We start from the raw sequence: 56,612 nt of genomic DNA, 5'->3' as shown, positions 1-56,612 counted from the left end.
ACCCCGGAGACGACGCGGTAGCGGACGGCCGCCTTGCCGCTGGGGGAGAGCACCACCCTGTGGGTGCGCCACCGGGCGACGCGCCTGGAGGCGGTGTGGTCGCCGTGCTGCTCCAGGAGGGCACGCAGGCGTGCCGCGTCGTCCTCGCGCAGGCGCGCGGCCGGGCGCCCGGGGCGGCAGGCGAGGCAGACCGTGGTCAGGGCGGTGACCAGGCTCAGCGCGCGGAGCGAGAACGTGACGGTGCTCGCCGCCCGTCCCGTGTAGTCGAGCGGCCCGGCCCCGCCGAACAGGCCGTACAGGACGTGCTCCAGCCGCTCGGCGAGGCTCGGGTCGCCGACGAGCTGGTCCGGGTGGGCGCTGACCACGGCGAGGCCCAGCAGGATCGAACCGGCGCCCATCAGGACGAAGTTGGCCGGCGCGGGTCTGCGTCCGTGTGGGTCGGGCGGGGCGTCGAAAAGGCCGCGGTGCGCGGCGAGCGGCCACAGGAGCAGCAGTGGGACGGCGACGCCCACGACCGAGGGCCGGTACGCGAACTGTGCGCAGGCGCCGAGCGGCAGCAGCACCAGGGCCGCCCGGCGGGCCCGCCGCTCGCGGTGGACCAGGCCTCGCGTGAGCAGCAGCACCAGGACACCGCTGGCGAGGGTGAGCGCCGCCGCGTACGGCCCGAGTGCGCTGGGGAGCCGCTGGGCGAGGTGCGGCAGGCCGCCGTGCCGGGGCGGCGGCAGGACGCCGGCGGCGACGTCCAGCAGCCCGGCCAGGACACACGCTCCGGCGATCAGGTGCGGCACGGCCTCCGGGCGGGGGCCGCGCCATGCCCGCCGCGGGGCCCCGCACGGGCCCTGGCCCTCCGCATCCATCCTGACGAACATCGCATTCCCGTGGTTCCGCAAGAAACGTGAACGCGGGGGCCAAACGCGGCATCCGCGACGTGCGTCCTTTAGGACGGGTCGCGGCGGGCGGGGGTTCACTCCGGACCGCGGCCGGTTGCGCGGACGTCCGCGCAACCGGCGCGCGGAAGTCCGGGCGAGCGGCGCCGCGGATGTCCGGACGAGCGGTGCCGCCGGTTCCCGCCGCGGGGCCGCCTCCGGCCGAGGCCTGCTTACGTGTGCAGTGGTGCCACGGTCTCCAGTTCGACCTCCGCGCGCGCGATGTCGCGCGCGTCCGCGGCGGTGGAGCGGCGCAGCGCCTCATGCAGCCTGGCCGGCGTCAGCACCCCGAGGAAGCGGCCCTCGGAGCGCGCGTCGATGACCGCGATCCACCCCGCGTCGTGCTGGAGCATCGTCGCGAACGCCTGCTTGAGCGAGGCGCCGACCGGCAGCCAGGCCTCCATGCGGCGCGCGTGGTCGCGTACGGTCGCGCCGCCCGGGCCGCTCTCTTGCGCGGCCTCGCGCGCGTGCTCGGCGGAGATCCAGCCGTGCAGGTTGTTGTCGCTGTCCAGGACGACGGCCCAGCGGGCGTCGAGTTCCCGGGGCAGCGGGTCGTCGAGGTGGACCACGGGCGGCTGCTCCAGGTCGCCCTCCTCGATGGGCGTCACGGACAGGCGCTTCAGTCCCCGGTCGGCACCGACGAAGTCAGCCACGTACGGGGTGGCGGGGGCGCCCAGGACGGCCGAGGGGGTGTCGAACTGCTCGATGCCGCCTTGGCCGTACACGGCGATGCGGTCGCCGAGGCGCACCGCTTCCTCGATGTCGTGCGTGACGAACAGGACCGTCTTGCCGAGCGTCTGCTGGAGCCGCAGGAACTCGGTCTGCAGGTGGTCGCGGACCACGGGGTCGACCGCGCCGAACGGCTCGTCCATCAGCAGCACCGGCGGGTCTGCGGCCAGCGCCCGGGCCACGCCGACCCGCTGGCGCTGGCCGCCCGAGAGCTGGTCGGGGTAGCGGTCGCCGAACGTCTTCGGGTCCAGGCCGACCAGGTCGAGCAGTTCGGCCGCGCGGGCGCGGGCCTCGGCGCGCTTGACGCCGAGCAGGTGTGGCACCGTCGCGGTGTTGTCCAGCACCGTCTTGTGGGGGAAGAGGCCCACCTGCTGGATGACGTAGCCGATCCGGCGTCGCAGCTGCACCGGGTCGATGGCGGATATGTCGTCGCCGTCGAGGAATATCCGGCCCGCGGTGGGTTCGATGAGCCGGTTCACCATCTTCATCGTCGTGGTCTTGCCGCAGCCCGACGGGCCGACGAGCGTGACCAGTTCGCCCTCGTTCACCTCGAAGGACAGGTCGTCGACGGCAGTGGTGCCGTCCGCATACCGCTTGCTGACGTGCTCGAACCGGATCATGGGAGCCTATTCTGCCGCGCCGGGGCCGCGTTGGGCACGCCCCGGCACGTCAGTCATGTGAAGGGAATGTTGCGGGCGGGGGTCGGGTCTCGGCCATTGTCAGTGGCGGCCGCTAGGGTCGTCGGCAGTCGGGAACGTGCGTGCGCGAGTACGGGTACCTGACATACGTTCGGGGGATTCGGGGGAGGTGGGCGGGGTGAGCGAACAGAACTGCCTGGTGGCGAACGATTGGGTGTGCGGAGAGTATCTGCGCACGCGCAGCCAGGAATTGGTCGACGCGACCGTGCAGCACGTGGGAATCACCGTGGCCTCGGTGCTGATCGGCGTGCTCATCGCCTTCCCGCTGGCGCTGCTCGCCCGGCACAAGCGGGCTTTCGCCGGGCCGGTGCTCGGCCTGACGACCGTCTTCTACTCGATTCCGTCGCTGGCGATGTTCTCGCTGCTGCTGCCCCTGTTCGGGCTTTCGGCCTCGCTGGTGGTCACCGGGCTCGTGCTCTATTCGCTGACGATTCTCGTGCGCAACATATTGGCGGGGCTGCAGTCCGTGCCGGAAGAGGCCCGCGAGGCCGCGCGCGGGATGGGGTACGGACCGCTGCGGCTGCTGTGGGAGGTCGAGCTGCCGCTGGCGCTGCCGGCCCTGCTGGCCGGTGTCCGTATCGCCACGGTCTCCACCGTGGCGCTGACGACGGTCGGCGCGATCGTCGACTACGGCGGCCTCGGCACGCTGATCCTCGACGGCCTCGACAGTGACTTCAAGGCCCAGGTGCTGACCGCCTCTGTGCTCTGTGTGGTGCTCGCTGTCCTCGCCGACCTGCTGCTGCTCGGCGTGCAGCGGTGGCTCACGCCGTGGACGCGGGTGAGCGCCGGGCGCTCCGCGCGCGGACCGCGCATACGGAAGGCCGCGGTCGCCGCGGAGCCGGAGAAGGTGGCATGAACGCGATATCGGGTGCGTACGACTGGCTGAGCACGGGGGCCAACTGGCAGGGCGAGAAGGGGGTGTGGCACCGCCTCGCCGAGCACCTGTACTTCAGCGGGGTCGCGCTCGCCGTCGCCTGTCTGCTGGCGCTGCCGCTCGCCCTGTGGCTCGGGCACATCGGCAAGGGCGGCGCCCTCGCGATCAACGTGTCGAACGTGGGGCGTGCGGTGCCGACGCTCGCCGTCCTCGTCCTGCTGACCCTCACCCCGCTCGGCCGCCACGGCGACGTGCCGACGCTGATCGCGCTGGTGCTCTTCGCGGTGCCGCCGCTGCTGACCAACGCCTATGTGGGGATGCGCGAGGTCGACCGCTCGGTGGTGGAGGCCGCGCGCGGCATGGGCATGAGCGGCCGCCAGGTCTTCGCCCGGGTCGAGCTGCCGCTGGCGTACCCGCTGGTGATGACGGGGCTGCGGTCGGCGGCGGTGCAGGTCATCGCGACGGCGACGCTGGCCGCGATGGCGGGGGAGGGCGGGCTCGGGCGGATCATCACGGCCGGGTTCAACCTGCAGAACACCTCGCAAGTGGTGGCCGGTGCCGTGCTCGTGGCCGCGCTGGCGCTGCTCGTGGAGGCGGTCTTCGTGGCGGTGGGCCGGGTGCTCGACCCCATGCGGGGAAGGGCCTGACGGGGGCGGCGGTGCTTCCCGCCGACGGTGACCGACCGCGACCGACCGCGACCGCGCGCGACCGCGACGGCCGTGCGTTCGGGGGCGGGCGGGAATCTGCGCGCATGGGGTCCGTGGACGGGCAGGGAGTCCGGTGCGGGGAGCCCGTAAGTGCGGTGCTTTGTGAAAGTCCGGCAGTGCGACCGAGCAGTGCAACAAGGAGAGCGATGAACAGCAGAATGCGTCGAATGGCTGTGACGGCCGTGGCGGTCGGTGCGCTGAGCGCGGGACTTGCCGCGTGCGGTGGCGACAGCCTGGAGGGCAAGGACGACGCGGGCAGCAGCGGCGACTCCGGTGCCAAGAAGGGCAAGGTCGTCGTCGGCGCCGCCAGTTTCACCGAGGCCAAGGTGCTCGGTGAGCTGTACCGGCAGATATTGAGCGACGCCGGGTACGACGCGTCGGTCAAGACGGTCGAGAACCGCGAGATCTATGAGCCGCAGCTCGCCAAGGGCGCCATCGACGTCGTGCCCGAATACGCGGCGACGCTCGCCGAATTCCTCAACCTGAAGAAGAACGGCGCGGATGCCAAGCCGGTCGCCTCCAGCGATGTCGAGGCCACCGTCACCGCGCTGCGCGAGCTCGCGGAGCCGCAGGGCCTGAAGGTGCTGGACGCGGGCGGCGCGGTCGACCAGAACGCGTTCGCGGTGAGCGAGAGCTTCGCCGCCAAGCACAAGCTCAAGACGCTCTCGGACCTGGGCGCGTCGGGCCAGAAGGTCAAGATCGCGGCCGGTGACGAGTGCGAGGAGCGGCCGTTCTGCGCGCCGGGGCTGAAGAAGACGTACGGGATCGACGTCACGGGGATCGACCCCAAGGGCGTCGGCACCACGCAGTCCAAGCAGGCGGTGAAGAACGGCACGGACCAGCTGGTCCTGACGACCACGACCGACGCGACGCTGAAGAACTTCGGTCTCGTCCTGCTGGACGACGACAAGAAGCTGCAGAACGCGGACAACATCATTCCGGTGGTGAACGCGAAGGACGCCGGTGATCAGGGGATAACCGACGTTCTCGGGAAGCTGACCAAGACGCTCACCACGGAGGATCTCGTCGAGTTGAACCGCAAGGTCGACGCCGAGCGGCAGAAGGAGGCCGATGTCGCGAAGGACTATCTGGAGTCCAAGGGCCTCATCGGTAAATGATCTTGATGGGCCGGAGAGCGGGTTCGGGGGAGTGACGGAGGCGTAAGTGGGTGCCTTGTGGTGTGAGTTCGGAGGATTCTGTGCCGCCTGTGCCCGGATTTTGCCGGGCGGGGCTTCGCGATTCGCCTACGCGCGGTAAGTTTCTGGCCATGCCACGTGGACGCCACCGCCATTCCCCACCCCTGCACCGCATCCTGCCGCCTTCGGTGATCGCCGGTGTGCCGCTCGTCTGCGCGGGCGGCGTCTGGCTCTCCGGCGATCCGCTCGTCCTGCGCTGCGTCACCGCGGCCGCCGCCGCGGCGGCCGTGGTCGGCTCGGTCGTGATGCGCCGCTGGGACCGGCTCGCGGGCAAGCAGGTCGCCGACCTGACCCGGGGCGCCGCGAGCGAGCGCTGGCGGCACGAGGAGGCCGTGGCCGAGCTGGAGGGCGACCTCGAGGAGTCGCGGGAGCTGCGCGTCAAGCTGGAGGGCAAGCTGCGCGCGAAGCGGTCCGAGCTGGCCGCGCTGCGCAACGAGCACGCGGCGCTGCTGCGGCGGTACGCGAACGCCGAGACGGAGCGGGCCAGCGCCCTGGAGGGCCGGCGCCGGCTCGCCATCGAGGCCGCGGTCCCGACGCGGGCGCTGCCACCGGCTCAGGCGTCGGCCCCGGCCCAGGCTCCGTCCCCGGCCGAGCCGGGTTCGGGCGGGACGCCGTCCGGTCCACCGGCCGGGGCGGCCCTGTACCTGCGGGCGAACGCGGCCCTCGACCGGCTCGCGCGGCGGCCCGAGCCGCCCGCCGCCGCCGAGGAGAGCGATTCGCGGGGGAAGTCCCGCGCGGCGTCCGGTCACTACACCGTGCCGGTCGCCGCGGCGGTGGCGCCCGCGGCGCCGGTCCGCAAGGTCCCCCAGGGCGGCTTCGACTTCTTCGGGACGAGCGGCGACGACGCCCAGGCGCAGGCCGGGACCGAGGCGGCCGCCGAGGCCGAGACCGCCGCCGAGGCCGGGCCGGAGACGCGCGCGGCGGCGGAGCCGGACGAGGACCTGGCCGACGTCATCGGGGAAGAGGCGCTCGCCGAGCAGGAGGTCATCGACCTGACCGCCCATGACGAGACCGAGCAGATCGACGTGAACGACCTGCGGTCCGCACTGCGGGCCTGAGCCCCTTTGGGGGCCTGTCGCAGCCGCGTACATGAGCGGGGGCGGCGCATAAGCGGGGGCCGCACATAAGCGGCGGCGCCAGATGAGCGCCCGCGCCACATAGGCGCCAGTGCCACATGAGCGCCTGCCCCACATAAGCGGGCCGCGTCGCACAAGAAGGCGCCCTACTCCTGCAGGGCGCCTTTTCGTATGACCGGTAGGGCGCCTTTTCACATGACCGGCCGGACCGGGTCGCGGCGGAGGCCGGCGGCACTCCCTACGGCGTCGTGCTCATCCAGCGGTCCGGGCGGGCCGCCCTGCGCCCGGTGCGCGACCGGTCCGCCTGGGCCCGCAGCAGCTCCGCGGCCTCCTGCGCGTCCCGCAGCCGGGCCGTCACGGTGCTGTTGGCCCCGGTGTCCAGGTGGAGCCCCGCCACTCGCCAGCAGCGCTCCCAGGGCCCCTGGGTCAGCCGCACGCTCTGCACCTTGGCGTGCGGGACGAGGGCGACCCGGCGCCGCAGGAGCCCGTGGCGCGCGGCGAACGCCGTCTCCGTGACGGCGACCCCGTAGGCCCGCCACCAGACCGGCACGCACCAGCGGCCGCGCCGGGACGCGGGGACGAAGTCGGCGGGCTTGGGGACCGCGACGCCCGGCAGGATCCGTGCGATGACGTCCTCGGCGTGCTCGCGCGGGGCGACGGGGACGAGGACGGAGTTCGCGGACCCGGCGACGCGCAGTTCGACGCGGACCCAGCCGCGCCGCCGCCACAGCAGCGGCTCGACGACGCGGACGGTCTGCACCCGGCCCGGCGGCACCGTCTCGTGCACCCGGTCGAGCAGCCCGTGGTCGATGCGCAGGCCGTCCTGGGACTCGCCCACCGTCCAGTCGTACTCCTTGATGAAGCGGCCCGCGCTGTGCGTGAAGGCCGCTCCGGCCAGCGGCACCCCGGCGCCGATCACTGTCCACAGGTTGTGGGTGGCGAACCACAAGAAGGCGGGTACGGCGGCCGCCGCCAGCAGCATCCCCCACGGGGCGCCCGTCAGGAGCAGTGCCACCGCGAGCGTGCGCGGGGGCGTGTGCAGGATCTGGCGCGCCGGAGCCTCGCCCACCTCGTGCGCCGACTCGGGGGCGAATCCGGCGGCGCGGGCGAGGAGTTCGGCCCGCAGGTCGCGGGCCTGCTTCTCGCCCAGGTAGGAGAGCTCGTCCTTCTTCTCGGCGCCTACGACGTCGAGTTTCAGCTTGGCCACGCCTACGAGGCGGGCCACCAGCGGCTGGGTGATGTCGACGGCCTGGAGGCGGTCGAGCCGGATGTGGGCGGTGCGGCGGAAGAGCAGGCCCGTACGGATGCGCAGTTCGGTGTCGGTCACGGCGAAGTGCGTGAACCACCAGGTGAGGAAGCCGTACAGGGCGGCGGCCGGCACCAGCACGGCCAGGCCGATGAGCAGGGTGGCGCCGGTGAGGTGGGCCAGCTGGCGCTGGGCCTGGTCCATGTCGTGCACGGCCCAGCCGAGCAGGACGGCTATCGGCGCCCAGGCCCGCCGCAGCGGCGTGACGGGGTGCAGGCGCTGCTCCCGTACGGAGCCTGGGGTCTTCGTGGCCGGGGAGTCGTCGGGCTCGTGGGCGGAGCCGGGGGGCTTCGTGGCCGGGGAGTCGTCGGTTTCGTGGGCGGAGCCGGAGGGCGCCGTGGCAGGTGAGCCGTCGGCCTCCCGTACGGAGCCTGGGACCTTCGTGGCCGGGGAGTCGTCGGCCTCGTGGGCGGATGCGGGGGGCGCCGTGGCAGGTGACCCGTCGGCCTCCCGTACGGAGCCCGGGACCTTCGTGGCAGGTGACCCGTCGGCCTCGTGGGCGGAGCCCGGGACCTTCGTGGCCGGGGAGCCCTCGGCCTCGTCGGCGGAGCCAGGAGGCGCCGTGGCCGGGGCGCTCTCGGGCTCGTGGGAGGCCGTCACAGGCCCGCCGATCGGGCCTCGCCGAGCTCGGTGAGGCGGTCGCGCAGCCGTTCGGCCTCGGCCGGCACCAGGCCCGGGATCGTCGCGTCGGTGGCCGCGGCCGCGGTGTGCAGTTGCAGGCTGGACAGGCCGAACTTCCGCTCCAGCGGGCCCGAGGTCACCTCGACGAGCTGCATCCGGCCGTACGGCACGATCGTTTCCTCACGCCACAGGACGCCGCGGCTGATGAGCAGGTCGTCGGCCCGCTCCGCGTACCGCCACGAGCGCCAGTTGCGGCCCAGCATCGGCCAGCCCCACGCCAGGACGGCCAGCGGCAGCAGGGCGAAGAGCGCCCAGGCCGGACCCGCGAAGAGCCCGAGCAGCACCCCGGCGGCCACGGCGGGCGGCACGGTGCACAGCGCCAGCAGCAGCCGCCGCACCGCCAGCAGGCCGGGCCGCACGCCCGTCCAGAGCGGCTCGTCCGCCGACCGGTCCTCGACGCCGTCCGCGGGCTCTGTCGCCCCTGTAGTCCCCGTTTCCATACGACCACCCTACGTAGGAGAGACTGTCCGCATGACGCCCACGACTCAGGCCACGGTCGGCATCGGTGGTGCCGCGGAGAGCACGGACATGGTGCTCAACATCGGTCCGCAGCACCCCTCTACGCACGGGGTGCTGCGTCTGCGTCTCGTGCTCGACGGCGAGCGCATCCAGCAGGCGGAACCGGTCATCGGCTACATGCACCGAGGAGCGGAGAAGCTCTTCGAGGCGCGCGACTACCGGCAGATCGTGATGCTCGCCAACCGCCACGACTGGCTCTCCGCCTTCTCGAACGAGCTGGGCGTCGTGCTCGCCGTGGAGCGGATGCTGGGCATGGAGGTCCCCGAGCGCGCGGTCTGGCTGCGGACCCTGCTCGCCGAGCTGAACCGGGTGCTCAACCATCTGATGTTCCTGGGTTCGTACCCGCTCGAACTGGGCGGAATCACTCCGGTCTTCCACGCCTTCCGGGAGCGCGAGGAGCTCCAGAACGTCATGGAGGAGGTCTCCGGAGGCCGCATGCACTACATGTTCAACCGGGTCGGCGGCCTCAAGGAGGACCTGCCGCTCGGCTGGACGGGCCGCGCGCGGGCCGCCGTCGCGGACGTGCGCTCCCGCATGGACGTCTACGACCGGCTGGTCCTCGGCAACGAGATCTTCCGGGCCCGCACCCGCGGCGTCGGCGTCCTGTCACCCGAGGCGGCGCACGCCTACGGGGTCAGCGGCCCCATCGCCCGCGCCTCCGGCGTCGACTTCGACCTGCGGCGCGACGAGCCGTACCTCGCCTACGGGGAGCTGCAGGACACCCTGAAGGTCGTCACGCGGCAAGAAGGTGACTGCCTGGCGCGCTTCGAGTGCCTCCTGGAGCAGTCCCACGTCGCCCTCGACCTCGCCGACGCCTGCCTGGACCGGCTCGCCGACCTCCCGCCGGGCCCGGTCAACCAGCGCCTGCCCAAGGTCCTCAAGGCGCCCGAGGGCCACACGTACGCGTGGACGGAGAACCCGCTCGGCATCAACGGCTACTACCTCGTCAGCAAGGGCGAGAAGACGCCGTACCGGCTGAAGCTGCGCTCCGCCTCCTACAACAACATCCAGGCGCTGGCCGAGCTGCTGCCGGGGACGCTGGTCGCCGACATGGTGGCCATCCTGGGATCACTGTTCTTCGTGGTCGGCGACATCGACAAGTAGGGGCCTGCCCGGCCCGTCGTGGCCTGCGGCCCCCGCGTGGCCTGCGGCCCCCGCGTGGCCTGCGGCCTCCGCGTGGCCTGCGGCCTCCGCGTGGCCTGCGGCCTCCGCGTGGTCGGCGGCCTGCGCAAGAAGCGCGCCGCCCGGCAGTTCCACCGGCTCCAGCAGCCAGCCGAAGTCCCCCAGGCCGCCTCGGGCCGTCAGCTCCGCGGCCTCTCCCGCCCGCGTGAGCGCCCGGACGTACGCCGCCGGGTCCTGGGACGCCAGCGCGAGCGGCGGGCGGCCCCCGGTGACCCCCAGGGCCCGCAGGGCGGTGTGCTGCGCGACGACGCGGGCGTCCCGGGTCACCGCGCACGCGTCCAGGGCCACGTGCGCCGTGAGGTCGCAGGAGCCGTCCGGCACCGGCGCGCTCTCGCGGCCGTCCCGGAAACCGGTCAGCGTGCCGAAGGGCGGCCGGGCCGCGCGCGCGTGGGCGTAGTCCACGGCGACGGCCAGGCCGCGCCGCAGGGAGCCGACCGCCGCCGCCCACGCCGTGTCCCGGTCGAGGCCGACCTCGGCGCGCAGCCCGGGCTCGGCGGGCAGCGGCCACCACGTCTCCAGCCAGCGGCGCGGCTCGTCGTCGAGCGGCGCCGGGTCGAGGCTCTCGGTGCCGTCCGGGCGCACGAGGACGCGGCGGGCCGTGCCCTCGGCGTCCGTCTCGACGACCTCCAGGGGCACGTTGTCGAGCCACTCGTTCGCGAAGAGCAGGCCGCTGACCCCGGAGGGTGGTGCGGCCCGCCACTCGATCCGGTGATCGAGGTGCGCGGGGCGTTCCGCTTTCTCCACCGCGTAGGCACGCACGCGTGCGGCCACCCCGGCCGGCAGTTCCCGCAGGACACCCGCGACCAGCTCGCCCCGGCCCGCCGCCATGTCGACGAACGCCAGCTCGGCGGGTTCCCCGAGCGCCGCGTCGACCCGGCACAGAAGGGTGGCCACGGCGCCCGCGAACAGCGCGGAGGCGTGCACCGACGTACGGAAGTGCCCGGCCGGCCCCTCGGGCCTGCGGTAGAAGCCGCGCGGGCCGTACAAGGCCTCCTCCATGGCCTCGCGCCACCCGGTCCCGTCGCCCTGCTGTGCGTGCTCCACGCCCGAAGGCTATGCGCAAGGGGCGGACGCGCCTCCACCTTGGGGAGTACGCGCGCCCGGCGCGGATCGGTCCTCCGGTTGACCCCGGCGGGCCGCGGGCCTGCCTACGCTGGGTTACGTGCAGCGTCTCTACGACTTCCTCCGCAGACACCCGACGTGGGTCGACGGCTTCTGGGCCGTGATCCTGCTCGGGATCTCGGTGGCGAGCGGCAGCGGCATGAACGGCTCGCCGCCGCGCGGGAACGAGGCGGTCTCGCTCGGCTGCGCCGTCCTGCTGTCCCTGGTTGTGGCTTTGCGCCGCCGGATGCCGCAGAAGATGCTGCTGCTCGCGATCGGCGCGGGGCTCGCGCAACTGGTCTTCGGCGCGCGGGTCAACCCGTCGGACTTCGCGATGCTGGTGATCATCTACACCGTCGCGGTGAGCGGCCCCCGCTGGGCGTCCCGGCTCGCCCTCGCCGGCGGCCTGTGCGCGGCGCCGCTCGCGGAGCTGCGCTGGCCCACGATGAGTTCCAGCGGCGCGGGCCACGTCGCGATAACCGTCTTCCAGATGGTGCCGTTCGCCCTCGCCTGGGTCCTGGGCGACTCGCTGCGCACCCGCCGCGCCTACCTGGCGCAGCTGGAGGAGCGCGCCGCCCGCCTGGAGAAGGAGCGCGAGGCCCAGTCGAAGGTCGCGGTCGCCGCGGAACGGGCGCGCATCGCCCGCGAGTTGCACGACGTCGTCGCGCACAACGTGTCGGTGATGGTGGTGCAGGCCGACGGCGCCGCCTACGTCCTGGACCAGGCGCCCGACCAGGCCAAGAAGGCGCTGGAGACCATCTCGGGCACGGGCCGCCAGGCGCTCGCCGAGATGCGCCGGCTGCTGGGCGTGCTGCGCACCGGCGAGCACGAGGAGGGCGGCGAGTACGTGCCGCAGCCCGACGTCGAGCAGATCGAGGACCTCGTCGAGCAGGTGCGCACGGCGGGACTGCCGGTCGACTTCAAGGTGGAGGGCACCGCGCGCCCGCTGCCCAGCGGTGTCGAGCTGACCGCGTACCGCATCGTGCAGGAGGCCCTGACCAACACCCGCAAGCACGGTGGCCCGAACGCGGGCGCGAGCGTCCGGCTCGTCTACTTCGACGACGGCCTCGGCCTGCTCGTCGAGGACGACGGCAAGGGCGCCCCGCACGAGCTGTACGAGGACGGGGGCGCGGACGGCCGCGGCCACGGTCTGATCGGGATGCGGGAGCGCATCGGTATGGTCGGCGGCACGCTCGACGCGGGCCCGCGTCCCGGCGGTGGCTTCCGCATCAGCGCCCTGCTGCCGCTCAAGCCCGCCCAGTGACACGCACCGGCGACCGAAGCCGCACCCGCCGCCACGAGATGTGAGGACCCGCCCGATGTCGATCAAGGTCATGCTCGTCGACGACCAGGTACTGCTGCGCACCGGCTTCCGGATGGTGCTCGCCGCCCAGCCGGACATGGAGGTCGTCGCCGAGGCCGGCGACGGCGTCGAGGCGCTGGAGGTGCTGCGCGCGACGGCGGTGGACGTGGTCCTCATGGACGTGCGCATGCCGAAGCTGGACGGCGTCGAGGCGACCCGGCGGATCTGCGCGGACCCCAACCCGCCGAAGGTGCTGATCCTGACCACGTTCGACCTCGACGAGTACGCCTTCTCCGGCCTGAAGGCGGGCGCCTCGGGCTTCATGTTGAAGGACGTGCCGCCCGGCGAGCTGCTCACCGCGATCCGCTCGGTGCACAGCGGCGACGCGGTCGTCGCGCCGTCGACCACGCGGCGGCTGCTCGACCGGTTCGCGCCGATGCTGCCCAGCGGCGCCAAGGAGCCGCGGCACAAGCAGCTGGAGCGGCTCACCGAGCGCGAGCGCGAGGTGATGGTCCTCGTCGCCCAAGGCCTGTCGAACGGCGAGATCGCGGCGCACCTGGTGCTCTCCGAGGCCACCGTGAAGACGCACGTCGGCCGCATCCTCACCAAGCTGGACCTGCGCGACCGCGTCCAGGTCGTCGTCCTCGCCTACGAGACGGGGCTGGTCCGCGCAGGCGGCCACGGCTGAACCGCGCGCCCCGCGGCCCGCCCGCGAGAAGCCGCGCGCCCCGCGGCCCGCCCGCGAGAAGCCGCGCGGACCGCGGCACGCCGACAAGCCGCGCTCACCGCGCCACGCCCGCGACGAGCCGCGCTCACGCAGCACGCCGAAAGGCTTCGCTCACCGCGCCACGCCCGCGAAGAGCCGCGCTCACGCAGCACGCCGAAAGGCTTCGCTCACCGCGCCACGTCCGCGAAGAGCCGCGCTCACCGCGCCACGTCCGCGAAGAGCCGCGCTCACGCAGCACGCCGAAAGGCTGCGCTCACCGCGCCACGTCCGCGAAGAGCCGCGCTCACCCCGCCACGCCCGCGAGAAGCCACGCTCACCGCAGCACGCCCTCGATGAAGTCGCCGCCGAGCCGCGAGACCACGCTCAGGTCCAACTGGTGCTGCACATAGCGCCCCTTGCGCCGCGTCGTGATCAGCTCCGCCTTCTTCAGCACCGACAGGTGCCGGGATATCTCCGGCGCCGACATCCCGTGCGCGTCGGCCAGCTCGCTCGTCGTGTACGAACCGCGCGCCAGGTGGCGGCAGAGCCGCATCCGCACCGGGTGGGCCAGCGCCGCCATGCGCCGCGTCAGCTGCTCGACGGAGGGCGGCGCGGTGGGCCCTGGCGACGAGACGGGGTACGTGATCATCGGCTGCCAGCCCGCGCGGTGCAGCACCCACAGATGAGGCCACCCCAGGCTGGTCGGCACCAGGACGAGGTCCCCGTCCGCCACCGACGCGACCCCCTCGGTGATCTTGTCGACGGTCACGGTGCGGCCCGGCGCGTCGAGCGAGACCGCGGCGGAGGCGGCCTGGAGGGCGGCTCCGATGCCCTTGCGGCGGACGAGCTCCGTCTTGTGCCGCGCGTCGGCCGCCAGCTGGTGCTGCACCCGGGACCAGACGTCCGCGAAGAACGCCTCCTCGCAGTCGCGCAGCAGCTCGCGGAACCAGGCCCGGACGGCGGGCGGGTCGTCCAGCAGCCGCTGGGTGAACCGCACCTGGTGCGCCCCGCGCGCCGCCGCCAGGTCGAGCGCGCGCTCACGGGTGCGCGGATCGTCGAGCCGGCTGACGCTGCGGCTCGCGTACGTGGACTGGCAGGTGAACTCCAGCGCCGCGTCCACGAACTGCTCGTCGGAGAGCTTGTCGAGCAGGTCGAGCTCCTCGGCGAGCGTCGCCCCCGGGCGGCCGCGGCGCCCGGCGATCCCGGCCGACGGCGTGAAGACGTCCGAGAACGTCGTCCGCCACAGGAAGTCCGCCTCGCACAGCCGGTCGGCCAGGCACGGGTCCAGGCACGCGGACACGCTCGTCGTCCACCCCTGGAGCCCCGGATGGTGCGCGGGCTCGGCCAGCGCGTGCAGCGCCATGCCCAGCTCCGCCAGGGGCGAGGGCACGACGGCGACGCGCTCGGGCGTCAGGCCGGTGATGTCGATCCGCACGCTCATGACCCCATGGTGCCCGCCGCCACCGACAGCGGGGGCGTCGATTGACGGGAGCCGTCAATCGACGTGACCGGGGCGCGGGGCCCGGAGGAGTGTCCTGGTCATCGGCCCCGGAGCGCGGCGGGGAGCGGACCGTACCGTCCGGGCTCGCCGCGCCGCGGGGGACAGCGCGACAATGATGATGTTGAGCGAGGTGTTCGTCATGACCGTCAACCAGCAGTACGCACTCGACGTCTACCGGGCCGCCCAGCGCGGCGAGTCACCGGGCCCCGCCCCCGGCACGTACGACTGGGCCGCCCTGCGGGAGTTGCGGGACAACCGCCGCTTCGAAGCCGTCGTCGCGGGCCGCCCGGCGCGCGGTCGGACCCGCGCCGCGTTCGCCCGCGGCCTGCATGCGCTGCGCTCGGGGACGCGCCGCCGCACCGCGCGCCACCGGCCCGCGGCGGGGTGCTGAGCCGCCGCTACGCCGGGCCCGGCAGCCGGCCCACGAGGCCCACGAGGTCCGTGAATTCCGCGACGGCCGCGCGGACGTCGCCGGCGCTCCACTCAAGGCCCGCCGCGGTGACCGTGACCTCGGTGACCGACAGGCCCGGCACCGCGCCCGTCGCCCACCAGCGCCCGAACAGCGCCACCCGCGTCTCCTCCGCCTGCGCGACGGCGGCCTCCGAGAGCACCTCGGGCGCGTAGGGCAGCCAGACCCGGAACTGGTGCGTGTGCGGCGGCCGCGGGTGGACCCGCGCCCACGGCACCCCGGCCTCCGCGAAGCCCTCCTGCATCGCTTCCGCCACCACGCGCGCGTGCGCCACGTACTCCGGCAGCCGCGGCAGCTCCCGGTCCAGGCCCGCCAGCGCTGCGATCACCTGCGGGAACTGCTGGAAGACCTGGCCCCCATACCGGTGCCGCCAGGCCCTGGCCTCCTCGACGAACGAGCGGGGGCCGGCGAGCGCCGCGCCGCTGAGCCCGCCGAGCGTCTTGTAGAACGACACATAGACGCTGTCCGCCAGCTCGGCGATCTCGTCGATCGGCCGCCCGAAGTGGTCCGTGCACTCCCACAGCCGTGCCCCGTCGAGGTGCACGACGGCGTCCCGCGCGCGTGCCGCCGCGCACACCTCCGTCAGCTCCTGCCAGGAGGGCAGCACGAAACCGGCGTCCCTGAGCGGTAGTTCGAGCATCAGCGTCCCGAACGGCTCGTCGAGCGCGTCCACCTCGTCGGCCGTGATCTGCCGCGGCTCCTGGGTGGGGTGCACCGTGCGCAGCCCCGAGAGCTGCGCCAGGGCGTCGCGCTCGTGCACCTCCGGGTGGGCCAGCGGGTGCAGGGCGACCGTCGGGCTGCCGGTGCGCCCGGCCCAGCAGCGCAGCGCGACCTGCTGGGCCATCGTGCCGGTGGGGAAGAACGCGGCCGCTTCCTTGCCGAGCAGTGTGGCGACCCGCGCCTCCAGGTCGGCGACGACCCCGTCCCCGTAGATGTCGAGGCCGCCGCCGGGGTCGGTCACCGTCTCCGCGGCGGCCGACAGCTGAGTGAGCCGCTCGCCCAGGGTGCTGTCGCTCGGCAGCCGGGCCAGCGTCCGCCGCGCGCCCCGGCGGGCCGCGATCCGGCGCGCCGCCTGCTGCGCCTCGGGTGCGTCGGACTCGTCGTTCTCGTTCATCCACGGATCATGTCGTACGCGCGTGCGCTTGCCCACAGCCTGTGGACGACCGAGGCCCCCGCGCCCAGATAGCGTTAACATGACGAGAAATCGTCCGGTACCCCGAGCGGACTGGAACGGAAGGCCCTCGCCCCGTGTCACTTCCCTCCCCGAACCCCCGACCCGAGCCGCCCGACCCCAAGGACCGCCCGGCCCGCCTCACCGTGGGCGTCGTCGGCGCCGGCCGCGTGGGGCCCGCGCTCGCCGCGTCGCTCCAGCTGGCCGGGCACCGCCCGGTCGCCGTCTCCGGAGTCTCCGACGCCTCCGTGCGGCGCGCCGCCGCCCTCCTGCCGGACGTGCCGCTGGTGCCGCCCGCCGAGGTCCTCGCCCGCGCCGACCTCGTGCTGCTCACCGTCCCGGACGACGCGCTGCCGGGCCTCGTCGAGGGCTTCGTGGAGACCGGCTCGATCCGCCCCGGACAACTGCTCGCCCACACCTCGGGACGGTACGGCGTCAAGGTCCTCGACCCCGCTCTGCGCGCGGGCGCCCTGCCGCTCGCGCTGCACCCCGCCATGACGTTCACCGGCACCGCCGTCGACGTCCAGCGGCTGGCCGGCTGCTCCTTCGGCGTCACCGCGCCCGAGGAGCTGCGCCTGGCCGCCGAGGCCCTGGTCATCGAGATGGGCGGCGAACCGGAGTGGATCGCCGAGGAGATGCGCCCGCTCTACCACGCGGCCCTCGCCCTCGGCGCGAACCACCTGGTCACCCTGGTCGCCGAGGCCCTGGACCTGCTGCGGGAAGCGGGCGTCGCCGCCCCCGACCGGATGCTGGGCCCGCTGCTCGGCGCCGCCCTGGACAACGCCCTCAGGTCCGGTGACGCGGCCCTGACCGGACCCGTCGCCCGCGGCGACGCCGGCACGGTCGCCGCGCACGTCACGGAGTTGCGCAAGCACGCCCCCGGGACCGTCCCCGGCTACCTCGCGATGGCCCGCGCCACCGCCGACCGCGCCCTCGCGCACGGCCTGCTCAAGCCCGAACTCGCCGAGGACCTGCTGGGCGTCCTCGCGACCGGCGCGGAGGAGACCCGATGAGCCCGACGAGCCCGACGACCCCGACGACCCCGACGAGCCCGAGGAGCCCGAGGAGCACAGCCCTGCTCCACGAAGGCGCCCAACTGCGGGCCCGCACGCGCGAAGGGCGGCGCGTCGTCGTCATGACCATGGGCGCCCTGCACGAAGGCCACGCCACCTTGGTCCGCACCGCCCGCGAGCACGCGGGCCCCGACGGCGAGGTCGTCGTCACCGTCTTCGTGAACCCGCTGCAGTTCGGCGCGGGCGAGGACCTGGACCGCTACCCGCGCACCCTGGACGCCGACATCAAGATCGCCGAACAGGCGGGCGCCGACGCCGTCTTCGCCCCCTCCGTCGACGAGGTCTACCCCGGCGGGCAGCCGCAGGTGCGCATCGCGGCCGGGCCCATGGGCGAGCGGCTGGAAGGCGCCTCGCGCCCCGGCCACTTCGACGGCATGCTCACCGTCGTCGCCAAGCTGCTGCACCTCACGCGCGCGGACGTCGCCCTGTTCGGGCAGAAGGACGCGCAGCAGCTCGCCCTGATCCGCCGCATGGTGCGCGACCTGAACTTCGACGTGGAGATCGTCGCCGTGCCCACCGTCCGCGAGAGCGACGGCCTGGCTCTCTCCTCCCGCAACCGCTACCTGTCGCCCGATGAGCGCCGCAGCGCGCTCGCCCTGTCCCGCGCCCTGTTCGCGGGCCGCGACCGGCACGCCGCCCAGCAGGCCCTGCGCGCCCGGGCCGCCGAGCTCCCCTCCACGCACGCCCGCGCCCTGGCGCTCGGCGCCCTCGGCGAGGCCCGCGCCGCGGCCGACGCCCACGCCGTCGCCACCCCGGGCGGCCCCGCGGCCGTGCGCGCGGCGGCCCGCCAGATCCTGGACGAGGCCGCGCGCCTGCGCCCCCCGGTCGAACTGGACTACCTGGCCCTGGTCGACCCGGCCGACCTCACCGACGTGGGCGACGACTTCGTGGGCGACGCGCTGCTCGCCGTCGCCGCGCGCGTCGGCACCACCCGGCTGATCGACAACCTGCCCCTGACGTTCGGAGCCCACCCGTGAGCGCTTTCGTAGACACCGGCATACGTCTGCACGCCCCCGCCCCCGGCTGGTCCGTCGAGGCCGACGTCGTCATCGTCGGCTCCGGCGTCGCGGGCCTGACCGCGGCCCTGCGCTGCGAGGCCGCGGGCCTGACCACCGTCGTGGTCACCAAGGCCCGCCTCGACGACGGCTCCACCCGCTGGGCGCAGGGCGGCATCGCCGCGGCGCTCGGCGAGGGCGACACCCCCGACCAGCACCTGGACGACACCCTGGTGGCGGGCGTGGGCCTGTGCGACGAGGAGGCCGTGCGCACCCTCGTCACCGAGGGCCCCGGTGCCGTACGCCGCCTCATCGCGACCGGCGCCCACTTCGACGCGGCCGACGACGGCGAGCTGGCCCTCACCCGCGAGGGCGGCCACCACCGGCGCCGCATCGCGCACGCGGGCGGCGACGCGACGGGCGCCGAGGTCTCCCGCGCCCTGGTCGAGGCGGTCCGCGCGCGCGGCATCCGCACCGTGGAGAACGCCCTCGTCCTGGACCTGCTGACGGACGCCGACGGCCGCACGGCCGGGGTCTCCCTGCACGTGATGGGGGAGGGCCAGCACGACGGCGTCGGCGCGGCCCTGGCCCCCGCCGTGGTCCTCGCCACCGGCGGCATGGGCCAGGTCTTCTCGGCGACCACGAACCCGCACGTGTCGACCGGCGACGGCGTCGCCCTCGCCCTGCGCGCCGGAGCCGAGGTCAGCGACCTGGAGTTCGTCCAGTTCCACCCGACGGTGCTCTTCCTGGGCGCGGACGCCGAGGGCCAGCAGCCGCTCGTCTCCGAAGCCGTCCGCGGCGAGGGCGCCCACCTGGTGGACGCGGACGGCGTGCGCTTCATGGTGGGCCAGCACGAGCTGGCCGAACTCGCCCCGCGCGACATCGTCGCCAAGGGCATCACGCGCCGCATGCAGGAGCAGGGCACCGACCACATGTACCTGGACGGACGCCACTTCGGCGCCGCCATGTGGGAGCACCGCTTCCCCACCATCCTCGCCGCCTGCCGCGCGCACGGCATCGACCCGGTCACCGAGCCCGTCCCCATCGCCCCGGCCGCGCACTACGCCTCCGGGGGCGTCCGCACCGACCCGCGGGGCCGCACCACCGTGCCCGGCCTGTACGCGTGCGGCGAGGTCGCCTGCACCGGCGTCCACGGCGCCAACCGGCTCGCCTCGAACTCGCTCCTGGAAGGGCTCGTCTACGCGGAGCGCATCGCGGACGACATCACACGGCAGCACGCCGGGCAGCAGCTCCACGCGCGCGTGCCGGCGCCCCTGCCCCACCCGCGGACCCCGACCCACCCGCTGCTGCCGCCGGAGGCCCGGTTCGCCATCCAGCGGGTGATGACGAAGGGCGCGGGCGTGTTGCGCTCCGCCGACTCGCTCGCCGAGGCCGCCGCGCAGCTGGGCCGCATCCACGCCGAGGCCGTCAACTCGCTGGCCGAGGACGGCAAGACGGCCGAGCCGGGCGTGGACACCTGGGAGGCGACGAACCTGCTGTGCGTGGCCCGCGTCCTGGTCGCCGCGGCCCGCCGCCGCGAGGAGACCCGCGGCTGCCACTGGCGCGAGGACTTCGCCGACCGCGACGACGCGAACTGGCGCCGCCACATCGTCGTGGGCCTCAATCCCGACCGCACTCTGGCCACACACACCACTCAGACCGCAGACTTCCCGGCAACGACCCTTCAGGAGCAGTGACCGACGTGAGCGCCACCCCCGACCTCCCCCTGGCAGCCGTCGACAGCGCCGGCTGCGGTGACGGCTGCGGCTGCGCGCAGGGCGCAGCCGACGACGCCGCGGACGCCATGGAGTGCGGCCTCGACCCGTCGCTCGCCCAGCTCCTGCTGGACGCGGGGCTGCACCCGGTCGAGGTCGAGGACATCGCCCACATGGCGATCGCCGAGGACCTCGACGGCGGCGTCGACGTGACCACGGTCGCCACGATCCCCGAAGAGGCCGTCGCCACCGCCGACTTCACCGCCCGGGAGAACGGGGTGGTGGCCGGTCTGCGGATCGCCGAGGCGATCATCTCCGTCGTGGCCACCGACGAGTTCGAGGTCGAGCGGCACGCCGAGGACGGCGACCTCGTGAGCGCGGGCCAGAAGCTGCTGTCCGTCACCACCCGCACCCGCGACCTGCTCACCGCCGAGCGCAGCGCGCTCAACCTGCTGTGCCGCCTGTCCGGCATCGCCACCGCCACGCGCGCGTGGGCGGACGCGCTGGAGGGCACGAAGGCAAAGGTCCGCGACACCCGCAAGACGACCCCGGGCCTGCGCTCCCTGGAGAAGTACGCGGTCCGCGCGGGCGGCGGCGTCAACCACCGCATGTCCCTCTCGGACGCGGCGCTGGTCAAGGACAACCACGTGGTCGCCGCGGGCGGCGTCGCGCAGGCCTTCCAGGCGGTCCGCGACCGCTTCCCGGGCCTGCCGGTCGAGGTCGAGGTCGACACCGTGCACCAGCTCCGCGACGTCCTGGAGGCGGGCGCCGACCTGATCCTCCTCGACAACTTCACGCCCGAGGAGACCGAGGAGGCCGTGGCGCTCACCGCCGGCCGCGCGCTCCTGGAGTCCTCCGGCCGCCTGACGCTGGAGAACGCGGCGACGTACGCCAGGACCGGCGTCGACTACCTCGCCGTCGGCGCCCTCACCCACTCCTCGCCGATCCTGGACATCGGCCTCGACCTCCGAGGGGCGAGCGCCTGATGCTGCTCACCATCGACGTGGGCAACACCCACACCGTCCTCGGTTTGTTCGACGGCGAGGAGATCGTCGAGCACTGGCGCATCTCCACCGACGCGCGCAGGACCGCCGACGAGCTCGCGGTCCTGCTCCAGGGGCTGATGGGCATGCACCCGCTGCTCGGCGACGAGCTGGGCGACGGCATCGACGGCATCGCCATCTGCTCGACCGTCCCCTCGGTCCTGCACGAACTGCGCGAGGTCACCCGCCGTTACTACGGCGACGTCCCCGCCGTCCTGGTCGAACCCGGCATCAAGACCGGCGTCCCGATCCTCATGGACAACCCCAAGGAGGTCGGCGCCGACCGCATCATCAACGCGGTCGCGGCCGTCGAGCTGTACGGCGGCCCGGCGATCGTCGTGGACTTCGGCACGGCGACGACGTTCGACGCGGTCTCCGCGCGCGGCGAGTACGCGGGCGGCGTCATCGCCCCCGGCATCGAGATCTCCGTGGAGGCGCTCGGCGTCCGCGGCGCGCAGCTCCGCAAGATCGAACTGGCCCGGCCGCGCAGCGTGATCGGCAAGAACACGGTCGAGGCCATGCAGGCGGGCATCGTCTACGGCTTCGCCGGCCAGGTCGACGGCGTCGTGCACCGCATGGCGAAGGAACTGGCCGCGGACCCGGACGACGTAACGGTCATCGCCACCGGCGGCCTCGCGCCGATCATCCTCGGCGAGGCCTCGGTCATCGACGAGCACGAGCCGTGGCTGACCCTGATCGGCCTGCGGCTCGTGTATGAGCGCAACGTCTCGCGACAGTGAGCGGCGCGTCTCGCGTGAGTGACCGGCACGTCTCGCGTGAGTGACTGGCGTGGCGGGCGCGGGACGCGCGTTCCCGAGGACGAGGCACGCCGGAAATTTGCCGGTTAAGACGATTTGTCCGTAATAGGCCGTACCGTCGCTCCATGCCCACGCCCTACGGAAACCGCGGCGGCCTGGCGTTCGGTGCAGAGGAGCTGCGTGTGCTCCGACGCGCCCTCGCCCTCGCCCTCCATCCCGGCCCCGCCTCGGACACGGAAGTCCGGGACTGTCTGCGACTCGCGGAATCGGTCGACGACGCCGCGCGGGAGGGCGCCCGCATGCGGGCCTTCCTCCTCGCCGACCTCGACCGGTACCGGGCCGCGCTGCCCGGCTCCGTCACCGGCTATCTGAGCCTGCTGGAGGACGCGCTGGCCGCCGGGTACACGCCCGGCGCCGACGACCTCGCGGGACTGCGCGCCCTGCGCGCCAACCCCCGCGCGGCGGCCCTGCTCGGCCGCTGCCGGGTCCTGGCCGAGCAGGACGTGCGGGCCCGCCTCGAGACCCGCCACCGGCCGCGCGTCCCGGCCTCCCGCTCCCATCTGCTCGCGCTGCCCGGCGGCCTCGCGGCGGCCGGCCGCCCGCCCGCGCGCCCGGCTCCCGCCACCCCGCCCAAGCCGGTGCCCACCCCGGCCGAGGTCTTCCCGCCCAAGCGGCGACCCGCGCAGCCCCCTGCCCCGCCGCAGCAGTGGGCCGTGGGCTAGCTACTCTGGGAGGCATGGACTACGTCTCCGCGCTCGTGCCCCCCGTCGTGATGGCCGCGTTCTTCATCGGTCTGATCGTGACGATCGTGAAGTCGCAGGGTGGCGACAAGAAGGCCAAGGAGGACGCGGCCGTCGACGCCGCCCTCGCGCGCGCCGAGGCCGCCCGCCAGAGCGGTGCCGTGCAGCGCGAGGCCGGCGCCTGACCGCACCGCGGCCGGCGGCCGGGACCGTACGGAGGGGCGCTCACAGGGCGCCCCTTTTGTCATTGGTTCCGGCCGTTCGCCACGTCCGTCGTTGAATTACCGTCTTCTCCCACTATTGTGCTGTTCGTGCCGCGGCCCTTGGGAGAACTCGAAGACGCAGTGATGACACGGGTGTGGAAGTGGAACCGCCCGGTGACGGTGAGGGAAGTCCTGGAGGATCTCCAGCAGGAGCGGTCGATCGCGTACACGACGGTCATGACCGTATTGGACAACCTTCATCAGAAGGGCTGGGTGCGCCGCGAGGCGGAAGGCCGGGCCTATCGATATGAGGCCGTCTCCACCCGCGCCGCCTACTCGGCCGCACTGATGAACGAGGCGTGGGCCCGCAGCGACAACCCCGCGGCCGCGCTCGTCGCCTTCTTCGGCATGATGTCGTCCCAGCAGCGCGAAGCCCTCCGGGATGCCATGCGCATCGTTCAGCCCGAAGTGCCCGCCGAAGCCCCGCCCGAAGTGGCGCCCGAAGTACCCACCGAAGTGCCCTCGGGCCCCGGGGAAGCCGGCGACGAGCCCGGGCGATAGCGTCCGCACATGCCAGCAGAGCCCCCTGAAGTCTTCCCGCGCTCCGATTCACCCGCTAAAGCGGTCACCGCCGTCACCGTCCGCAGGGCCAGGACCGCCGATGTGCCCGCGGTTCGCCGACTGCTCGACGCGTACAGCCGCCAGGGGATCCTGCTCGACAAAGCGACCGTGACGCTTTACGAGGACATCCAGGAGTTCTGGGTCGCGGAACGGGACGACAACGCCGAGGTCGTCGGCTGCGGCGCCCTGCACGTCATGTGGGAGGACCTGGCGGAGGTCCGCACACTCGCGGTGAACCCACAGGTCAAGGGCGCAGGCGTGGGCCACCAGCTGCTGGACAAGCTGCTCGGGACCGCCCGCTGGCTCGGTGTTCGCCGGGTTTTCTGCCTCACCTTCGAAGTCGAGTTCTTCGTCAAGCACGGCTTCGTGGAGATCGGCGAGACGCCCGTCGATACGGTCGACACCGATGTCTACAGCGAGCTGCTCCGTTCCTATGACGAGGGCGTCGCGGAGTTCCTCGGTCTCGAACGAGTGAAACCGAACACCTTGGGCAACAGCCGGATGCTTCTGCATCTGTGATCGCCGGGCCGGTATTCCGGCAACGGTCGGTCAGCGGTTCCCTATGTCCGAAACGCGCATGTTTTCGGCCCGGCCGGGCAGCGTACAACTCCGAGATCTCTACCGATCTCAGCCAGGGGTTTGTGTTTTTCCGGCAAAAGCGGTTTGCTTTCCGACGTACTGCAGTACTGCATATAACAAGGGGACGGCGAAACAGCGGCCGCGGTCGCGGGAGGCCGGCCTTCAGTTATCGATGAAAGGAAATCCCGGTGGCACAGAAGGTTCAGGTCCTTCTTGTCGATGACCTCGACGGCGGCGAGGCGGACGAGACCGTGACGTTCGCGCTCGACGGCAAGACGTACGAGATCGACCTCACCACCGCCAATGCGGACAAGCTGCGCGGTCTGCTCGACGCGTACGTGAAGGGCGGCCGGCGCACCGGCGGCCGTGCCGCGAGCGGCCGGGGCAAGGCGCGCGCCGCGTCCGGCGGCAACCAGGACACCGCGCAGATCCGCGCCTGGGCCAAGGAGAACGGCCACGAGGTCAACGACCGCGGCCGTGTCCCCCAGGCGATCCGCGAGGCCTACGAGAAGGCCAACGGCTGACGCCTCGGCGCCGCCGACGCGCGGCGCAGCCGGGCCCGGTGGCAGTGCGTCGCGGCCGTGTCCACGAGTCGTACGAGATCGGGGGCGCCCCCACCGCCCCCCACGGCCGACCAGGTCGCGACGGCCGTCAGGCTGGTCAGGGCCGGCAGCACCGGCTCCAGCTCGTGCCCGGGCTCGGGGGGCCGCACCCAGGTCGCGGCCTCCCGCGGACCGGTCCACCCCGGTGGCGTGGGCGCGTCGATGAACCCGTCCGCCCCGATGGCGACGAGGTCCAGCGGCAGCGCGCCCCACTCCAGCCAGTCGAGCAGACCGGGCAGCTCGTCGGCGCCGCCCGCCGCGACCAGCAGCTGCATCGTCTCGCCCCGCACGGCCACCGGCGAGCGGGGATCGCACCGGTGCAGCATCGCGAAGCCCGCGTCGGCGGGCAGCTCCAGCACGTCGAACCGCTCGCCCGTGCGCAGCCGCGCACCCCGGGGGCCGGGCTCCACGGCCCAGCCCAGCTCGGTCTCGTACCACTGCCGGACGAGAGCGGAGCCGCAGGCGGCCGCTTCGAGCGGGCGCCGGGGCGTCGGGACGGCGGAGCCGGGGACGGACGAAGAGGCGACCATGCCAGGAGCAACCCCGAAAAGCGCCGCGGGGTTACGTGCTGTGCCCGGACGGACGCGCTGAGTTCCGGCCGAAACGGCGCGCGGAGGCACGCGGCGGCGCAATGGTGTTCGCCCGTAGCGGAGGGAACCGGCGCGCGCCGCATGGACTGTCGGTGAGTGCGGGTAAGACATCCCTAGTGGGAGGGGCGACACGCGTGCGCCGGGCATCTCGCGTTCGCCATCGGCGTAGTGATGGCGGGGGTATCTGCCTGGCCTGCGGGAACATCGTCTCGCACCATCGGGTTGGAGCAGTTGTCGGCGTTCGGGGGCAGGAGAACCTCCGAGTCGGGGTCCGGGTGTCGGCAGTTGGAATGAGCGGTCCCCGCTTGCGGGACTAAGCTGCGGAAGGACAGGGAGGGGACCGACCCCTTACTGCCTGACCGCTCTGAGGAGCGATTAACGATGTTCGAGAGGTTCACCGACCGCGCGCGGCGGGTTGTCGTCCTGGCTCAGGAAGAAGCCCGGATGCTCAACCACAACTACATCGGCACCGAGCACATCCTCCTGGGCTTGATCCACGAGGGCGAGGGTGTCGCCGCTAAGGCCCTGGAGAGCCTCGGGATTTCGCTCGAGGCGGTCCGCCAGCAGGTGGAGGAGATCATCGGCCAGGGCCAGCAGGCCCCGTCCGGCCACATTCCCTTCACCCCCCGTGCCAAGAAGGTCCTGGAGCTGTCGCTCCGCGAGGCCCTTCAGCTGGGCCACAACTACATCGGCACGGAGCACATCCTGCTCGGCCTGATCCGCGAGGGCGAGGGCGTCGCCGCCCAGGTCCTCGTCAAGCTGGGCGCCGATCTCAACCGGGTGCGGCAGCAGGTCATCCAGCTGCTCTCCGGTTACCAGGGCAAGGAGACCGCCACCGCCGGCGGTCCTGCCGAGGGCACGCCCTCCACGTCCCTGGTGCTCGACCAGTTCGGCCGCAACCTGACGCAGGCCGCTCGTGAGTCCAAGCTCGACCCGGTCATCGGGCGCGAGAAGGAGATCGAGCGCGTCATGCAGGTCCTGTCGCGCCGGACCAAGAACAACCCGGTCCTGATCGGTGAGCCCGGCGTCGGCAAGACCGCCGTCGTCGAGGGGCTCGCCCAGGCCATCGTCAAGGGCGAGGTGCCCGAGACCCTCAAGGACAAGCACCTCTACACCCTCGACCTCGGCGCCCTGGTCGCCGGCTCCCGCTACCGCGGTGACTTCGAGGAGCGCCTGAAGAAGGTGCTCAAGGAGATCCGCACCCGCGGCGACATCATCCTGTTCATCGACGAGCTGCACACGCTCGTGGGTGCGGGTGCCGCCGAGGGCGCCATCGACGCCGCTTCGATCCTGAAGCCGATGCTGGCCCGCGGTGAGCTCCAGACCATCGGTGCCACCACGCTCGACGAGTACCGCAAGCACCTGGAGAAGGACGCCGCGCTGGAGCGCCGCTTCCAGCCGATCCAGGTCGCGGAGCCGTCGCTGCCGCACACCATCGAGATCCTCAAGGGTCTGCGCGACCGCTACGAGGCCCACCACCGGGTCTCCATCACGGACGAGGCCCTCGTCCAGGCCGCCACCCTGGCCGACCGGTACATCTCGGACCGCTTCCTGCCGGACAAGGCGATCGACCTGATCGACGAGGCCGGTTCCCGGATGCGCATCCGCCGGATGACCGCGCCGCCGGACCTCCGCGAGTTCGACGAGAAGATCGCGGGCGTCCGTCGCGACAAGGAGTCGGCCATCGACTCCCAGGACTTCGAGAAGGCGGCCTCTCTCCGCGACAAGGAGAAGCAGCTGCTTGCGGCGAAGGCCAAGCGCGAGAAGGAGTGGAAGGCCGGCGACATGGACGTCGTCGCCGAGGTCGACGGCGAGCTGATCGCCGAGGTCCTCGCGACCGCCACCGGTATCCCGGTCTTCAAGCTGACCGAGGAGGAGTCCTCGCGTCTGCTGCGCATGGAGGACGAGCTCCACAAGCGCGTCATCGGCCAGAAGGACGCCGTCAAGGCGCTCTCGAAGGCGATCCGCCGTACGCGGGCCGGTCTGAAGGACCCGAAGCGTCCGGGTGGTTCGTTCATCTTCGCCGGTCCGTCCGGTGTCGGTAAGACGGAGCTGTCCAAGGCGCTCGCCGAGTTCCTCTTCGGCGACGAGGACGCGCTGATCTCCCTCGACATGTCGGAGTTCAGCGAGAAGCACACGGTCTCGCGTCTCTTCGGTTCGCCCCCCGGCTACGTGGGCTACGAAGAGGGCGGCCAGCTGACCGAGAAGGTGCGCCGCAAGCCGTTCTCCGTCGTCCTCTTCGACGAGGTGGAGAAGGCCCACCCGGACATCTTCAACTCGCTGCTGCAGATCCTGGAGGACGGTCGCCTGACCGACTCCCAGGGCCGCGTCGTGGACTTCAAGAACACGGTCATCATCATGACGACCAACCTCGGTACGCGGGACATCTCCAAGGGGTTCAACCTCGGTTTCGCGGCCACGGGTGACACGAAGTCCAACTACGAGCGGATGAAGAACAAGGTCTCGGACGAGCTCAAGCAGCACTTCCGGCCCGAGTTCCTCAACCGTGTCGACGACGTCGTCGTCTTCCCGCAGCTCTCGCAGGACGACATCCTGAAGATCGTCGACCTGATGGTCGGCAAGGTGGACGAGCGTCTCAAGGACCGCGACATGGGCCTGGAGCTCTCGCAGTCCGCGAAGGAGCTCCTCTCCAAGAAGGGGTACGACCCGGTGCTGGGCGCGCGTCCGCTGCGTCGCACGATCCAGCGCGAGGTCGAGGACACCCTCTCGGAGAAGATCCTCTTCGGCGAGCTGCGTCCGGGCCACATCGTGGTCGTCGACACGGAGGGCGAGGGCGACAGCAAGACCTTCACCTTCCGCGGCGAGGAGAAGTCGGCGCTGCCCGACGTCCCGCCGATCGAGGACGCGGCCGCGGGTGGCTCCGCGGGGCCGAACCTGAGCAAGGACGCGTAACCCCTCCGGGGCGAGCCTGAAAAGGGTGGGCCCGGACCGTTCCTTCTGGACGGTCCGGGCCCACCCTTGCGTCGTGCCACCGGCCACCGCTTCTTCGTGTCACCGGCCACCGCGCGGAGTGCGGACGAGCCCGCCGGGGTCAGCGGGCGGCGACCGTGACCTCGGCCGCCGGGAAGAGCCGGGCGTACGGGGCCGGGTCCTGGTCGCCCCGGCGGCCCGGGAAGACCTCGACGGCGCGGACCGCGGGGAAGAGCGGGGCGTGCCGGGCGAACTGGCCGGGGCCACCGGGCAGGTGCAGGCCGAGCCGGGTGATGCGGGGCAGCTCCGGCAGCGGCACCGGGGGCAGGATGTCCCCGGCCAGGAAGAGACCGGTCAGCCACGCGTGACCGGCCAGCTCCTCCCAGTCGTCGGCGGTCAGGCGGTCCAGGGTGGCGCTCAGGCTGAGGTAGGTGAGCCCGGACAGGACGGGCAGCGCCCGCAGGCCGGTGGTGGCCGTCGCGCCCCGGGTCAGATACAGGGCCCGCAGCCGGTCCGAGAACGGCAGCTCGTCGGTGAGCGCCACGCCGGACAGCGGGTGGCCGACCGTCAGCGAGGAGAGCCGCTTCAGCCGGTCGAGACCCCGGACGCCGGGCATGTCGGTGACGCCGAGGTAGTCCAGGGAAAGCCCGGCGAGCGGCGTGACGTCGGTGAGGTGCGGGCAGCGGGTCAGCGACAGCGACCGCAGAGCGGGCAGCTCCGCGAGCGGCGCCAGGTCCTCCACCGCAGGGTTGTCGGCCAGCGCGAGGGCCTCCAGCCGCTCCCGGTCCGCGACCGCGAGGATCTCCTGCCACGTGTACGGGCCCGTGAGGTCGAGCCGCCGCCACCCCGTCATGGACCGGGCCGCCTCCCACTGGCCGCGCTCGCGCACGGTCAGATCGAGCCGGTCGCGGTCCACATGGGCCAGCACCTCGTCGGCGTACCGCTGCGCGGGGAACCGGTGCCAGGTGCCGACCAACTGGCGCCGGACCTCGAACGACGGGTGCTCCCGGTACTTCTTCAACACCGGCAGTGAGCCCTCCTCGCCGAGCAGGGACGCGGTCACGGTCACCGCGAGCGCCGCGTCGTCCGTGAGGCCCCCGGGCCCGGGCAGGAGTTCCAGGACGAGCCGGCCGGCCTGGGCCAGGCGCTCCGCTTCCGCCTTCGAGGCCGGCGGGATCAGGGTCGCCGCCCGCCGTCGCACCTCCTCCGCGACCTCCTGGTCGACCGAGGTCGCGTCCTGGAGGCAGGCCAGGGCCAGCAGGGTCATGCGCGGGCTGTCCGCGGTGAGCAGGCCGCGCAGCAGGCGCCCGCGCTCGCGGGTGCGGGCGTGCGCGACGGCCATGCGCAGGACGTCCTCCCACTGGGTGTCCTCGGCGCGGCCGAGCAGGACGTCGAAGTGGCCCTCCTCCACGGCGTACCGGGCGGCGAGGTGGTCGAGGAAGGTGCGGTGGGCGAAGTCGAGGACGCCCGGGGCCGGGCTGCGCAGGACGCCGCTGCGGAGCAGGAGATGGCGCAGGATCGCGGGTGCGTCGCCCTGGGCGGCGGCCGCGGGGACGGAGGACATCGCGCGTTCGAGGAGGGAGAGGGCCGTCTCCTCGTCCATCTCGCTGCGGCCGGCCAGGACGAGGGCGTAGGCGAGGCGCTGGAGGAGTTCGATCTGGTCCTCGGTCTCCAGGGCGATGCCGTCGAGGCCGCTCATGCCGCGCTGCCGGTCCCGTTCGGTGAGGATCATCTGGAGGGCGGCGTCGTACAGGGCCTTGCGGCGGGGCGGGAGGTAGCCGCGCCGGGCCCGGTGCAGGGCGCAGATCAGGCCGCACAGCAGGGGGTTGGCGGCGAGCCGGGCGAGGTCGGGTTTGGTGCGCAGGGCGTCGAGGAGGGGTTCCTCGTGCTCGGGGGCGCCGGCCGCGGTGTGCCAGCGCCGGACGAAGGCGGTGACGCGGGGGCCGTCCATGGGGGCCAGGGCGAGTTCGGTGAAGCCGTCGCCGGCCAGCCACTCGGGGCGGACGGCGGTGGGGCGGGCGGTGAGCAGCCAGCGGTTGCCGGGGTAGCCGCGCACGAGGGCGAGCAGCCAGTCGCGTACGCGGGTGCGGTCGGCGGCGGGCACCTCGTCGAGGCCGTCGACCATGACAAGGGCGCGGCCGTCGCTCAGCACGCGCTCGGCCCACCCGTCGGGCGGGGTGTGCGGGCAGTCCGTACCGGCCAGGAAGTCGGCGGGGGCCGGAAGGCGGGGCGCGCGGATGAGCGTGCGCAGCGGCAGGACATAGGGGACGCGGTCCTCGGTGGTGGTGGCCAGCCACTGGATGAGGGTGGTCTTCCCGGAGCCGGCGCCGCCGCGCAGCAGGACGCGGTCGTGGTCCGCGAGCGTGTCGGCGGCGGGCACGCGCACGGTGACCGCGGCGGGTTCGGGGGCGCCGGGGCCGGGCGGGCCGTCCTCGGTGGCGGTCGCTTCGAGGTCGAGGTAGGCCAGGTCGAGGGGCCAGGTGTCGGCGGTGTCGGGCGCGTCGAGGCCGAAGATCGTCAGGCGGTTGTGGCGCAGGGCCAGATAACGCCGGTAGCGCTGTTCGAACGCGCGGTCCGTGGCGCCGCCCGGGACCCGCGCGAGCAGCGCGTCCAGCTTGGCGATGGTCTCGGCCTGCCCCCTGCTCTGCTCCACCAGGGTGCGGGCGACGAAGGTCGACCGCTGGGTGAAGAAGTGCAGGATGTGCAGGCACGCCCACTCGGTGAGGGAGTCCAGGAAGTAGGCGGCGTCGGTGGACAGGCCGGGGGCGGGGGCCGCGGTGCGCAGGGCGCGGGCCAGCTCACGGTGGCCGAGCCGGACCGCCTGGACGTCGTCCATGCCCAGCTCGCCCAGGGAGCGCAGGGTCCCGGCGAGCGCGAGCACCACCGCTTCGCGCTCGTCGTACGGGAACGGGGGCTCGCCGGGGCCGTCGAGCGCGGCGGCGACGAGCTTGTCGGCCAGGCGCTCGACGTCCCGCTCGGTCAGCGTGCGCTTCTCGCCCTGGAAGGAGACGAGTCCGGAGATGCGGACGGGGCGGTCGGTGAGGCCCGCCCCGGGGCCTTCCTGGACGAGCAGTTTCCTGAGCGCGGGGGCGATCAGGCCGGAGGCGAGCCGGGTGCCGAGGACAGCGGGATCCATGGTCCGGGAGCGTAGCCCCGATCACATTCGGCGGAGGTTGGATCTTGCCCGCCGGTGACAAGCCGCACAGGTGATTTGTCCCGTACTAACCGAAATAGTGGGACGTTGGTCTCGTGGGGCGGTTGTTACGTGGTCGATGGGCGGCAGTGATTTGTCCGTTTTAGGAACAAAGAGGCATGTGCGGCCCGGAGGGCTGGGGATCGGGTGTGCCAAGTGGGCCTAAACCATGGATCGGCGGATAAATCCGGCACTTCGGGTGGGGTTCGCGAGGGGTGTCAAGAGACCGCCGTCACCCCGGGACGGTACGAGGTTTCGTAGTAGATGAGGCTTTTGAGCCGAGGTGGGGGTGGGGGTTACCAAGGGATGGCCGACCCGGCGACACGAGGACGTGAGCCGGGTCCCTTCCCGCCCGGCGGAATCCGCTCAGGTTCCCGGCGGGCGCACCGGACCCGAATGTCCCCGAAGCTCGAAGAGGTCTCCCGCATGTCGAAGCGCACCATGTCCCACCGCCCCACCACGTCGATCTTCCGCAAGCGTGCCGCCGTCGTGGCCGCCGGTCTCGGAATGACCGCCGCGCTGGGCGCCGGGGCCGCGTTCGCCGCCGACTCCGCCCAGGGCGCGCTGCCGGGCGTCTCCGCCTCCTCCGTCGAGGCGCAGGCCACCGCCCAGGCCAAGGCCGCCGCCTCCGCCAAGGAAGCCGCCGCGAAGGCCAAGGAGGCCGCCGAGAAGAAGGCCGCCTCCTGGATCGACCCGGTCAAGAGCTACAAGCTCTCCGCCGGCTACGCCCAGGGCGGCGGCATGTGGGCCTCCGGCAAGCACTCCGGCCAGGACTTCGCCGTGCCGCTCGGCACGGACGTGATGGCCGCGCACGGCGGCACCGTCGTCAAGACCGGCGGCAACGGCGCCGGCGACGGCCCCGCCTACGGCAACGCCGTCGTCATCAAGCACGGCAACGGCACGTACTCGCAGTACGCGCACCTGTCCCGCGTCGACGTCCACGTCGGCCAGAGCGTGACCACGGGCCAGCACATCGCCAAGTCCGGCAACACCGGCAACTCCAGCGGCCCGCACCTGCACTTCGAGATCCGCACGACGCCGAACTACGGCTCCGCGGTGAACCCCGTGTCCTTCCTGCACTCCAAGGGCGTGCACGTCTGATCCGCACCTGCGGCGGTGCTCCGCCGGGGCTCAGCTCCGGTGGGCCTGGGTGACCAGGTCCGTGGCGACCTCGAGGATGGCTTCGCGCTTCTCCTCGAGGTCGCCTTCGACGTCCCGGAGCACGAACATTCCGGCGTGCATGGAGAACAGCGCGCTGAAGCAGCGCACCCGGTTGGTCAGGGTGACGTGCTCGGGCAGCAGGTGGTCGAGGAGTTCCTTCATCCGGTCCTTGAAGTCCTCGCCGATCCGCAGCTCGCGCATCGTCGCCTGGTTCTCCTGCATGAAGCGGAACAGTGGCGCCGCATTGGTCAGCGCGACCCCGTACCGGGTGAGGATCTCGCGCTTCGTCTCCAGGGTGGGCGGCTGCTGCCCGGCCCAGACGATCAGCTCGTCGATCGGGGTCATCAGGTCGTCGAAGAGGCTGACGACGATGTCTTCCTTGGTCTTGAAGTGGTAGTAGAGCGCGGCCTTGGTGACGCCCAGGCGCTCGGAGATCTCTCTGAGGGAGGTCTTCTCGTATCCCTGCTCGGCGATGAGTTCGAGGGCCACGTCCTGAATGCGCTGGCGCGTGTTCCCGCGCCGCTGCTGCGGCTTGCTGCTGCCCGTGACCATCGCGTGCCTCTCGTGCTCCTCGGAAGTCCCTTGGGAGAAACTTACTTGACGCCCGGCTAGTTTCCGCTCTACCTTCACCATCGTAGGTAACTAGCCGGGCGTCAAGTAAGTACCCGGCGATCCATCCGTACCTGGGGGAGCTGGGGAACATGGCGACAGCGGCGATACACGACAAAGAGCAGGCGAAACAACCACGCAGCGTACGCGTCGTGCTGATGGCGCTGATGATCGCCATGCTCCTGGCCATGCTCGACAACATGATCGTCGGCACCGCGATGCCGACGATCGTCGGTGAGCTCGGCGGACTCGACCACCTCTCCTGGGTGGTCACCGCCTACACGCTCGCCACCGCCGCCTCCACCCCGATCTGGGGCAAGGTCGGCGACATGTACGGCAGGAAGGGCGCCTTCCTGACCTCCATCGTCATCTTCCTGATCGGCTCCGCGCTCAGCGGCATGGCCCAGGACATGGGCCAGCTGATCGGCTTCCGGGCCGTCCAGGGCCTCGGCGCCGGCGGCCTCATGGTCGGCGTCATGGCGATCATCGGCGACCTGATCCCGCCCCGGGAGCGCGGCAAGTACCAGGGCATGATGGCCGGCGTGATGGCGCTCGCCATGATCGGCGGACCGCTGGTCGGCGGCACCATCACCGACCACCTCGGCTGGCGCTGGGCCTTCTACATCAACCTGCCGATCGGCGCCGTCGCCCTCGTCATGATCACCGCCGTGCTCCACCTGCCGAAGAAGCGCAGCAAGGGCAAGATCGACTATCTCGGCGCGGCCCTGCTCACCATCGGCATCACCTCGATCGTGCTGGTCACGACCTGGGGCGGTACCGAGTACGCGTGGAGCTCCGCCGTGATCATGGAGCTGGCCGGCATCGGTGTCGCCGCGCTCGTCGGCTTCGTCTTCTCCCAGACCAGGGCTGCCGAACCGATCGTGCCGCTGCACATCTTCCGCAGCCGCAACTTCACGCTGATGTCCCTGATCGGCTTCATCACCGGCTTCGTGATGTTCGGCGCGGTGCTCTTCCTGCCGCTCTACCAGCAGGCCGTACAGGGCGCGTCCGCGACCAACTCCGGTCTGCTGCTCCTGCCGATGCTGCTGTCGATGATGGTCGTCTCGCTGGTCGCGGGCCGGGTCACCACCAGCACCGGCAAGTACAAGGTCTTCCCGATCGTCGGCAGCGTCCTGATGGTGGCGGGGCTCTTCCTGCTGGCGCAGATGGACACCGGCACCTCGCGCCTCACCTCCGGTCTCTACATGGCCGTCCTCGGCGCCGGCATGGGCTGCCTGATGCAGATCACCATGCTCGTCGCGCAGAACAGCGTCGAGATGAAGGACATGGGCGTCGCCTCCTCCTCCACCACGCTCTTCCGCACCCTGGGTTCGTCCTTCGGCGTCGCCATCATGGGCGCCCTGTTCAACAACAAGGTGCAGGACGTCATGGCCCAGCGGGCCGGCGCCCTCGGCGGGAAGGTCACCGAGCACTCGGCGCAGCTGGACGCGGCCAGCCTGGCGAAGCTGCCGGTCCAGGCCCGCGAGGCCTACCAGTTCGCCGTCTCCTCCGGCACGCACTCCGCGTTCCTGCTCGGCTCCATCGTGGCGGTCGGCGCGCTCGTGGCGGCGTGGTTCGTGAAGGAGGTCGCGCTGCGGGGCGCCGGTCCCGACAAGGCGGCGGGCCCGGACGAGCCGGCCGAGGGCGGTGCGGCTGGGGACGCCGCGCGGGGCGGCAGGACGGTGGCAGAGTCCGTCTGAGCGGACCGCCCCCACATCCGCACTCGGCTGTTGACCGGCCCCGGCGCCTCGGCGCCGGGGCCGGTTTCTCTTGGAGCGGGGGCCGGGGCTGGGGCCGGAGCCGGAGCGGGGGCTGGGGCCGAGCCCGGAGCTGGAGCAGGGGCTGGGGCGGGGGCCGGAGCCGGAGCAGGGGCCGGGCCGGGGTCGGGGCCGGAGCAGAGGCCGGAGCCGGGGCCGGGGCTGGGGCGAGGGTGGGCTACTGGGCGGTGGTGTCGGGTAGGCGCAGCATCGGGAAGCTGCCGGTGTTGGTCGGGGCGTGTTCCGGCAGCCACAGCACTGCCACGGCACCCTCGGCCGGGGTGTCGGGTTCGGCTCCCGGCGGGCGCACGTTACGGAAGGTGAGGCGGGCGCCCAGCACCTGGGCCTGGCCCGCCGCGATGGTCAGGCCGAGGCCGTGGCCGTGGCCCGCACGGTCGGCGGCGCCGGTGCGGAACCGGCTCGGCCCCTCCTCCAGCAGCTCCTCCGGGAACCCGGGCCCGTGATCGCGCACCCGGATGACGCGGCCCTCGACGCTCACCTCTATGGGCGGCCGGGCGTGCTTGGAGGCGTTCGCCAGCAGGTTGATCAGGATGCGCTCCAGGCGGCGCGGGTCGGTCGTCACCTCGGACTCGTGGATCACCTGGACGGAGACGCCGTCGGCGGCGCGGGCCGCGATCCGGCGCTCCACGAACTCGCCGAGCATGATGTCCTGCAACTCGGCCCGCTCGGCGGCGCTGTCCAGCCGCGCCACTTCGAGCACGTCCTCGACGAGGGTGCGCATGGCCTGCGCCCGGTCCTTCACCAGCTCGCTGGGCCGGCCCTCGGGCAGCAGCTCGGCCGCCGTGAGCAGGCCGGTGACGGGCGTACGCAACTCGTGCGCGATGTCCGCGGTGACCCGCCGCTCCGCCTCTAGCCGCTGCTGCAGCGCGTCGGCCATCGCGTCGACGGCCCGGGCGAGATCGTCGGTCTCGTCGCGCACCACACCGCCGATGGCCTCCCGTACGCGGACGTCGGTGCCGCCCCGGGCGACCTCGCGGGCCGCACCCGCCGCCTTGCGCAGCCGCCGGGAGAGCTGGCCGCCGATGAGGACGCCGAGCGCGCTGCCGCCGAAGACGACCGAGATGGAACCGATGAGGAGGGCCTGGTCGAGGTCGTTCATGACGGTGGCGCTGCGGTCGGTGAACCGGGTGTGCACCGAGAGCAGGTCGCCGTTGCTCAGCGGGACCGCGGCCCAGATGTCGGGCACGCCGTTCGACGGCTCGGAGACGTAGGTGGCGCGGCGGCCGGAGAGCGCCTTGGCCCGCAGCTCGCGCGGCAGGTCGGGGTCGTTCACCTTGAAGCCGACGGGCAGATTGCCGCCCCGGGCCTCGAACTGCCGCTGCACGAACTGGATCCGCTCGTCCTGGACGTCGCGGGCGTTGTCCAGCATCGAGACCCGGGCGGCGTTGTGCACCACCAGGCTCAGGGCGACCGCGACGAGGGCGCCGACCAGCGCGATCGCCACGCTGATCTTCCACCGCACCCCGGTGTGCAGGCTGCGCCGCAGCCGCCGGGGCAGGAGGGTGCGCAGCGTGACCCGGGAACGGGCGCCACCCGCGCCCGGGCCCCCGCGGCCACCGGGACCTCCGGGGACACCGGGACCTCCGGGGCCACCGGGACCCCCGCGGCCACCGGGACCTCCGGGGCCACCGGGACCCCCGCGGCCACCGGGACCCCCGGGGCCGCCGGAGCCCTCGCCGGAATCGCGTGCCCGGCGCGGGCGCGGCGCCCGCGCCTCGTCTCTCGTCCCCCTCATATCCGCTTCCCCATCGGCCCGCTCAGGCCTTCAGTTTGTAGCCGAAGCCGCGGACCGTCTCGATCCGGTCCTGGCCGATCTTCGTGCGCAGCCGCTGGACGTGGACGTCGACGACGCGGGTGTCCCCGCCCCAGCCGTAGTCCCAGACCCGCTCCAGGAGCTTGTCGCGGGAGAGGACGGTGCCGGGCGCCGAGGAGAACTCCAGGAGCAGCCGCATCTCCGTCGGCGTCAACGCCACCGTGGCGCCGTCCTTGCGCACCTCCATGCCCTCCGTGTCGATCTCCAGGTCACCGAAGTGCAGGACGCCGCCCTCGGCGCCGGCCGGCTCCTCCACGGCCGGGGAGGAGCCCGCGGCGGGACCGCCCGCGTGGCCGAAGCGGCGCAGCACGGCACGGATGCGGGCGACGAGCACGGCCCCGTCGAACGGCTTGGTCACATAGTCGTCCGCCCCGGCCTCCAGGCCGAGCACGACGTCGATGGAGTCCGCGCGCGCGGAGAGCATGATCACCGGAACCGTGGACTCGTCCCGGATGCGACGGCACAGGGAGACCCCGTCGAGCCCCGGCACCATCACGTCGAGCAGCGCGATGTCCGGCCGGTCCGCGCGGAACGCCTCAAGGCCCGCGAGCCCGTCGGGCATGGCCGTGACGGCGAAGCCGTCCCGCTCCAGAGCGAGCTGGGTGGCCTCGCGGATGACGTCGTCGTCCTCGACGAACAGCACGTGGGTCTGCTCCCCCTTGCGCTCGCCCATGGCGCCCATGCGGTCTCCATCCGGTCGTCTCGAACTGCGTGCCTGTGGCTGTGCTCAGCCGTCGTCCGTGGGGGCGGGGGACTCCCCGTCCACGGCGTGGCTGTAATCGTTGTGCGTGCGGCTCTCCTGGGCGAAGCGCGTTCCGCTCCAGCGGTAGGTGAGGACCTCCTCGCCCGACGGAGAGGCGACCGAGTCGCCCTTCTCGTAGACCTGTTTGGTGACCACCAGATCACCCCGGTCTATCTCCCCGTAGACCGGGGGTTCCTCGGTCTGGAAGACGTTCCGGTAGGTGCCGTCCTCGTCCCGGTACACATAGGTCCCGATGCCGACGGCGTCACCGCAGGTCATCACATTGATCACGACATCGCTCGACGCACCGCCGGTGAGATTGCCGTAGCTCACGTCGACCGGGTACTCGTTCGCCACGCAGGGCTTGAGGTCGCGCTTGATGTCGGTGCTGACCCGGGGGTCGTCCTTCACCAGGCGCACCGCGTTCACCGGCTTGGGGGTCGTCGGGGTCGTGGGCGGTGCGGCGCTCGCGGAGGCGGCCGGCTCCGTCGCGCCCACCGGGTCCGTCCGGGCCGGGCCCTCGTCGCGGGCGCCGGTCCCGCCGGCGGAACAGGCCACGAGGGCCCCGAGGAGAACTCCGACGGCGGCGATCCCGGCAATGGCCGAACGCCCCGCCTGCAGAACCCCCAGGACCCTCAGGACCCCACGGAACCGAGAGGCACGTGTGCCTAGGCCGCGCAACGCTCCCGCTCCTCACGTTCGAGCGCGCTGGACATCCGCTCTTCGCGGTCGCGGCTCTCCAGCTCCTCACGGAGCCGGGCGAGGGCGCGGTGCAGCGTGCTCTTCACGGTTCCGGCCGACATGCCGAGGGCGGCGGCCGTCTCCTCTGTGGACATCTGCTCCCAGTGTCGCAGCACCACGACGCTGCGCTGCTTCGGTGCCAGCACCTTCATGATGTCCATCAGGAGCGCGCGGTCGGCGTGCTGCTCCGTGGAGTCGTCCATCGAGGACTCGGGGAGCTGCTCGGTCGGGACCTCTTCCAGCTTCCGGGCGCGCCACCACTCGGTCCGCGTGTTGATCATGACCCGGCGCAGGTACGCGTCGGCCAGCCGCTTATCGGCTATGCCCTCCCAGCGGCCGTACGTACGCACGAGCGCGGTCTGCAGCAGGTCCTGGGCGTCGACCGGGTCCGGCACCAGGCGCCGGGCACTGCGCAGCAGGGCGTCCTGCCGCGTCCGGACGTACTCCTCGAACCCCAGCACCTCTCCGCCGTGCGCCATGATCAACCGCCTCCCGCTACCTGTTCCCCGTTGGCCCGCACCGGTCATGTGCGGTCATGAGGGAGAAGTTACGGAGGTGTTGTCACGGCGATGTCCGTTCCAGCCTGCGACGAACGCACGGCTGTCCGTCGGTTGTGTAACGAACCGCCGAAACGCCGGAAGACGGCCCGGAGACGGCCTGCTCAGCCCATGGGCAGCCGGTACAGCCCGCCCGGGAGGGGTTCCACGAGTCCGTCGTCGACCAGCCCGTCCAGGGCGCGGGCCCGCTGCACCGGCTCGTGCCACACGCCGTCGAGCGCGGCCTGCGGGACCGGGCCGACGGCGTCCCGCAGCACGGCCAGCAGCTTGCCGCGTACCTGACGGTCCGTCCCCGCGTACGTCTGTCCGCGCCGCGCGGGCCCGTCGTGCGCGGGCTTGCCGGCCAGCCGCCAGGTGCACATCGCGGCGATCGGGCAGCGGTGGCACTCCTCGTTCTTGGCCGTGCACACCAGCGCGCCCAACTCCATGGAGGCGGCGGCCCACTTGGCGGCGACCGCGTCCTGCTCGGGCAGCAGGGCGCGGGCGAGCTTGCGCTCGGCGGCGGTGGTGGCGTTCGGCGGGTACTGCACGCCGGCCACGGCCCGGGCGAGGACCCGCCGCACGTTCGTGTCGAGGACGGCGTGCCGCTGCCCGTACGCGAACGAGGCGACGGCGGCCGCGGTGTACTCCCCGATGCCCGGCAGCGCCAGCAGCTGGGCGTGGCCCGTCGGTACGTCGCCGCCGTGCCGTTCCGTTATGGCGACGGCGGCGCCGTGCAGGCGCAGGGCGCGCCGCGGGTAGCCGAGCCGGCCCCAGGCCCGTACGGCCTCGCCCGGGGCGTCCTTCGCGAGGTCGGCGGGGCGGGGCCAGCGGGTGATCCACTGCTCGTACACGGGCAGCACCCGGCTCACCGGTGTCTGCTGGAGCATGAACTCGCTGACCATCACGGACCAGGGGCCCGCGTCCGGGCGGCGCCAGGGCAGGTCGCGGGCGTGGGTGTCGAACCAGTCGATGACGGGTTCGTGAAGATCGGAGCGGCCGGGGACGTTCTCGGGGGTCTTCGTGAGCGCAGTCATGGCACTCCGATCCTGCCATGTCCTGGGGCGGGGCCGGGGGCGACCCGCGTCGGGAGGTGCGGGGTCTGTTTGTGCGGGGTTGTTGCGGGCCCTGTTTCGGTAGCGCGTCCGGCGCTGGGGTGCCGCCTTGCCCACCCTGCCGCCCTGGGGGTCCCCCCGGACGGAGTCTGGGGGAGGCAGATTGCCCAAGGCGGGCTGGGTGCCCGGGGCGGGGTTGTTGCGGGCCCTGTTTCGGTAGCGCGTCCGGCGCTGGGGTGCCGCCTTGCCCACCCTGCCGCCCTGGGGGTCCCCCCGGACGGAGTCTGGGGGAGGCAGATTGCCCAAGGCGGGGCGGCTTCCCCAGGCGGGGGGGCGGTCTCCGAGGCGACGGCGGTGCTCGCCCGGGCCGGACGGTCCACCGGGGCGCGGTCGCGTGCGAGACGTGCGGGTGGGGACGGGGCGGTGTGCCCCCGCAGGACACCGCAGGGACCAGGCACCGGGTCAGAGCCTCTGGGCGGACAGCGGGGGGTCAGACCGTACCGGCCGAGGAGGTACACCGGCCCGGCCCCACCCAACCCACCGGCCTAGCTCAGGCGCAGCCCCCCGTGGCACCCGCTCCGCTCATCGCCGATGCGCACCGACCCGCGACGACCGCTTCGCATAACCAGGCCCAGGCCCGGGCCGGGCCGGCGCCCCCGGGCCCGCGAACCAGCGGGCGAGCCCGTTTCCGGAGCCCCGCATCGCCTCCGTCACCCGCGCTCCCGGCCGGGTGACGAGGCGGATGAGGAGGAGGGCGACGAGCGTGCCGAGCAGCAGTCCGGCCGCGACGTCGTGCGGGTAGTGCACGCCCACGAAGACCCGCGAGAACGCCATGAGGAGCGCCATCGGGACGGTCAGCAGACCGATCCTCGGCCAGGCCAGCGCCAGCCCGACCGCCGCCGCGGCGGCGATGGTGGCGTGGTTGCTGGGGAAGGACCAGTCCCCGTAGACGGGGCAGGAGACCAGGGAGGGCAGCGCCCCCGCCACGGCCCGGCACGGCCGCTCCTCGTCGATCCCCGACTTGATCAACTCGCTGCACACGTACGCCACCGCGGTCCCCAGCGGCGCGAGCACCGCGACCGCGAACGACCGTGGATCACCGCGCCGCGCCCGCGCCCAGGCCACGACGAACAGCACGGCGAACGTCAGCAGGCCCAGCTCCGTCCACACCTCCATGAGGTGCTGGAACCACGAGGGGGTGTCGTGGGCGAAGTCGGTGATGCCGCGATAGAGATCGGAGTCGATGGTTCCCATGGTGACGGACAGTACGCAATGCCCGGGCCGCCCCTCACCCCGCCTCCTGACGCCCCGCGCGTGATGATGATCCGGAAAACTTGACGGTGGGCGGCGGGTGGACGCAGGAGTACGGCCCGATCTCTCGTAAGGTTTGGGCCGTGGGATCTCTGCGCAATCCGATCGGGCCGCTTCCCTCCTCCATCTACTGGCGCCGGAGGGTGGTTCTGGCGTCTGTCGTGGCGCTGTTGGCGCTGCTCGTCGTCTGGATCGTCAACTTGGGCGGCGGGGAAGGGAACGACGGCGCCGACGGATCCAACGGCAAGCACCCGACGGACGCGATCACGCCGGGCCCCTCCGGCACCGGTCCCGCGATCAGTGAACACCCGGGCGGCCGCGACGAGTCGGGCGGTTCGGGCACGGACGGCGGCTCTGGTTCCGGCGCGGGCGCGGGCGGTTCCGCGGGTGCGGGCGGCGGCGGAGGAGCCGGCGGCGCGGGCGACTCGGCGGGCGGCGCCGGCGGCAACGGCAAGGGCAACGGCACGGGAAGCGCGGCCGGTTCGGTCTCCGGCGACCAGGTCCCGGCGGGCTCCAGCCTGCCCGACTGCACGACGGGTGGCGTGACGCTGTCGGTGCGCAGCCTCCACAACTCCTACGCGCCCGGGGAGAAGCCGAAGCTGGAAGTGGTCGTCAAGAACACCACCGAGAAGACCTGCAAGGTGGACCTCGGGGCGCAGACGACGGTCGTCACGATCACGAAGGCGGACGACGACAAGAAGTACTGGTCGTCCGAGGACTGCCCGGCGCGGACCGGCAGCCTGCTGATGCAGGTGCCGGCGGGAGGCAAGATCACGCAGACGCTGACGTGGGACCGGAAGCCGAGCGCGCCGCACTGCGCCACGCCTCCGGCGGGGACGGCCGGGTTCGGTACGTACCTGGTGGAGGTCAAGGGGGCGCAGCTGGCCAAGACGCAGACGTCGTTCGTCCTCAAGGCGGACTGACGCGAGCCAGGCGGGCAGCACGCCCCCATGCCCCCATTGCCCCCATGCCCCACGCCCCCATGTACCTGGACGTACGCAGGCGTAGCTAGACGTACCGCTCCAGGATCGAGGACTCCGCGAGCCGCGACAACCCTTCCCGCACGCTGCGCGCCCGCGCCTCCCCGACGCCGTCCACGGTCTGGAGGTCGTCCACGCTGGCGGCGAGCAGCTTCTGCAGGCCGCCGAAGTGCTCCACGAGCCGGTCGATGATGGCGCCCGGCAGCCGCGGCACCTTGGCGAGGAGCCGGAAGCCGCGCGGCGACACGGCGGAGTCCAGCGCCTCGGGCGAGCCGGTGTACCCCAGGGCGCGGGCCACGGTGGGCAGTTCGAGGAGCTCCCCGTGGTGCAGCGAGTCCAGCTCGGTGAGCGCCTCGTCGACGGTGCGGGACCGCTTGGCCGTCGGCTCGGGCACGTAGTCCCGTACGACCAGCTCGCGCTCGGGCTCGACGCCGGCGATCAACTCGTCGAGCTGGAGCGCCAGCAGGCGTCCGTCGGTGCCCAACTCGACGACGTACTCAGCGATCTCGGTGGCGATGCGGCGCACCATCTCCAGGCGCTGCGCGACCGCGGTGACGTCCCGGACGGTGACCAGGTCCTCGATCTCCAGCGCGGAGAGCGTGCCCGCGACCTCGTCGAGCCGCAGCTTGTACCGCTCCAGGGTGGCGAGCGCCTGGTTGGCCCGGGACAGGATGGCCGCCGAGTCCTCCAGGACGCGGCGCTGCCCGTCCACGTAGAGCGCGATCAGCCGCATCGACTGCGAGACGGAGACGACGGGGAAGCCGACCTGCTTGCTCACCCGGTCCGCGGTGCGGTGCCGGGTCCCGGTCTCCTCGGTGGGAATCATCGGGTCCGGGACCAGCTGGACGCCGGCCCGCAGGATCTTGTCGAGGTTCGAGGAGACCACGATGCCGCCGTCGAGCTTGCACAGCTCGCGCAGGCGCGTGGCGGTGAACTCCACGTCGAGGACGAAGCCGCCGGTGCACATCGACTCGACGGTCTTGTCGGAGCCGAGGACGATGAGCCCGCCGGTGTTGCCGCGGAGGATGCGCTCCAGACCGTCCCGCAGGCCGGTGCCGGGCGCCACCGCGCTCAGCGCCGCGCGCATCGAACCGTCCGCACCGGAGCTCCCTCCCGCGGAATCCGTCCGGGGGGAACCCCCCTTACCGAGAGCTGCCGCCCGGTCGTTGGCTGCCACTGCACTCCTCCGGATCGCAGACTCTGAGGCGCCGCCCTGGGTTCTGGCGCGTTCGCACGCACAGGCGAGACCAGGGCAAAGTCTACCGGCGCTCCTCCGTCTCCCGTGGGGCCTCTCGGCGACGGCTCCTCGGCAGCACCCGCAGAGCGTCCCCTATATCGGCGACTTCCAGGACCTTCATACCGGCCGGGATCTTTCCGGGGTCGCCCGGCACCAGCGCGTGCGTGAAGCCGAGCCGGTGCGCCTCGGCGAGCCTGCGCTGCACTCCGGTGACCCGTCTGACCTCGCCCGCCAGGCCTACTTCTCCGATCGCGACGAGGTTCTTCGGCAGCGGGGTGTCGCTCGCGGCGGAGGCGAGGGCGAGCGCGACGGCGAGGTCGGCGGCGGGTTCGGTGAGCTTCACGCCGCCGACCGTGGCGGAGTAGATGTCCCGCTTGCCCAAGGCGCTGATCCGGCCGCGCTGTTCGAGCACGGCCAGCATCATGGAGACGCGGGAGGTCTCCAGGCCGGAGGTGGTGCGGCGGGGCGAGGGGATCTGGGAGTCCACCGTCAGGGCCTGGACCTCGGCGACCAGCGGGCGGCGGCCCTCCAGGGTGACGGTCAGGCAGGTGCCGGGGACCGGCTCGTCCCGCCGGGTCAGGAAGAGGCCGGAGGGGTCGGCGAGTCCGGTGATGCCCTCGTCGTGCAGCTCGAAGCAGCCGACCTCGTCCGTCGTCCCGTACCGGTTCTTGACGCCGCGGACCAGGCGCAGCCGCGCGTGCCGGTCGCCCTCGAAGCTGAGGACGACGTCCACGAGGTGCTCCAGGAGGCGGGGGCCCGCGATCGCGCCGTCCTTCGTGACGTGTCCCACGAGCAGCGTGGACATGCCGCGCTCCTTGGACGCGCGGATCAGCGCGCCCGCGACCTCGCGGACCTGCGCCATGCCGCCGGGCGCCCCGTCGATCTCGGGGGAGGCGACCGTCTGTACGGAGTCCATGATCAGGAGGGCCGGTTTGACGGCGTCCAGGTGGCCGAGGACCGCGGAGAGGTCGGTCTCCGCCGCCAGGTACAGGTGGTCGTCGATCGCCTTGATGCGGTCGGCGCGCATACGGACCTGGGAGGCGGACTCCTCACCGGTGACGTAGAGCGTCTTGTGCTCGGCGTCGGCGGCCTTGGCGGCCACGTCCAGGAGCAGCGTGGACTTGCCGACGCCGGGCTCGCCCGCCACCAGGACCACCGCGCCGGGCACGAGGCCGCCGCCGAGCACCCGGTCCAGCTCGGGCACGCCGGTGCTGCGGGCGGTCGCCTGCTTGCCGTCGACCTGGCCGATGGGCAGGGCGGAGGTCGTGACGCGGCCCGGCGCGGTCGTGCGCACCGCGGGCGCGCCGTACTCCTCGATCGTCCCCCACGCCTGGCACTCGGCGCAGCGGCCCAGCCACTTGGCCGTCTGCCAGCCGCATTCGGTGCAGCGGTAGGACGGACGGTCTTTGGCGGATTTCGTACGGGCAGCCATGCACGGAACGGTAGCGGGCCCCTCTGACAACAGCCGACGCGATCGACGCCAGGCCTCCCGGCCTTGCCCGACCCTGCCCAGGCACGACCCGAAATCGCGGCCCCGAAACGCGGCCCGGATCGCGGCCGACCATGCCACTGGCGGTTGCCCCGTGTCACCGCGCTGGCCACGGAATACGGCGTTCCTGTCCCCCTTTGAGGGATCGTTTCACCCGTAAGGATTAAAAGTGCTCAAGGCGGCGGAAGTGGCCCGGGCCAGCCGCCTACGGTCGCACGGGTGATGAGCAGCAGGCCGGAAACCCCCACGCACCCCACCGGCGCACACCGGGCGCACCGCTCCGGGACGAGGCGGCCGGTGCAGCGCGCCGTCCAGCAGCGCCCGCCGGCGCGGTACGAGCCCTGTCTGGACGGCCTGTTCACGTACTGCCTCTCCGTGCTCTGCGACCACGATGAGGCGATCGCCGCATGCGGCGACGCCCTCGCCCTCGCCGAGCGCCGCGGCTCGCGCGCCCCGGCCGCCGACTCCGAGGCCGACCGCAGGGCCTGGCTGTACGCGCTGGCCCGCTGGTCCTGTCTGCGCCGCCTCGCCGAGGCCAAGCGCAGGCGGCAGGGCACGCACGCGTCAGGAAAGCGCCCGCCCGAGCCGCCGGAGAGCGGCGCCGCGGCGGCCCCGGCCCCGGCCCCGGCCCCCGAGGACACGCTCCTGCACGAGGAGCGGCGCCGCCAACTCGCCCAGCTGGCCTGGCCGGAGGCGGCCGGCACCACGCCCGAGCAGCGCGAGGCGCTCGAACTGGCCGTCCGCCACCAGCTGTCGCCGCGGGAGGTCGCGGCCGTCCTCGGCACCGACCCCGGCGTCACCCGCGACCTGCTCGCGGCCGCCGCCTGCGAGGTCGAGCGCACCCGCGCCGCACTGGCCGTCGTCGAGACCGGCACCTGCCCCAGCGTCGCCCGCCTGACCGGGGACAACCAGCTGCTGCTGTCCAGCGCGCTGCGGCGCGAGCTGGTCCGGCACGTCGACGACTGCCCCCGCTGCCGGCGCACCGCCGAGCGCGCCGCCCCCGGTTCCTGGCCCGGCACCTCCGTGACGCCCGCGGCCCTGCCGCTCGTCGAGGCCCCTCGTGCCGCCCTGCACCGCGCCATGCACGCCCCGCACCCCGGCGGCGCGCCCCGCTTCGACCGGCGCGGTTTCCCGATGGACCCCAAGGACCGCGCGGCCCGGCGGGACCGGCTGCGCTCGCGCGCCGTGACGACGACTGTGGTCGCCACCGTGGTGGCCGCCCCCGTCATCGCCCTGTGGGCCGCCTACCGCGGCGCCCCGCAGACCGGCGAGGGCAGCGACGGACGCTCCATCAGCGCCGGGGAGCTGGGCGGTCCCGGCTCGCTGAGCGGCGAGCACGCGGACGACGCCTACGAGAACGCGGGCAACGCCAGCACCGCCCCCGACCCCCGCTTCAGCAAGAACGGTCACGCGCCGGACGTCTCCGTCGAGGTGATCTCGCCGCCCACGCGCGCGGGCGCGGGCCCCGGCCGGCTCACCGTGGAGGCGCAACCCAGTGGCGACACCACCCTGATCACGCTGACCGCGTCCGGCAGCTCCACCGTGGAGTGGTCCGCCCGCACCGGCGCCTCCTGGCTGTACCTCAGCCGGTCCTCCGGGACCTTGCGGCCCGGCCAGTCGGTGACCCTCCAGGTCCATGTCGACCAGGACCGCGAGCCGCGCGGGCACTGGAGCGCGCGCGTCGCGATCGACCCGTCCGGCGCGGTCATCTCCATCGAGGGGTACGGGCGCTGGGGCAGCGGGCAGCCCGGCCGGGGGCCCGGCCACGGCCACGGGCACTGGCCCGGACACGGTCACGGCCACGGACCGGGCCACGGCCACGGGCCGGGGACCGGCGAGCCCGACCCCGATCCGACCGGGCCCTCGCACCCGCCCACCGGCCCCGGGGACCCGTCGCCCTCCGACCCCGACCCGACCTCGCCCGGCCCGGACCCGACGTCCCCCGGCCCCGACCCGACGCCCAGCGACTCGTCACCCGCGCCGTCGGGATCCGGGGGGACGTCGTCCCCGTAGGACGGTGTGCCGGTGTTCCGGACCGGGCCTGTCCGGGGGTGCGGCCGCACCCCCGGAGCTCTCGGCCCCCGCGCCCCCGGCCCTGTCCCTACCGCCCCGGATCCGCCGGATGCGGGGCCGGGAGGCGCAGGCCCGCCGCCGAAGCGGCCAGGCGCTCCTCGCAGAGCTCGACCAGCTTCGCGTAGCCGTCCTTGCCCATCAGCTCGGTCAGCTCGGGGCCGTACGAGACGTACACCGGGTCGCCCGCGCCGTGCGCCGAGGTCGCCGACGTGCACCACCAGTGCAGGTCGTGGCCGCCCGGGCCCCAGCCCCTGCGGTCGTACTCGCCGATCGAGACCTGGAGCACCCGCGTGTCATCCGGCCGGTCGATCCACTCGTACGTCCGGCGGACCGGCAGCTGCCAGCACACGTCGGGCTTCGTCTCCAGCGGCTCGCGGCCCTCCTTGAGCGCCAGGATGTGCAGCGAGCAGCCCGCGCCGCCCGCGAAGCCAGGCCGGTTCTGGAAGATGCACGACCCCTGGTAGGGGCGGGTCTGGCGCTCCCCGTCCTCGTCCTTCGACACCCAGCCGGTCTGCGTGCCCACCTCGTGGTGCTGCCAGATGTCCGGCGTGAGGCGCGCCACGTGCTGCGCCACCCGCTTCTCGTCGTCCTCGTCCGAGAAGTGCGCGCCCAGCGTGCAGCAGCCGTCGTCCGCGCGGCCCGCCTGGATGCCCTGGCAGCCGCTGCCGAAGATGCAGCTCCAGCGAGAGGTCAGCCATGTCAGATCACAGCGGAACACCTGCTCGTCGTCGGCCGGATCGGGAAACTCGACCCACGCGCGCGGGAAGTCGATCCCCTGCTCGTCCGGCTGATCCGGGCGACCGGACCGGATCTGCAGGAGCGGCTGCGCCGGCTGCTGTGCCGGCTCCACCTGCTGCTGCTTCGCCGACTTCGTCTTCTTGTCGCTCTTGTCGGCCTTGGCCTTTTTCGTCTTTGGCACGAATCCAGAGTAAGCGCGCCGGGGGCGACGGGAAGACCTCCGCGGCGGCCGGCCGGACACACGGGCGCAGTAGCGTTCCTTACATGAGACTCGGTGTCCTCGACGTGGGTTCGAATACGGTTCATCTGCTCGTGGTGGACGCGCACAGGGGCGCCCGGCCGCTGCCCGCGCACTCCCACAAGGCGGAGCTGCGCCTGGCCCAACTCCTGGACGCGCGCGGGGCGATCGGGGCCGACGGCGTGGCGCGGCTCGTCGACACGGTCCGCGGCGCCCTGGAGGCCGCCGAGGACAAGGGCGTCGAGGACCTGCTGCCCTTCGCCACGTCCGCGGTCCGCGACGCGAGCAACGCGGACGCGGTACTGGCCCAGGTCAAGGCCGAGACCGGGGTCGAGCTGCGGGTGCTGAGCGGGGCGGAGGAGGCGCGGCTCACGTTCCTCGCCGTGCGGCGCTGGTTCGGGTGGTCGGCGGGGAAGCTGCTGGTGCTCGACATCGGGGGCGGTTCGCTGGAGATCGCTTACGGGATGGACGAGGAGCCGGACGCGGTGGTGTCGCTGCCGCTGGGAGCCGGGCGGTTGACGGCCGGGTGGCTGCCCGGCGACCCGGCGGACCCGGCGGACGTGAAGGCGCTGCGGCGGCATGTGCGGGCGCAGATCGCGCGGACGGTGGGGGAGTTCAGCCGGTTCGGGGCCGCGGACCACGTGGTGGCCACGTCGAAGACGTTCAAGCAGCTGGCCCGGCTGGCCGGGGCGGCCCGCTCCACCGAGGGCGTGTACGTGCAGCGGGAGTTGAAGCGCAGGTCCCTGGAGGACTGGGTGCCCAGGCTCGGTTCGATGACCGTGGCCGAGCGCGCGGAGCTGCCCGGGGTCTCCGAGGGCCGGGCCGGCCAGCTGCTCGCGGGGGCGCTGGTGGCGGAGGGCGCGATGGACCTGTTCGGGGTGGAGACCCTGGAGGTGTGCCCCTGGGCGCTGCGCGAGGGCGTCATCCTGCGCCGCCTCGACCAACTCCCCGCGGCCAGGCCCACCGTGTGATCCGGGCCACCCGGCCCGGCCCCCGCGGCGCGTGCGGAGCGGGGGCCTGAGCGGCCCCCGGGCTCCGCGTCGGCGCCCGGTACGCCCCACCCCGTACTCTGTCTGCGTGGCAGAACCAGTGGTGCGCATCCCGGATGCGAAGGTCGCCCTGTCGACCGCCTCGGTGTATCCGGAGTCGACGGCGACGGCCTTCGAGATCGCCGCACGCCTGGGGTACGACGGCGTCGAGGTCATGGTCTGGACCGATCCCGTCAGCCAGGACATCGACGCCCTGCGCCGGCTCAGCGACTACCACCGCATCCCGATCCTGGCCGTCCACGCCCCCTGCCTGCTGATCACGCAGCGGGTCTGGTCCACGGACCCCTGGACGAAGCTGCAGCGCGCGAAGGCGGCGGCGGAGAAGCTCGGCGCGTCCACCGTCGTGGTGCACCCGCCCTTCCGCTGGCAGCGCAACTACGCCCGGGAGTTCGTCGCGGGCGTGTGGCGGATGGCCGACGAGACGGATGTGCGGTTCGCCGTCGAGAACATGTACCCGTGGCGCTACCGGGACCGCGAGATGCTCGCGTACGCACCGGACTGGGACGTCACCAAGGACGACTACCGCCACTTCACCGTCGACCTGAGCCACACCGCGACCGCCCGTACGGACGCGATGCAGATGGTCGACCGGATGGGGGACCGGCTCGGCCACGTCCACCTGGCCGACGGCAACGGGTCGAACAAGGACGAGCACCTGGTGCCGGGCCGCGGCACGCAGCCCTGCGCCGAGCTGCTGGAGCGGCTGGCGGGCAGCGGGTTCGACGGGCACGTGGTCATCGAGGTCAACACGCGGCGCGCCATGTCGAGCGCCGAACGCGAGGCCGACCTCGCCGAGGCGCTCGCCTTCACCCGGCTCCAGCTGGCCTCCGCGGTGCGCGTACCGCGTTCGTGAGCCCGCGCCCGCCGCGGTGAGTGCCCCCGGGCCCGCGCGTCCCGGCACCGCCCCGCCCGCGGCATGAGACGACGACGGGCTTCCCGCACCCCACATGAGACAACCATCCCGCCATCTGGACAGGGTGTCCAGGGTGCGGATGGGCGGCGTACGCTCGGACGCACGTCTTTTCTGCCCTAAGGAGCGAGCGACGATGCCCGAGCTGAGGTCCCGCACAGTCACCCACGGCCGCAACATGGCGGGCGCACGCGCCCTTATGCGCGCCTCCGGTGTACCCGGTGCGGACATCGGCCGGAAGCCGATCATCGCCGTGGCCAACTCGTTCACCGAGTTCGTGCCCGGGCACACGCACCTGGCCCCGGTGGGCCGCATCGTCAGCGAGGCGGTCGTCGCCGCGGGCGGCATCCCGCGCGAGTTCAACACCATCGCCGTCGACGACGGCATCGCCATGGGCCACGGCGGCATGCTCTACAGCCTGCCCTCGCGCGACCTGATCGCCGACTCCGTCGAGTACATGGTCGAGGCGCACTGCGCGGACGCCCTGGTCTGCATCTCCAACTGCGACAAGATCACCCCGGGCATGCTGAACGCGGCGCTGCGGCTCAACATCCCGACCGTCTTCGTCTCCGGCGGCCCCATGGAGGCCGGCAAGGCCACGCTCGTCGACGGCACGGTGCGCAAGCTGGACCTGGTCAACGCCATCAGTGACGCGGTCGACGAGAGCATCTCCGACGAGGACATCCTCCGCATCGAGGAGAACGCCTGCCCGACCTGCGGCAGCTGCTCCGGCATGTTCACCGCCAACTCGATGAACTGCCTCACCGAGGCCATCGGCCTCTCCCTGCCGGGCAACGGCTCGGTGCTCGCCACGCACACCGCCCGCAAGGCGCTGTACGAGAAGGCGGGCGCCACGGTCGTCGAGATCGCCAAGCGCTACTACGACGGCGACGACGCGTCCGTCCTGCCGCGCTCCATCGCCACCCGCGCCGCCTTCGACAACGCCATGGCGCTGGACATCTCCATGGGCGGCTCCACCAACACGATCCTGCACCTGCTGGCCGCCGCGCAGGAGGCCGAGCTGGACTACACGCTGGCCGACATGGACGCCGTCTCGCGCCGCGTCCCCTGCCTCTCCAAGGTCGCCCCGAACGTGGCGCCCGGCGGCACGTACTACATGGAGGACGTGCACCGCGCCGGCGGCATCCCCGCCATCCTCGGCGAGCTGTACCGCGGCGGCCTGCTCCACGAGGACGTGCACACCGTCCACTCCCCGTCCATCAAGGAGTGGCTCGGCACCTGGGACGTCCGCAGCGGTTCGGCGTCCGAGGAAGCGGTCGAGCTGTGGCACGCGGCCCCCGGCTGCAAGCGCTCAGCCGAGGCCTTCTCGCAGTCCGAGCGGTGGGACAGCCTCGACACGGACGCGGCCGGCGGCTGCATCCGCGACGTCGCCCACGCCTACTCGAAGGACGGCGGCCTCGCCGTCCTGAAGGGGAACATCGCCGAGGACGGCTGCGTCGTGAAGACCGCCGGCGTCGACGAGTCCATCTGGACCTTCGAGGGCCCGGCCGTCGTCTGCGAGTCGCAGGAGGAGGCCGTCGAGAAGATCCTGCTCAAGCAGGTCAAGGAGGGCGACGTCGTCGTCATCCGCTACGAGGGCCCCAAGGGCGGCCCCGGCATGCAGGAGATGCTCTACCCGACCTCGTACCTGAAGGGCCGCGGCCTCGGCAAGGCCTGCGCGCTCGTCACCGACGGCCGCTTCTCCGGCGGCACCTCGGGCCTGTCCATCGGCCACGCCTCGCCCGAGGCGGCCGCGGGCGGCGCCATCGCGCTCGTCGAGGACGGCGACCGCATCCGCATCGACATCCCCGGCCGGACCATCGAACTGCTGGTGCCGGACGAGGAGCTGGCCGCGCGCCGCGAGGCCCTGGGCGGCGTCTACGCCCCCAAGGCGCGCGAGCGCAAGGTCTCCGCGGCCCTGCGCGCCTACGCGGCGATGGCCACCAGCGCCGACCGCGGCGCCGTCCGCGACGTCTCCAAGCTCGGCTGACCCGGCCCTCCGCGGCGCCGGACGCTCACCAGTTCTCGGGGCGGCTTCCGTCCACCCCGAAGACGGTGCCGTCCGGCGCACTCCCGTACACCCGCCCGTCGGCCACCACCGGCGTCCGCAGCTCGGCCACCACCCGGTCGGAGCGGGCGCCCGGCCGCGGGCGCGTCTGGCCGAGGGGCTTGCCGGTGCCGGGCGCGACGGCGAGCAGGCGGCCGTCGGGGGCCGCCGCGTAGACCCGGCCCGCACCGTCCACCGCCGGCGCCGAACCCCGGCTCACCGAGGTCTCCGAGCGCCACAGCTGCTTCCCCGACGCCAGGTCCTGCGCCACCAGACCGCCGCCCGTGGCGAGCAGATACGCGATCCCGTCGTGCACCGCCGCCGTCGCCTGGGACAACGGCAGCGTGAGCGCCACCCGCCGCGGGTCCGCGCCACCGGTCAGCCGGTGGCCGACCAGCGCCACGGTGGCGTCGTCCAGGTCGCGCTGGGTGCACCAGAGCCTCCCGCCCGCCACCCCCACCGGTGTGGCCGAACCCGGCGAGCGAAGCTGTCGGCGCACCGCCCCCGTCACCGGATCCACCGCACTCACCAGCGTGTTCACCCCGTCGGGTGCCGGAGTCGTCACGTAGGCCAGGTTCCCGCCGACGTACGACAGCACGGGCTGCGACACCGGCAGCCGATGCCGCCAGCGCTGCTTGCCGCTGCCGGCGTCGACCGCGGTCAGCGTCCCGTCGGGCGCGGCCAGCAGCACGCTGTCGCCCACCGGCTGCACCTGGCCCTGGTAGGCCGCGATCCCCATCGACCAGCGGGTCCTGCCCGTCACCGGATCGAGCGCGAGGAGCCGCGAGCCGTCCGGGGAGACGACCTGGAGCAGCCCGCCGGCGAGCACCGGCGCCGGGGCACCAACAGCGCTGTCAGCGCCATCAGCGCCGCCCGCCGCCTCGCGCAGCCAGAGCACCCTCCCGTCGCGCGGATCGAGCGACGCGGCGAGCACCCCGGGCGCAGTACAACGCAGCGCCCCCTTCCCGTACGAGCACACGGGCGCGGCCCCCGAACCGAGCGGCCGGCTCCAACCCCGGAACGCCGCGGGCGCGGCGGCGCGGGCCGTGCGCGGCCCGGCACCGTCGGCGCGCTCCGGCACCAGCGACAGGGTCGCGGCCAGCACACCGCCCAGCGCGAGCACGGCCGCGACGGCGCTCCCGACCCGTACGCGCCGCCGCCGACGTGACGCCCGCGCGCCACCAGCGGCCGACTCCTCGGCGTCCGGGTCTGCGACGGGCGCGGCGCCGCCGGGCGCCCCGACTTCGGGGGTGCGGGAGTCCGGAACACCGGACAGGGGCGTGTCGGTCCCGGGCCCGCCGGACACGGGCGCACCAGGGATCGCGGCCCCGGCCGCTGCGTCACTGCCCGCCCGACGCGCACCCGCCGCGGCCCCCGACCGCCCTGACCACGCCGAGGACTCCGACGGCCCCCGCTGCTCCGGTATGCACGCCGGGAGGGGGCCCGCCCCCAGAGCAACGCCCTCCGGAGCGGCGTCCCCCGGAGCGGCGTCCCCCCGGCTCGCGAAGGAGTGCGCCGCGAACGCCTGCGTGTCGTACCGCGCCGACAGCCGCCGCATCTCGGCCATCAGCTCGTCGGGCGTGGGCCGGTCCTCCGGTTCCTTGGCGAGGCAGCGCAGCACCAGCGGCGCCAGCTCCTGCGGCACCCCCGTCACGTCCGGCTCGTCGTGCACGACCTGGTACGCGACGAGGTACGGGCTGTCCGAGTCGAAGGGCCCGCGCCCGGTCGCCGCGTGCACCAGCACGGACCCGAGGGCGAACACATCGGCGGCCGGACCGACCTCGCGCGGCCGGCGGAACTGCTCGGGCGCCATGAACGGCGGAGTGCCGATCAGCTTCCCGGTCTCGGTGCGCAGTTCGCTGTCCTTGGGCCGCGAGATGCCGAAGTCGATGACCTTGGGGCAGTCCTCGGCCAGCAGCACGTTGCTCGGCTTCAGATCGCGGTGCACCACGCCGACCCGGTGGATGTCCCGCAGCGCCTCGGCGAGCCCCGCGGTGACGTGCCGCAGCTGCGCCGGGGTCAGCGGCCCGTTCCGCTTGACGTGGTCGGCGAGGGTCGGGCCCGGGATGTACAGCGTGGCCATCCAGGGCCGGTCGGCCTCCGGATCGGCGTCCACCACGGACGCCGTGAAGGCCCCGCTGACCCGCCGCGCGGCCGCCACCTCCTGCCGGAACCGCCCCCTGAACTCGGGGTCCTTGGCGAACTCGGCGTGCACCACCTTCACCGCGAGCGCCAGCCCCGACGAGGACCGCGCCAAGTGCACCACACCCATGCCGCCCGCGCCGAGACGCTCCTCCAGGCGATAGTGCCCGGCATACTCCGGAAGTTCCGCTTCCGCGTCGGACCCGAAGCTCTGCCGTGACGGCATGTCCACCCCCGTGGATGTCGTCGTGATCGCCGTGATCATGGTGCCCGGTACCGGCCCCGACCTCGTACGCGATCGCTGTGTGCGCGCGACGCACGGAGCCTAGTCGATGGTTCGTCGCGGTCCGGTGGGGCTTGCTAGCCTCCGCGTGCCACGGAGCGAGCGGACTCGTCCGGACCGTTCCGTACGCGGTCAGCACAGCACCACTCTTTCAACGGGGCCTCAACAAACGCTGAACGAGGCCTCGTCCGACGCTCGACGGGGGAGACAGACATGGCGGTAGAAGACATAAAGGACGCCGCGGAGCCGAGGGGGACCGCGGGGACGACGGAGTCGGCAGCACCCACGGGCGCGCCGGAGATCTCCGGCGCCGCGGTGGCCGCGGAGATGACGGCGGTCGCCGCCGGCTCCTACCCGGTGGCCCCGGGCTACAACGTGAACGTCCGCAGCGGCCCCGGCACCCAGTACCGCGTCGTGCGCACCCTGCCGCAGGGCGCGCGCGTGACGATCAACTGCCAGAAGCCGGGCCAGACGGTCACCGGCCCCTACGGCACCACGAAGATCTGGGACAACATCGGCGTCGGCGAGTACGTCTCCGACGCCTACGTCAGGACCGGCAGCGACGGCTACGTGACCGGGCGCTGCGGCTGATCCCCTCGGTGTCTCCGGGTCCCGGTGATAATCGACCTGTGAGCGACGAAACCGGCACCCGGACCCCGAGCACCCCTGTGGCCCCCGGCCCCCGCCCCGAGGAGATCCGTTTCTTCGGGACGAGCTGGGTGGACCACGGCGGCGGCTACGCCCTGCGCCGCGCCGCCGTCGGCGTGGGCGCGCTCCTCGCCGCGGTAGCCGGCTGCTTCGTCCTGCGCTTCGCCTACCAGGGCCTGGCCATCGCGGACGTCGGTTCCTTCGTGAACGTCCTGGTCGTCGTCATGTTCGCGGTGTGCAGCGCCTTCGCCTTCAACCGCACCTGGAGCGGCTTCTCCCGGCGCCCCGACCCGGAGCGCCAGGCGTCCCTGCGCGGCTTCCTGACCATCGGCTTCGTCGGCGTCCTCGTCGCCCACGCCCTGCGCTGCCTGACCGAGGCACCGGGCGAGAAACTCCGCAGGCAGGAGTACGAGACCGCCCGCGACCAGTATGAGCGCCGCACCACCCGCCGCGCCCGCAACCCCGCGAAGAAGTCGGGCGGCAAGAAGAAGGCCTGAGGCCCGGCCGCGCGGAGCGGTCCGGCACGGCACCGCCCGCGCGCGCGTACGTCCGTCCACCGGACAGCCCGGGGCCGGTGGCCCGCCCGGTGCGAGGATGCGTCCGGACGACGACGCACACGGAAGGCCCGGAGCCGACATGAGCCAGACGACCCAGACGAGCCCGAACCCGCGCCACAAGGTCGCCGTACTCGGCACGGGCAAGATCGGCGAAGCCCTGCTCAGCGGCATGATCCGCGGCGGCTGGGAGCCCGCGGAGCTGCTGGTGACGGCCCGCCGCCCGGAGCGCGCCGAGGAGCTCCGCACCCGGCACGGCGTCACCCCGGTCAGCAACCAGGAGGCGGCCGAGAAGGCCGACACCCTGATCCTCACGGTGAAGCCGCAGGACATGGGCACGCTGCTCGCGGAGCTGGCCCCGCACCTCCCCGCGGACCGCCTGGTGATCAGCGGCGCGGCCGGCATCCCCACCACCTTCTTCGAGGAGAAGCTGGCCCAGGGCACCCCGGTGGTCCGCGTCATGACGAACACCCCGGCCCTGGTCGACGAGGCGATGTCCGTCATCTCCGCGGGCACGCACGCCACCGCCGCCCATCTCAGCCATGCGGAGGACATCTTCGGCTCGGTGGGCAAGACCCTGCGCGTCCCGGAGTCCCAGCAGGACGCCTGCACGGCGCTCTCCGGCTCCGGGCCCGCGTACTTCTTCTACCTGGTCGAGGCCATGACGGACGCCGGCATCCTGCTGGGCCTGCCCCGCGACAAGGCCCACGACCTCATCGTCCAGTCGGCGATCGGCGCGGCCACGATGCTCCGCGACAGCGGCGAGCACCCGGTGAAGCTCCGCGAGAACGTGACGTCCCCGGCCGGTACGACGATCAACGCGATCCGCGAGCTGGAGAACCACGGGGTGCGCGCGGCGCTCATCGCCGCCCTGGAAGCGGCCCGCGACCGCAGCCGCGAGCTGGCCGGCGGCGCGAGCAGCTGACCGCCGGACGGCCCGAGGCGGGAGGTTGACACGCCTCGGGCCGGTACGTAGTGTTCTCCGAGTTGTCCGACGTGAGCGCCGCCTCTGGCCGGTCCCCGGACGACCATTCCGCAAGACCTACTCGAACACACGGCGTCTCTTCGTCGTGCCGTTTGTGCACGCCTTTACGGAATGAGGAATCCACGTTCGAAAGGGCGGGACCCCGATTAGGTCGGGGGCCGGGATTCCGCTAAAGTCTCACTCGCCGAAAGGGCCGAACAGCCCGGAAGGCAAACCCGGTTGACAGGGAATCAGGCCCGAAAGGATCTGATAGAGTCGACACCGCAGGAAGGCCGAAAGGCCGGAAAGCGAAAAGCAGGACCAGC

General features: G+C 73.0%; 48 protein-coding genes and 1 pseudogene (1 of these 49 running past the window's edge). 29 read left to right on the top strand and 20 right to left on the bottom strand.

All coding sequences use genetic code 11. The features are described 5' to 3' along the window. Positions 1–857: pseudogene (locus ACIBW6_RS27245) on the bottom strand (phosphatidylglycerol lysyltransferase domain-containing protein); its annotated part reaches 163 nt to the left of the window's first position; the annotation flags it as partial. A gap of 242 nt (positions 858–1,099) precedes the next feature. After that, complete coding sequence (locus ACIBW6_RS27240; RefSeq protein ID WP_399064057.1) at positions 1,100–2,275, bottom strand: ABC transporter ATP-binding protein; 1,176 nt, start codon at positions 2,273–2,275, stop codon at positions 1,100–1,102. A 196-nt stretch (positions 2,276–2,471) separates the two neighbouring features. Here ACIBW6_RS27240 and ACIBW6_RS27235 point away from each other — a divergent pair, with 196 nt between their 5' ends. The 4 genes from ACIBW6_RS27235 (at position 2,472) to ACIBW6_RS27220 (ending at position 6,188) form a co-directional block, all read left to right on the top strand. Then, positions 2,472–3,209, top strand: coding sequence for an ABC transporter permease (locus tag ACIBW6_RS27235; RefSeq protein WP_399064055.1), 738 nt, complete (start codon positions 2,472–2,474; stop codon positions 3,207–3,209). Next, positions 3,206–3,874 carry an ABC transporter permease gene (locus ACIBW6_RS27230; protein WP_399064053.1) on the top strand — a complete coding sequence of 223 codons (669 nt, stop codon included), beginning with the start codon at positions 3,206–3,208 and terminating at the stop codon, positions 3,872–3,874. The genes ACIBW6_RS27235 and ACIBW6_RS27230 overlap by 4 nt, the downstream gene beginning before the upstream one ends. Positions 3,875–4,101: 227 nt before the next feature. Next, entirely contained in the window at positions 4,102–5,052 is a 951-nt protein-coding gene (locus tag ACIBW6_RS27225) for an ABC transporter substrate-binding protein (RefSeq protein ID WP_399064051.1), read from the top strand. Between the two features lie 149 nt (positions 5,053–5,201). After that, entirely contained in the window at positions 5,202–6,188 is a 987-nt protein-coding gene (locus ACIBW6_RS27220; RefSeq protein WP_399064050.1) for a hypothetical protein, read from the top strand. A 256-nt stretch (positions 6,189–6,444) separates the two neighbouring features. Here ACIBW6_RS27220 and ACIBW6_RS27215 read toward each other — a convergent pair whose 3' ends face one another. Together ACIBW6_RS27215 and ACIBW6_RS27210 are read right to left on the bottom strand one after the other, a co-directional pair. Continuing rightward, positions 6,445–7,728, bottom strand: a complete 1,284-nt coding sequence (locus ACIBW6_RS27215; RefSeq protein ID WP_399064246.1) for a PH domain-containing protein — start codon at positions 7,726–7,728, stop codon at positions 6,445–6,447. A gap of 380 nt (positions 7,729–8,108) precedes the next feature. Next, positions 8,109–8,633 carry a PH domain-containing protein gene (locus ACIBW6_RS27210; protein ID WP_399064048.1) on the bottom strand — a complete coding sequence of 175 codons (525 nt, stop codon included), beginning with the start codon at positions 8,631–8,633 and terminating at the stop codon, positions 8,109–8,111. Positions 8,634–8,664: 31 nt separating this feature from the next. Between ACIBW6_RS27210 and ACIBW6_RS27205 the strand changes: the two genes are divergently transcribed. Continuing rightward, on the top strand, positions 8,665–9,816 hold the full coding sequence (locus tag ACIBW6_RS27205) for an NADH-quinone oxidoreductase subunit D (protein ID WP_399064046.1): 1,152 nt from the start codon (positions 8,665–8,667) through the stop codon (positions 9,814–9,816). Here ACIBW6_RS27205 and ACIBW6_RS27200 read toward each other — a convergent pair. Continuing rightward, positions 9,781–10,893, bottom strand: a complete 1,113-nt coding sequence (locus ACIBW6_RS27200; protein WP_399064244.1) for an SAM-dependent methyltransferase — start codon at positions 10,891–10,893, stop codon at positions 9,781–9,783. The genes ACIBW6_RS27205 and ACIBW6_RS27200 overlap by 36 nt on opposite strands. Positions 10,894–11,056: 163 nt before the next feature. Here ACIBW6_RS27200 and ACIBW6_RS27195 point away from each other — a divergent pair, with 163 nt between their 5' ends. After that, complete coding sequence (locus ACIBW6_RS27195) at positions 11,057–12,259, top strand: sensor histidine kinase (RefSeq protein ID WP_399064044.1); 1,203 nt, start codon at positions 11,057–11,059, stop codon at positions 12,257–12,259. Positions 12,260–12,314: 55 nt separating this feature from the next. Further along, entirely contained in the window at positions 12,315–12,986 is a 672-nt protein-coding gene (locus ACIBW6_RS27190; RefSeq protein WP_399064042.1) for a response regulator, read from the top strand. Between the two features lie 352 nt (positions 12,987–13,338). Here the strand turns inward: ACIBW6_RS27190 and ACIBW6_RS27185 are convergent, their stop codons facing one another. After that, complete coding sequence (locus tag ACIBW6_RS27185) at positions 13,339–14,445, bottom strand: DUF5937 family protein (RefSeq protein WP_399064040.1); 1,107 nt, start codon at positions 14,443–14,445, stop codon at positions 13,339–13,341. 199 nt (positions 14,446–14,644) lie between these two features. Between ACIBW6_RS27185 and ACIBW6_RS27180 the strand changes: the two genes are divergently transcribed. Beyond that, positions 14,645–14,896 (top strand): hypothetical protein, encoded by a 252-nt coding sequence (locus ACIBW6_RS27180; RefSeq protein ID WP_399064038.1) that lies wholly within the window; start codon positions 14,645–14,647, stop codon positions 14,894–14,896. 7 nt (positions 14,897–14,903) lie between these two features. Here ACIBW6_RS27180 and ACIBW6_RS27175 read toward each other — a convergent pair whose 3' ends face one another. After that, positions 14,904–16,088, bottom strand: coding sequence for a threonine aldolase family protein (locus tag ACIBW6_RS27175; protein WP_399064036.1), 1,185 nt, complete (start codon positions 16,086–16,088; stop codon positions 14,904–14,906). 134 nt (positions 16,089–16,222) lie between these two features. Here ACIBW6_RS27175 and ACIBW6_RS27170 point away from each other — a divergent pair, with 134 nt between their 5' ends. The 10 genes from ACIBW6_RS27170 (at position 16,223) to ACIBW6_RS27125 (ending at position 24,396) form a co-directional block, all read left to right on the top strand. Beyond that, positions 16,223–17,158 carry a Rossmann-like and DUF2520 domain-containing protein gene (locus tag ACIBW6_RS27170; RefSeq protein ID WP_399064035.1) on the top strand — a complete coding sequence of 312 codons (936 nt, stop codon included), beginning with the start codon at positions 16,223–16,225 and terminating at the stop codon, positions 17,156–17,158. Then, entirely contained in the window at positions 17,155–18,195 is a 1,041-nt protein-coding gene (gene panC / locus ACIBW6_RS27165) for a pantoate--beta-alanine ligase (RefSeq protein WP_399064033.1), read from the top strand. The genes ACIBW6_RS27170 and panC overlap by 4 nt, the downstream gene beginning before the upstream one ends. Next, a complete protein-coding gene (locus tag ACIBW6_RS27160; protein WP_399064031.1) occupies positions 18,192–19,910 on the top strand; it encodes an L-aspartate oxidase in 1,719 nt (572 codons plus the stop codon). The genes panC and ACIBW6_RS27160 overlap by 4 nt, the downstream gene beginning before the upstream one ends. After that, on the top strand, positions 19,907–20,914 hold the full coding sequence (gene nadC, locus ACIBW6_RS27155) for a carboxylating nicotinate-nucleotide diphosphorylase (RefSeq protein WP_399064029.1): 1,008 nt from the start codon (positions 19,907–19,909) through the stop codon (positions 20,912–20,914). The genes ACIBW6_RS27160 and nadC overlap by 4 nt, the downstream gene beginning before the upstream one ends. Then, positions 20,914–21,711 (top strand): type III pantothenate kinase, encoded by a 798-nt coding sequence (locus tag ACIBW6_RS27150; protein ID WP_399064027.1) that lies wholly within the window; start codon positions 20,914–20,916, stop codon positions 21,709–21,711. Before nadC ends, ACIBW6_RS27150 begins: the two co-directional genes overlap by 1 nt. A gap of 143 nt (positions 21,712–21,854) precedes the next feature. After that, positions 21,855–22,451: a hypothetical protein gene (locus tag ACIBW6_RS27145; RefSeq protein WP_399064025.1), complete on the top strand. Its 597-nt coding sequence runs from the start codon at positions 21,855–21,857 to the stop codon at positions 22,449–22,451. A gap of 14 nt (positions 22,452–22,465) precedes the next feature. Next, positions 22,466–22,654 carry a hypothetical protein gene (locus ACIBW6_RS27140; RefSeq protein WP_399064023.1) on the top strand — a complete coding sequence of 63 codons (189 nt, stop codon included), beginning with the start codon at positions 22,466–22,468 and terminating at the stop codon, positions 22,652–22,654. A gap of 126 nt (positions 22,655–22,780) precedes the next feature. After that, positions 22,781–23,233: a BlaI/MecI/CopY family transcriptional regulator gene (locus ACIBW6_RS27135; protein WP_399064242.1), complete on the top strand. Its 453-nt coding sequence runs from the start codon at positions 22,781–22,783 to the stop codon at positions 23,231–23,233. Positions 23,234–23,242: 9 nt separating this feature from the next. Then, a complete protein-coding gene (locus ACIBW6_RS27130; protein ID WP_399064021.1) occupies positions 23,243–23,812 on the top strand; it encodes an amino-acid N-acetyltransferase in 570 nt (189 codons plus the stop codon). A gap of 248 nt (positions 23,813–24,060) precedes the next feature. After that, entirely contained in the window at positions 24,061–24,396 is a 336-nt protein-coding gene (locus ACIBW6_RS27125) for an Lsr2 family protein (protein ID WP_399064019.1), read from the top strand. Here the strand turns inward: ACIBW6_RS27125 and ACIBW6_RS27120 are convergent. Continuing rightward, entirely contained in the window at positions 24,375–25,004 is a 630-nt protein-coding gene (locus ACIBW6_RS27120) for an SCO3374 family protein (protein ID WP_399064017.1), read from the bottom strand. The genes ACIBW6_RS27125 and ACIBW6_RS27120 overlap by 22 nt on opposite strands. Before the next feature lie 441 nt (positions 25,005–25,445). Here ACIBW6_RS27120 and ACIBW6_RS27115 point away from each other — a divergent pair, with 441 nt between their 5' ends. Further along, positions 25,446–27,977: an ATP-dependent Clp protease ATP-binding subunit gene (locus tag ACIBW6_RS27115; protein ID WP_399064015.1), complete on the top strand. Its 2,532-nt coding sequence runs from the start codon at positions 25,446–25,448 to the stop codon at positions 27,975–27,977. Between the two features lie 139 nt (positions 27,978–28,116). On the opposite strand, the gene ACIBW6_RS27110 is transcribed toward ACIBW6_RS27115, so the two are convergent. Beyond that, a complete protein-coding gene (locus ACIBW6_RS27110; RefSeq protein WP_399064014.1) occupies positions 28,117–31,131 on the bottom strand; it encodes an NACHT domain-containing protein in 3,015 nt (1,004 codons plus the stop codon). Between the two features lie 483 nt (positions 31,132–31,614). Between ACIBW6_RS27110 and ACIBW6_RS27105 the strand changes: the two genes are divergently transcribed. Further along, positions 31,615–32,289: a M23 family metallopeptidase gene (locus ACIBW6_RS27105; protein WP_399064013.1), complete on the top strand. Its 675-nt coding sequence runs from the start codon at positions 31,615–31,617 to the stop codon at positions 32,287–32,289. Positions 32,290–32,319: 30 nt separating this feature from the next. Here ACIBW6_RS27105 and ACIBW6_RS27100 read toward each other — a convergent pair whose 3' ends face one another. Beyond that, positions 32,320–32,901, bottom strand: a complete 582-nt coding sequence (locus ACIBW6_RS27100) for a TetR/AcrR family transcriptional regulator (RefSeq protein WP_399064011.1) — start codon at positions 32,899–32,901, stop codon at positions 32,320–32,322. Between the two features lie 149 nt (positions 32,902–33,050). On the opposite strand from ACIBW6_RS27100, the gene ACIBW6_RS27095 reads away from it, so the two are divergent. After that, positions 33,051–34,658: an MDR family MFS transporter gene (locus tag ACIBW6_RS27095; protein WP_399064009.1), complete on the top strand. Its 1,608-nt coding sequence runs from the start codon at positions 33,051–33,053 to the stop codon at positions 34,656–34,658. A 235-nt stretch (positions 34,659–34,893) separates the two neighbouring features. Here the strand turns inward: ACIBW6_RS27095 and cseC are convergent, their stop codons facing one another. From cseC to ACIBW6_RS27065, 6 genes are all read right to left on the bottom strand, one after another. Continuing rightward, a complete protein-coding gene (gene cseC, locus ACIBW6_RS27090; RefSeq protein ID WP_399064007.1) occupies positions 34,894–36,471 on the bottom strand; it encodes a two-component system sensor histidine kinase CseC in 1,578 nt (525 codons plus the stop codon). A gap of 22 nt (positions 36,472–36,493) precedes the next feature. Beyond that, positions 36,494–37,222, bottom strand: coding sequence for a two-component system response regulator CseB (gene cseB / locus ACIBW6_RS27085; protein ID WP_399064240.1), 729 nt, complete (start codon positions 37,220–37,222; stop codon positions 36,494–36,496). A gap of 54 nt (positions 37,223–37,276) precedes the next feature. Next, positions 37,277–37,930, bottom strand: coding sequence for a hypothetical protein (locus tag ACIBW6_RS27080; protein ID WP_399064239.1), 654 nt, complete (start codon positions 37,928–37,930; stop codon positions 37,277–37,279). A 29-nt stretch (positions 37,931–37,959) separates the two neighbouring features. Then, positions 37,960–38,511, bottom strand: coding sequence for a SigE family RNA polymerase sigma factor (locus ACIBW6_RS27075; protein WP_399064005.1), 552 nt, complete (start codon positions 38,509–38,511; stop codon positions 37,960–37,962). 182 nt (positions 38,512–38,693) lie between these two features. Next, on the bottom strand, positions 38,694–39,605 hold the full coding sequence (locus ACIBW6_RS27070; RefSeq protein WP_399064003.1) for an A/G-specific adenine glycosylase: 912 nt from the start codon (positions 39,603–39,605) through the stop codon (positions 38,694–38,696). Between the two features lie 600 nt (positions 39,606–40,205). Beyond that, positions 40,206–40,877: a phosphatase PAP2 family protein gene (locus ACIBW6_RS27065; protein WP_399064001.1), complete on the bottom strand. Its 672-nt coding sequence runs from the start codon at positions 40,875–40,877 to the stop codon at positions 40,206–40,208. A 140-nt stretch (positions 40,878–41,017) separates the two neighbouring features. Here ACIBW6_RS27065 and ACIBW6_RS27060 point away from each other — a divergent pair, with 140 nt between their 5' ends. Next, positions 41,018–41,857 (top strand): hypothetical protein, encoded by an 840-nt coding sequence (locus tag ACIBW6_RS27060; RefSeq protein WP_399063999.1) that lies wholly within the window; start codon positions 41,018–41,020, stop codon positions 41,855–41,857. 85 nt (positions 41,858–41,942) lie between these two features. On the opposite strand, the gene disA is transcribed toward ACIBW6_RS27060, so the two are convergent. Both disA and radA read right to left on the bottom strand, forming a co-directional pair. Next, positions 41,943–43,091 (bottom strand): DNA integrity scanning diadenylate cyclase DisA, encoded by a 1,149-nt coding sequence (gene disA, locus ACIBW6_RS27055; RefSeq protein WP_399063997.1) that lies wholly within the window; start codon positions 43,089–43,091, stop codon positions 41,943–41,945. Positions 43,092–43,173: 82 nt separating this feature from the next. Next, positions 43,174–44,583 (bottom strand): DNA repair protein RadA, encoded by a 1,410-nt coding sequence (radA, locus tag ACIBW6_RS27050; RefSeq protein WP_399063995.1) that lies wholly within the window; start codon positions 44,581–44,583, stop codon positions 43,174–43,176. A gap of 279 nt (positions 44,584–44,862) precedes the next feature. On the opposite strand from radA, the gene ACIBW6_RS27045 reads away from it, so the two are divergent. After that, positions 44,863–46,653, top strand: coding sequence for a hypothetical protein (locus ACIBW6_RS27045; RefSeq protein ID WP_399063994.1), 1,791 nt, complete (start codon positions 44,863–44,865; stop codon positions 46,651–46,653). Between the two features lie 88 nt (positions 46,654–46,741). Here the strand turns inward: ACIBW6_RS27045 and ACIBW6_RS27040 are convergent, their stop codons facing one another. Then, positions 46,742–47,632 (bottom strand): hypothetical protein, encoded by an 891-nt coding sequence (locus ACIBW6_RS27040; protein ID WP_399063992.1) that lies wholly within the window; start codon positions 47,630–47,632, stop codon positions 46,742–46,744. 83 nt (positions 47,633–47,715) lie between these two features. On the opposite strand from ACIBW6_RS27040, the gene ACIBW6_RS27035 reads away from it, so the two are divergent. From ACIBW6_RS27035 to ilvD, 3 genes are all read left to right on the top strand, one after another. Next, positions 47,716–48,660, top strand: a complete 945-nt coding sequence (locus tag ACIBW6_RS27035) for a Ppx/GppA family phosphatase (RefSeq protein WP_399063990.1) — start codon at positions 47,716–47,718, stop codon at positions 48,658–48,660. A 106-nt stretch (positions 48,661–48,766) separates the two neighbouring features. Next, positions 48,767–49,591 (top strand): sugar phosphate isomerase/epimerase family protein, encoded by an 825-nt coding sequence (locus ACIBW6_RS27030; RefSeq protein ID WP_399063988.1) that lies wholly within the window; start codon positions 48,767–48,769, stop codon positions 49,589–49,591. Between the two features lie 193 nt (positions 49,592–49,784). Beyond that, the gene (gene ilvD / locus ACIBW6_RS27025) at positions 49,785–51,638 is read left to right on the top strand and encodes a dihydroxy-acid dehydratase (RefSeq protein WP_399063986.1); all 1,854 of its coding nucleotides are present in this window, start codon (positions 49,785–49,787) and stop codon (positions 51,636–51,638) included. A gap of 25 nt (positions 51,639–51,663) precedes the next feature. Here ilvD and ACIBW6_RS27020 read toward each other — a convergent pair whose 3' ends face one another. Next, positions 51,664–54,063 carry a PQQ-binding-like beta-propeller repeat protein gene (locus ACIBW6_RS27020; RefSeq protein WP_399063984.1) on the bottom strand — a complete coding sequence of 800 codons (2,400 nt, stop codon included), beginning with the start codon at positions 54,061–54,063 and terminating at the stop codon, positions 51,664–51,666. A gap of 270 nt (positions 54,064–54,333) precedes the next feature. Between ACIBW6_RS27020 and ACIBW6_RS27015 the strand changes: the two genes are divergently transcribed. The 3 genes from ACIBW6_RS27015 (at position 54,334) to proC (ending at position 56,247) form a co-directional block, all read left to right on the top strand. Continuing rightward, positions 54,334–54,711, top strand: coding sequence for an SH3 domain-containing protein (locus ACIBW6_RS27015; RefSeq protein WP_399063982.1), 378 nt, complete (start codon positions 54,334–54,336; stop codon positions 54,709–54,711). A gap of 38 nt (positions 54,712–54,749) precedes the next feature. After that, positions 54,750–55,265 (top strand): EamA/RhaT family transporter, encoded by a 516-nt coding sequence (locus tag ACIBW6_RS27010; protein WP_399063980.1) that lies wholly within the window; start codon positions 54,750–54,752, stop codon positions 55,263–55,265. Between the two features lie 139 nt (positions 55,266–55,404). Next, positions 55,405–56,247 carry a pyrroline-5-carboxylate reductase gene (proC, locus tag ACIBW6_RS27005; protein WP_399063978.1) on the top strand — a complete coding sequence of 281 codons (843 nt, stop codon included), beginning with the start codon at positions 55,405–55,407 and terminating at the stop codon, positions 56,245–56,247. Positions 56,248–56,612 lie beyond the last annotated feature (365 nt).

Origin of the sequence: Streptomyces sp. NPDC049813, from assembly GCF_044465085.1 — a bacterium.
Taxonomy (GTDB): domain Bacteria; phylum Actinomycetota; class Actinomycetes; order Streptomycetales; family Streptomycetaceae; genus Streptomyces.
The sequence above is the reverse complement of the archived record's forward strand: the minus strand, read 5'-3'. Positions and strand labels throughout refer to the sequence as shown.

Bases quoted from the DNA above. Each gene is read 5' to 3' on its own strand.
- ACIBW6_RS27035 (WP_399063990.1), top strand. From the start codon at position 47,716: ATGAGACTCGGTGTCCTCGACGTGGGTTCGAATACGGTTCATCTGCTC.
- ACIBW6_RS27230 (WP_399064053.1), top strand. From the start codon at position 3,206: ATGAACGCGATATCGGGTGCGTACGACTGGCTGAGCACGGGGGCCAAC.
- ACIBW6_RS27120 (WP_399064017.1), bottom strand. From the start codon at position 25,004: ATGGTCGCCTCTTCGTCCGTCCCCGGCTCCGCCGTCCCGACGCCCCGG.
- radA (WP_399063995.1), bottom strand. From the start codon at position 44,583: ATGGCTGCCCGTACGAAATCCGCCAAAGACCGTCCGTCCTACCGCTGC.
- ACIBW6_RS27105 (WP_399064013.1), top strand. From the start codon at position 31,615: ATGTCGAAGCGCACCATGTCCCACCGCCCCACCACGTCGATCTTCCGC.
- ACIBW6_RS27225 (WP_399064051.1), top strand. From the start codon at position 4,102: ATGGCTGTGACGGCCGTGGCGGTCGGTGCGCTGAGCGCGGGACTTGCC.
- ACIBW6_RS27115 (WP_399064015.1), top strand. From the start codon at position 25,446: ATGTTCGAGAGGTTCACCGACCGCGCGCGGCGGGTTGTCGTCCTGGCT.
- ACIBW6_RS27180 (WP_399064038.1), top strand. From the start codon at position 14,645: ATGACCGTCAACCAGCAGTACGCACTCGACGTCTACCGGGCCGCCCAG.
- cseC (WP_399064007.1), bottom strand. From the start codon at position 36,471: ATGAGGGGGACGAGAGACGAGGCGCGGGCGCCGCGCCCGCGCCGGGCA.
- ACIBW6_RS27100 (WP_399064011.1), bottom strand. From the start codon at position 32,901: ATGGTCACGGGCAGCAGCAAGCCGCAGCAGCGGCGCGGGAACACGCGC.
- ACIBW6_RS27020 (WP_399063984.1), bottom strand. From the start codon at position 54,063: ATGCCGTCACGGCAGAGCTTCGGGTCCGACGCGGAAGCGGAACTTCCG.
- ACIBW6_RS27150 (WP_399064027.1), top strand. From the start codon at position 20,914: ATGCTGCTCACCATCGACGTGGGCAACACCCACACCGTCCTCGGTTTG.
- ACIBW6_RS27190 (WP_399064042.1), top strand. From the start codon at position 12,315: ATGTCGATCAAGGTCATGCTCGTCGACGACCAGGTACTGCTGCGCACC.
- ACIBW6_RS27200 (WP_399064244.1), bottom strand. From the start codon at position 10,893: ATGGAGGAGGCCTTGTACGGCCCGCGCGGCTTCTACCGCAGGCCCGAG.
- ACIBW6_RS27110 (WP_399064014.1), bottom strand. From the start codon at position 31,131: ATGGATCCCGCTGTCCTCGGCACCCGGCTCGCCTCCGGCCTGATCGCC.
- ACIBW6_RS27140 (WP_399064023.1), top strand. From the start codon at position 22,466: ATGGACTACGTCTCCGCGCTCGTGCCCCCCGTCGTGATGGCCGCGTTC.
- proC (WP_399063978.1), top strand. From the start codon at position 55,405: ATGAGCCAGACGACCCAGACGAGCCCGAACCCGCGCCACAAGGTCGCC.
- ACIBW6_RS27240 (WP_399064057.1), bottom strand. From the start codon at position 2,275: ATGATCCGGTTCGAGCACGTCAGCAAGCGGTATGCGGACGGCACCACT.
- ACIBW6_RS27185 (WP_399064040.1), bottom strand. From the start codon at position 14,445: ATGAGCGTGCGGATCGACATCACCGGCCTGACGCCCGAGCGCGTCGCC.
- cseB (WP_399064240.1), bottom strand. From the start codon at position 37,222: ATGGGCGAGCGCAAGGGGGAGCAGACCCACGTGCTGTTCGTCGAGGAC.
- ACIBW6_RS27045 (WP_399063994.1), top strand. From the start codon at position 44,863: ATGAGCAGCAGGCCGGAAACCCCCACGCACCCCACCGGCGCACACCGG.
- ACIBW6_RS27145 (WP_399064025.1), top strand. From the start codon at position 21,855: ATGCCCACGCCCTACGGAAACCGCGGCGGCCTGGCGTTCGGTGCAGAG.
- ACIBW6_RS27070 (WP_399064003.1), bottom strand. From the start codon at position 39,605: ATGACTGCGCTCACGAAGACCCCCGAGAACGTCCCCGGCCGCTCCGAT.
- panC (WP_399064033.1), top strand. From the start codon at position 17,155: ATGAGCCCGACGAGCCCGACGACCCCGACGACCCCGACGAGCCCGAGG.
- ACIBW6_RS27015 (WP_399063982.1), top strand. From the start codon at position 54,334: ATGGCGGTAGAAGACATAAAGGACGCCGCGGAGCCGAGGGGGACCGCG.
- ACIBW6_RS27175 (WP_399064036.1), bottom strand. From the start codon at position 16,088: ATGAACGAGAACGACGAGTCCGACGCACCCGAGGCGCAGCAGGCGGCG.
- ACIBW6_RS27095 (WP_399064009.1), top strand. From the start codon at position 33,051: ATGGCGACAGCGGCGATACACGACAAAGAGCAGGCGAAACAACCACGC.
- ACIBW6_RS27075 (WP_399064005.1), bottom strand. From the start codon at position 38,511: ATGGCGCACGGCGGAGAGGTGCTGGGGTTCGAGGAGTACGTCCGGACG.
- ACIBW6_RS27205 (WP_399064046.1), top strand. From the start codon at position 8,665: ATGACGCCCACGACTCAGGCCACGGTCGGCATCGGTGGTGCCGCGGAG.
- ACIBW6_RS27220 (WP_399064050.1), top strand. From the start codon at position 5,202: ATGCCACGTGGACGCCACCGCCATTCCCCACCCCTGCACCGCATCCTG.
- ACIBW6_RS27065 (WP_399064001.1), bottom strand. From the start codon at position 40,877: ATGGGAACCATCGACTCCGATCTCTATCGCGGCATCACCGACTTCGCC.
- ACIBW6_RS27130 (WP_399064021.1), top strand. From the start codon at position 23,243: ATGCCAGCAGAGCCCCCTGAAGTCTTCCCGCGCTCCGATTCACCCGCT.
- ilvD (WP_399063986.1), top strand. From the start codon at position 49,785: ATGCCCGAGCTGAGGTCCCGCACAGTCACCCACGGCCGCAACATGGCG.
- ACIBW6_RS27210 (WP_399064048.1), bottom strand. From the start codon at position 8,633: ATGGAAACGGGGACTACAGGGGCGACAGAGCCCGCGGACGGCGTCGAG.